62 protein-coding genes (1 of these 62 only partly in view) are annotated in these 56778 nt (G+C 37.8%); 33 read left to right on the plus strand and 29 right to left on the minus strand.

What is annotated here, in order from left to right; translation table 11 throughout:
* On the plus strand, nt 1-1384 hold a 1384-nt coding region (locus ABR854_RS22925), incomplete at its 5' end, for a SprB repeat-containing protein (RefSeq protein ID WP_350268189.1).
* Nucleotides 1385-1449: 65 nt separating this feature from the next.
* Here ABR854_RS22925 and ABR854_RS22930 read toward each other — a convergent pair.
* Together ABR854_RS22930 and ABR854_RS22935 are read right to left on the minus strand one after the other, a co-directional pair.
* Nucleotides 1450-2256 carry an SDR family oxidoreductase gene (locus ABR854_RS22930; RefSeq protein WP_350268190.1) on the minus strand — a complete coding sequence of 269 codons (807 nt, stop codon included), beginning with the start codon at nt 2254-2256 and terminating at the stop codon, nt 1450-1452.
* Between the two features lie 104 nt (nt 2257-2360).
* Nucleotides 2361-3272 carry a Ppx/GppA phosphatase family protein gene (locus ABR854_RS22935; protein WP_350268191.1) on the minus strand — a complete coding sequence of 304 codons (912 nt, stop codon included), beginning with the start codon at nt 3270-3272 and terminating at the stop codon, nt 2361-2363.
* A gap of 161 nt (nt 3273-3433) precedes the next feature.
* Here ABR854_RS22935 and rpsU point away from each other — a divergent pair, with 161 nt between their 5' ends.
* The 11 genes from rpsU to ABR854_RS22990 all read left to right on the plus strand — a co-directional run bounded on the left by rpsU (nt 3434) and on the right by ABR854_RS22990 (nt 15787).
* Nucleotides 3434-3628 carry a 30S ribosomal protein S21 gene (rpsU, locus tag ABR854_RS22940; RefSeq protein WP_188763768.1) on the plus strand — a complete coding sequence of 65 codons (195 nt, stop codon included), beginning with the start codon at nt 3434-3436 and terminating at the stop codon, nt 3626-3628.
* A 127-nt stretch (nt 3629-3755) separates the two neighbouring features.
* Complete coding sequence (locus ABR854_RS22945; protein WP_350268192.1) at nt 3756-4637, plus strand: tyrosine-type recombinase/integrase; 882 nt, start codon at nt 3756-3758, stop codon at nt 4635-4637.
* A 171-nt stretch (nt 4638-4808) separates the two neighbouring features.
* Nucleotides 4809-6161: a sigma-54-dependent transcriptional regulator gene (locus tag ABR854_RS22950; protein ID WP_350268193.1), complete on the plus strand. Its 1353-nt coding sequence runs from the start codon at nt 4809-4811 to the stop codon at nt 6159-6161.
* A gap of 259 nt (nt 6162-6420) precedes the next feature.
* On the plus strand, nt 6421-6498 hold the full coding sequence (locus tag ABR854_RS22955; RefSeq protein ID WP_188764762.1) for a potassium-transporting ATPase subunit F: 78 nt from the start codon (nt 6421-6423) through the stop codon (nt 6496-6498).
* A 121-nt stretch (nt 6499-6619) separates the two neighbouring features.
* Entirely contained in the window at nt 6620-8317 is a 1698-nt protein-coding gene (gene kdpA / locus ABR854_RS22960; protein WP_350268194.1) for a potassium-transporting ATPase subunit KdpA, read from the plus strand.
* Nucleotides 8318-8425: 108 nt separating this feature from the next.
* Complete coding sequence (gene kdpB, locus ABR854_RS22965; RefSeq protein ID WP_350268195.1) at nt 8426-10435, plus strand: potassium-transporting ATPase subunit KdpB; 2010 nt, start codon at nt 8426-8428, stop codon at nt 10433-10435.
* Nucleotides 10436-10455: 20 nt separating this feature from the next.
* On the plus strand, nt 10456-11019 hold the full coding sequence (locus tag ABR854_RS22970; RefSeq protein WP_350268196.1) for a K(+)-transporting ATPase subunit C: 564 nt from the start codon (nt 10456-10458) through the stop codon (nt 11017-11019).
* A gap of 29 nt (nt 11020-11048) precedes the next feature.
* A complete protein-coding gene (locus ABR854_RS22975; protein ID WP_350268197.1) occupies nt 11049-12137 on the plus strand; it encodes a porin in 1089 nt (362 codons plus the stop codon).
* Between the two features lie 23 nt (nt 12138-12160).
* On the plus strand, nt 12161-13285 hold the full coding sequence (locus ABR854_RS22980; protein ID WP_350268198.1) for a sensor protein KdpD: 1125 nt from the start codon (nt 12161-12163) through the stop codon (nt 13283-13285).
* Entirely contained in the window at nt 13285-15048 is a 1764-nt protein-coding gene (locus tag ABR854_RS22985; protein ID WP_350268199.1) for an ATP-binding protein, read from the plus strand. The genes ABR854_RS22980 and ABR854_RS22985 overlap by 1 nt, the downstream gene beginning before the upstream one ends.
* Before the next feature lie 118 nt (nt 15049-15166).
* On the plus strand, nt 15167-15787 hold the full coding sequence (locus tag ABR854_RS22990) for a Uma2 family endonuclease (protein ID WP_350268200.1): 621 nt from the start codon (nt 15167-15169) through the stop codon (nt 15785-15787).
* A gap of 55 nt (nt 15788-15842) precedes the next feature.
* Here ABR854_RS22990 and pseI read toward each other — a convergent pair whose 3' ends face one another.
* The 10 genes from pseI to galE are packed head-to-tail and all read right to left on the minus strand — an operon-like array spanning nt 15843 to nt 22516.
* Nucleotides 15843-16889, minus strand: a complete 1047-nt coding sequence (pseI, locus tag ABR854_RS22995; protein ID WP_350268201.1) for a pseudaminic acid synthase — start codon at nt 16887-16889, stop codon at nt 15843-15845.
* Nucleotides 16882-17349, minus strand: coding sequence for a GNAT family N-acetyltransferase (locus tag ABR854_RS23000; RefSeq protein WP_350268202.1), 468 nt, complete (start codon nt 17347-17349; stop codon nt 16882-16884). The genes pseI and ABR854_RS23000 overlap by 8 nt, the downstream gene beginning before the upstream one ends.
* Nucleotides 17324-17893 carry a GNAT family N-acetyltransferase gene (locus ABR854_RS23005; RefSeq protein ID WP_350268203.1) on the minus strand — a complete coding sequence of 190 codons (570 nt, stop codon included), beginning with the start codon at nt 17891-17893 and terminating at the stop codon, nt 17324-17326. Before ABR854_RS23005 ends, ABR854_RS23000 begins: the two co-directional genes overlap by 26 nt.
* On the minus strand, nt 17890-18636 hold the full coding sequence (gene pseF / locus ABR854_RS23010) for a pseudaminic acid cytidylyltransferase (protein ID WP_350268204.1): 747 nt from the start codon (nt 18634-18636) through the stop codon (nt 17890-17892). The genes ABR854_RS23005 and pseF overlap by 4 nt, the downstream gene beginning before the upstream one ends.
* Before the next feature lie 29 nt (nt 18637-18665).
* A complete protein-coding gene (locus ABR854_RS23015; protein ID WP_350268205.1) occupies nt 18666-19316 on the minus strand; it encodes a pseudaminic acid biosynthesis-associated methylase in 651 nt (216 codons plus the stop codon).
* Between the two features lie 31 nt (nt 19317-19347).
* Nucleotides 19348-19872, minus strand: coding sequence for a DinB family protein (locus ABR854_RS23020; RefSeq protein ID WP_350268206.1), 525 nt, complete (start codon nt 19870-19872; stop codon nt 19348-19350).
* 22 nt (nt 19873-19894) lie between these two features.
* Nucleotides 19895-20944, minus strand: a complete 1050-nt coding sequence (gene rfbB / locus ABR854_RS23025) for a dTDP-glucose 4,6-dehydratase (RefSeq protein ID WP_350268207.1) — start codon at nt 20942-20944, stop codon at nt 19895-19897.
* A 2-nt stretch (nt 20945-20946) separates the two neighbouring features.
* A complete protein-coding gene (locus ABR854_RS23030) occupies nt 20947-21291 on the minus strand; it encodes a type II toxin-antitoxin system PemK/MazF family toxin (RefSeq protein ID WP_350268208.1) in 345 nt (114 codons plus the stop codon).
* Nucleotides 21278-21490: a hypothetical protein gene (locus ABR854_RS23035; RefSeq protein ID WP_350268209.1), complete on the minus strand. Its 213-nt coding sequence runs from the start codon at nt 21488-21490 to the stop codon at nt 21278-21280. Before ABR854_RS23035 ends, ABR854_RS23030 begins: the two co-directional genes overlap by 14 nt.
* A 12-nt stretch (nt 21491-21502) precedes the next feature.
* Nucleotides 21503-22516, minus strand: coding sequence for a UDP-glucose 4-epimerase GalE (gene galE, locus ABR854_RS23040; RefSeq protein ID WP_350268210.1), 1014 nt, complete (start codon nt 22514-22516; stop codon nt 21503-21505).
* A 219-nt stretch (nt 22517-22735) separates the two neighbouring features.
* On the opposite strand from galE, the gene ABR854_RS23045 reads away from it, so the two are divergent.
* Nucleotides 22736-23569: a transglutaminase-like domain-containing protein gene (locus ABR854_RS23045; RefSeq protein WP_350268211.1), complete on the plus strand. Its 834-nt coding sequence runs from the start codon at nt 22736-22738 to the stop codon at nt 23567-23569.
* 50 nt (nt 23570-23619) lie between these two features.
* On the opposite strand, the gene ABR854_RS23050 is transcribed toward ABR854_RS23045, so the two are convergent.
* Both ABR854_RS23050 and ABR854_RS23055 read right to left on the minus strand, forming a co-directional pair.
* On the minus strand, nt 23620-24273 hold the full coding sequence (locus ABR854_RS23050) for a 4'-phosphopantetheinyl transferase family protein (protein ID WP_350268212.1): 654 nt from the start codon (nt 24271-24273) through the stop codon (nt 23620-23622).
* A gap of 92 nt (nt 24274-24365) precedes the next feature.
* Complete coding sequence (locus ABR854_RS23055; RefSeq protein ID WP_350268213.1) at nt 24366-24860, minus strand: Rid family hydrolase; 495 nt, start codon at nt 24858-24860, stop codon at nt 24366-24368.
* Between the two features lie 144 nt (nt 24861-25004).
* Between ABR854_RS23055 and ABR854_RS23060 the strand changes: the two genes are divergently transcribed.
* From ABR854_RS23060 to ABR854_RS23125, 14 genes are all read left to right on the plus strand, one after another.
* On the plus strand, nt 25005-26156 hold the full coding sequence (locus ABR854_RS23060) for an FAD-dependent oxidoreductase (RefSeq protein WP_350268214.1): 1152 nt from the start codon (nt 25005-25007) through the stop codon (nt 26154-26156).
* Between the two features lie 180 nt (nt 26157-26336).
* Nucleotides 26337-26717 (plus strand): hypothetical protein, encoded by a 381-nt coding sequence (locus ABR854_RS23065; protein ID WP_350268215.1) that lies wholly within the window; start codon nt 26337-26339, stop codon nt 26715-26717.
* A gap of 37 nt (nt 26718-26754) precedes the next feature.
* The gene (locus ABR854_RS23070; RefSeq protein ID WP_350268216.1) at nt 26755-27582 is read left to right on the plus strand and encodes a ThuA domain-containing protein; all 828 of its coding nucleotides are present in this window, start codon (nt 26755-26757) and stop codon (nt 27580-27582) included.
* An 89-nt stretch (nt 27583-27671) separates the two neighbouring features.
* Nucleotides 27672-28442 carry a MerR family transcriptional regulator gene (locus ABR854_RS23075; RefSeq protein WP_350268217.1) on the plus strand — a complete coding sequence of 257 codons (771 nt, stop codon included), beginning with the start codon at nt 27672-27674 and terminating at the stop codon, nt 28440-28442.
* A gap of 307 nt (nt 28443-28749) precedes the next feature.
* On the plus strand, nt 28750-28959 hold the full coding sequence (locus ABR854_RS23080) for a YgaP family membrane protein (RefSeq protein WP_350268218.1): 210 nt from the start codon (nt 28750-28752) through the stop codon (nt 28957-28959).
* Between the two features lie 5 nt (nt 28960-28964).
* Nucleotides 28965-29156: a DUF6132 family protein gene (locus ABR854_RS23085; RefSeq protein ID WP_350268219.1), complete on the plus strand. Its 192-nt coding sequence runs from the start codon at nt 28965-28967 to the stop codon at nt 29154-29156.
* Nucleotides 29153-29425, plus strand: a complete 273-nt coding sequence (locus ABR854_RS23090; protein WP_350268220.1) for a heavy-metal-associated domain-containing protein — start codon at nt 29153-29155, stop codon at nt 29423-29425. Before ABR854_RS23085 ends, ABR854_RS23090 begins: the two co-directional genes overlap by 4 nt.
* A gap of 11 nt (nt 29426-29436) precedes the next feature.
* Nucleotides 29437-29724 (plus strand): rhodanese-like domain-containing protein, encoded by a 288-nt coding sequence (locus tag ABR854_RS23095; protein ID WP_350268221.1) that lies wholly within the window; start codon nt 29437-29439, stop codon nt 29722-29724.
* A gap of 1 nt (nt 29725) precedes the next feature.
* On the plus strand, nt 29726-30043 hold the full coding sequence (locus ABR854_RS23100; protein ID WP_350268222.1) for a rhodanese-like domain-containing protein: 318 nt from the start codon (nt 29726-29728) through the stop codon (nt 30041-30043).
* Nucleotides 30040-30282, plus strand: a complete 243-nt coding sequence (locus tag ABR854_RS23105; RefSeq protein WP_350268223.1) for a hypothetical protein — start codon at nt 30040-30042, stop codon at nt 30280-30282. Before ABR854_RS23100 ends, ABR854_RS23105 begins: the two co-directional genes overlap by 4 nt.
* Nucleotides 30283-30290: 8 nt before the next feature.
* Nucleotides 30291-30728 (plus strand): OsmC family protein, encoded by a 438-nt coding sequence (locus ABR854_RS23110; RefSeq protein ID WP_350268224.1) that lies wholly within the window; start codon nt 30291-30293, stop codon nt 30726-30728.
* Nucleotides 30729-31445: a thioredoxin domain-containing protein gene (locus ABR854_RS23115; protein ID WP_350268225.1), complete on the plus strand. Its 717-nt coding sequence runs from the start codon at nt 30729-30731 to the stop codon at nt 31443-31445.
* A gap of 229 nt (nt 31446-31674) precedes the next feature.
* The gene (locus ABR854_RS23120; RefSeq protein ID WP_350268226.1) at nt 31675-34749 is read left to right on the plus strand and encodes a SusC/RagA family TonB-linked outer membrane protein; all 3075 of its coding nucleotides are present in this window, start codon (nt 31675-31677) and stop codon (nt 34747-34749) included.
* Nucleotides 34750-34791: 42 nt separating this feature from the next.
* A complete protein-coding gene (locus tag ABR854_RS23125) occupies nt 34792-36135 on the plus strand; it encodes a RagB/SusD family nutrient uptake outer membrane protein (protein WP_350268227.1) in 1344 nt (447 codons plus the stop codon).
* 83 nt (nt 36136-36218) lie between these two features.
* On the opposite strand, the gene ABR854_RS23130 is transcribed toward ABR854_RS23125, so the two are convergent.
* The 6 genes from ABR854_RS23130 to ABR854_RS23155 all read right to left on the minus strand — a co-directional run bounded on the left by ABR854_RS23130 (nt 36219) and on the right by ABR854_RS23155 (nt 41304).
* Nucleotides 36219-36917 carry a 3-keto-disaccharide hydrolase gene (locus ABR854_RS23130; protein ID WP_350268228.1) on the minus strand — a complete coding sequence of 233 codons (699 nt, stop codon included), beginning with the start codon at nt 36915-36917 and terminating at the stop codon, nt 36219-36221.
* A gap of 136 nt (nt 36918-37053) precedes the next feature.
* Nucleotides 37054-37626 carry a Uma2 family endonuclease gene (locus ABR854_RS23135; protein ID WP_350268229.1) on the minus strand — a complete coding sequence of 191 codons (573 nt, stop codon included), beginning with the start codon at nt 37624-37626 and terminating at the stop codon, nt 37054-37056.
* A gap of 31 nt (nt 37627-37657) precedes the next feature.
* A complete protein-coding gene (locus ABR854_RS23140; protein ID WP_350268230.1) occupies nt 37658-38245 on the minus strand; it encodes a Uma2 family endonuclease in 588 nt (195 codons plus the stop codon).
* A gap of 64 nt (nt 38246-38309) precedes the next feature.
* Nucleotides 38310-39362: a sugar phosphate isomerase/epimerase family protein gene (locus tag ABR854_RS23145; protein ID WP_350268231.1), complete on the minus strand. Its 1053-nt coding sequence runs from the start codon at nt 39360-39362 to the stop codon at nt 38310-38312.
* Nucleotides 39363-39448: 86 nt separating this feature from the next.
* On the minus strand, nt 39449-40600 hold the full coding sequence (locus tag ABR854_RS23150; protein ID WP_350268232.1) for a Gfo/Idh/MocA family protein: 1152 nt from the start codon (nt 40598-40600) through the stop codon (nt 39449-39451).
* A 74-nt stretch (nt 40601-40674) separates the two neighbouring features.
* Nucleotides 40675-41304 (minus strand): Uma2 family endonuclease, encoded by a 630-nt coding sequence (locus tag ABR854_RS23155; RefSeq protein WP_350268233.1) that lies wholly within the window; start codon nt 41302-41304, stop codon nt 40675-40677.
* 180 nt (nt 41305-41484) lie between these two features.
* On the opposite strand from ABR854_RS23155, the gene ABR854_RS23160 reads away from it, so the two are divergent.
* Both ABR854_RS23160 and ABR854_RS23165 read left to right on the plus strand, forming a co-directional pair.
* On the plus strand, nt 41485-42702 hold the full coding sequence (locus ABR854_RS23160; RefSeq protein WP_350268234.1) for an MFS transporter: 1218 nt from the start codon (nt 41485-41487) through the stop codon (nt 42700-42702).
* A 343-nt stretch (nt 42703-43045) separates the two neighbouring features.
* Nucleotides 43046-44119, plus strand: a complete 1074-nt coding sequence (locus ABR854_RS23165; RefSeq protein WP_350268235.1) for a mevalonate kinase family protein — start codon at nt 43046-43048, stop codon at nt 44117-44119.
* Between the two features lie 65 nt (nt 44120-44184).
* Here ABR854_RS23165 and ABR854_RS23170 read toward each other — a convergent pair whose 3' ends face one another.
* Nucleotides 44185-45387, minus strand: a complete 1203-nt coding sequence (locus ABR854_RS23170) for an ROK family protein (RefSeq protein ID WP_350268236.1) — start codon at nt 45385-45387, stop codon at nt 44185-44187.
* Nucleotides 45388-45588: 201 nt separating this feature from the next.
* On the opposite strand from ABR854_RS23170, the gene ABR854_RS23175 reads away from it, so the two are divergent.
* Complete coding sequence (locus tag ABR854_RS23175; RefSeq protein WP_350268237.1) at nt 45589-46950, plus strand: M20/M25/M40 family metallo-hydrolase; 1362 nt, start codon at nt 45589-45591, stop codon at nt 46948-46950.
* A 75-nt stretch (nt 46951-47025) separates the two neighbouring features.
* Here the strand turns inward: ABR854_RS23175 and ABR854_RS23180 are convergent, their stop codons facing one another.
* Together ABR854_RS23180 and ABR854_RS23185 are read right to left on the minus strand one after the other, a co-directional pair.
* Nucleotides 47026-47796 (minus strand): TIGR02757 family protein, encoded by a 771-nt coding sequence (locus tag ABR854_RS23180; protein ID WP_350268238.1) that lies wholly within the window; start codon nt 47794-47796, stop codon nt 47026-47028.
* Between the two features lie 207 nt (nt 47797-48003).
* Entirely contained in the window at nt 48004-49086 is a 1083-nt protein-coding gene (locus tag ABR854_RS23185; RefSeq protein ID WP_350268239.1) for a LysM peptidoglycan-binding domain-containing protein, read from the minus strand.
* A 168-nt stretch (nt 49087-49254) separates the two neighbouring features.
* Between ABR854_RS23185 and kdsB the strand changes: the two genes are divergently transcribed.
* The 3 genes from kdsB (at nt 49255) to ABR854_RS23200 (ending at nt 52451) form a co-directional block, all read left to right on the plus strand.
* Nucleotides 49255-49998 (plus strand): 3-deoxy-manno-octulosonate cytidylyltransferase, encoded by a 744-nt coding sequence (gene kdsB / locus ABR854_RS23190; RefSeq protein ID WP_350268240.1) that lies wholly within the window; start codon nt 49255-49257, stop codon nt 49996-49998.
* Nucleotides 49999-50126: 128 nt separating this feature from the next.
* A complete protein-coding gene (gene porX, locus ABR854_RS23195; protein ID WP_350268241.1) occupies nt 50127-51689 on the plus strand; it encodes a T9SS response regulator signal transducer PorX in 1563 nt (520 codons plus the stop codon).
* Between the two features lie 48 nt (nt 51690-51737).
* Entirely contained in the window at nt 51738-52451 is a 714-nt protein-coding gene (locus ABR854_RS23200; protein WP_350268242.1) for a hypothetical protein, read from the plus strand.
* 88 nt (nt 52452-52539) lie between these two features.
* Here the strand turns inward: ABR854_RS23200 and ABR854_RS23205 are convergent, their stop codons facing one another.
* The 6 genes from ABR854_RS23205 to fsa all read right to left on the minus strand — a co-directional run.
* A complete protein-coding gene (locus tag ABR854_RS23205; RefSeq protein ID WP_350268243.1) occupies nt 52540-53439 on the minus strand; it encodes a carbon-nitrogen hydrolase family protein in 900 nt (299 codons plus the stop codon).
* Nucleotides 53436-54032: a GNAT family N-acetyltransferase gene (locus ABR854_RS23210; RefSeq protein WP_350268244.1), complete on the minus strand. Its 597-nt coding sequence runs from the start codon at nt 54030-54032 to the stop codon at nt 53436-53438. Before ABR854_RS23210 ends, ABR854_RS23205 begins: the two co-directional genes overlap by 4 nt.
* Nucleotides 54033-54036: 4 nt before the next feature.
* On the minus strand, nt 54037-54435 hold the full coding sequence (locus ABR854_RS23215) for a nuclear transport factor 2 family protein (RefSeq protein ID WP_350268245.1): 399 nt from the start codon (nt 54433-54435) through the stop codon (nt 54037-54039).
* A 61-nt stretch (nt 54436-54496) separates the two neighbouring features.
* The gene (locus ABR854_RS23220) at nt 54497-55777 is read right to left on the minus strand and encodes an Hsp70 family protein (protein ID WP_350268246.1); all 1281 of its coding nucleotides are present in this window, start codon (nt 55775-55777) and stop codon (nt 54497-54499) included.
* An 81-nt stretch (nt 55778-55858) separates the two neighbouring features.
* Nucleotides 55859-56536 carry a cell division ATP-binding protein FtsE gene (locus ABR854_RS23225; RefSeq protein ID WP_350268247.1) on the minus strand — a complete coding sequence of 226 codons (678 nt, stop codon included), beginning with the start codon at nt 56534-56536 and terminating at the stop codon, nt 55859-55861.
* A 113-nt stretch (nt 56537-56649) separates the two neighbouring features.
* Nucleotides 56650-56778: the final stretch of a fructose-6-phosphate aldolase gene (gene fsa / locus ABR854_RS23230; RefSeq protein WP_350268248.1), read on the minus strand. The gene runs 531 nt beyond the window's last position; only the last 129 of its 660 coding nucleotides appear in the window; the start codon falls outside the window, past its right edge — the gene reads right to left on this strand; the stop codon is at nt 56650-56652.

The following is a 56778-nucleotide window of genomic DNA, read 5'->3' on the forward strand; positions in this document are numbered from 1 at the left end:
TGTAAATATCACAAGTGCAGGAACCTACACGGTAACAGTAACGAATGCGAATGGTTGTAGTGCTACTGCGACAACGAGTGTAACAGTAGATATGGGAGTGCCAATAGTAGTAATTAACGCAACTGAAGATACTTTGACTTGCTTGAAAACGCAGTCAGTATTAACAGCAGAAATTACACCATCAGGTACATACACTTATTTATGGAGTAATGGAAGTACAGTTTCAAACATCAATGTAAATGATGCGGGGACTTATTCGGTAGAAGTAGCAGCCGCCAATGGTTGTAAAGTAAGTGCATCTGTTTTGATTAGAGAATTTAATACCGTAACAGCTCAAGTAAATGTAAAAGCTGTTGATTGTAAAGGAGGAAATAATGGAAAAATAACTGTGACAGGCTTTGATGGAATAGCACCATATAAGTTCAAATTAAATACTGGTATATTCCAATCAAATAATGTATTTGATGGACTTACCGCAGGAACTTACGCAGTGGCTATCCAAGATGCTGGAGGTTGTACTGCTTCGATTAATATAACAGTAAATGAGCCTTTAACAAGCGTAGCTTTAGCTGTAACACCAACTAACTTGAAATGTAGCGGTGCAACTAATGGCCAAATCCAAGCAACTGCAACAGGTGGAACGCCAGCTTATACTTTTGCAATCAATGGAGCTGCTACTCAGCCGAATAGCTTATTTACAAATTTAGTTGCAGGAACTTACATGATTACAGCAACCGATACAAAAGGATGTTCGACAACGGCAACTACTGCAATAACGCAACCAACCAAACTGGCCATTACAGCCGTAGGCTCAACAATTGATTGCTCGACTCCAAAAGGCATAATTACAGCAACCGTAACAGGTGGAACACCAGCTTATCAATACTCAATTGATGGCACAAACTTCCAACCATCAAATAGCTTTGCTAACTTAAACGGCGGAACTTATACCATTACCGTAAAAGACCTAAATCTTTGTGTGGGAACAGTTACAGCAGCTATTACAGTGGCAGATACCGTGAAACCAACGTTTACATCAGTTACAGCAACAATGGCTACTTGTACAGCGGGAACTGCCAATAATGATGGAAAACTAACGGTTACAGGAGTTGTAAATGGTGTAAACTATCAGTACTCAGCAGGTAATACATTCAATGCTTCAACGGCAGTTCCAGCGGTTGCAGCAGCTATTCCATCGAATGGTGTATTGACCAGTAGCTTACCAAATCCAACGGCCAATTCACAGTTTTATACCATCAGAATTTTCAATAACAATGGATGCTACAAGGATGTAACAGTTGAATTATTGAAACGAGTGTGTGAATGTAAAACAGAGATTTGTGTGCCTTTTATGATTAATAAAACTAAAACAAGGTCTAAATAAATAACTTGACAAAAAAAATAGTCCCCAATGATATTTCAAAGGGGACTATTTTTTTGATATACAAATCAACCTCCAGTAGCAAATCCTTCAAAAACGGTCATCCCTCCATCAATAAACATACTACTTCCTGTTATATAATCAGAATCGTCAGAGGCTAAGAAAACGGCTAATTTGCCAATGTCGCTCGGTTGACCAATCCGGTTGTAAGGAATAAGCGACATTAGGCTATTTAAAGCTTCGGGAGTTTCCCAAGCCGCTCGGTTTATTGGGGTTTGAATAGCACCCGGACAAATACTATTCACTCTGATTTTGCGGTCGCCGTATTCTTGAGCGAGGCTTTGCATCAACATTTTTATTGCTCCCTTTGAGGCCGCATAATTGACATGACCAGCCCAAGGAATTAACTCATGAACCGAACTCATACAAATGATTTTTCCAGTAGCGAGCGAACGCTCAGGCACAGGCCCTCGACGCAAAAATTCTCTTATTGCTTCTCTGGCACACAAAAACTGACCTGTCAGGTTAATATCAATTACTTTTTGCCATTGAGCTAAGGTCATTTCATCGAACTTTGCATCTTGCTGTAAGCCTGCATTATTGACAAGAATATCCACAGTTCCGAATGTTTCAATAGCTTGCTGAAACATTGCTTGAACTTGCTCTTCTTTGCTAACATCAGCCTGAATCGCAATGGCATTGCTACCAAATGATTTTATTTTTTCTACAACTGCATTGGCTGACGCTTGATTGGAACCGTAGTTCACAACCACATTTGCTCCAGCTTCGCCCAAAGCTACTGCTACGCCTTCACCGATTCCAGAGCTTGCTCCCGTAACCAAAGCGGTTTGTCCTGCTAATTTTTTCTCTGCCATTTTTATTTTTTATTTTAGATTTGACCAATTCGTTACAAATTTTTTCTAAAAAAGTATGCCAGCACCTACTTAGCAAACCTAACCATCAAAATAAAATAGTAGTTTTACCCCAAAACTTTGGCCATAATTCCTTCTTTTAGGGCATAATTCGAAACTCTAATGCGTTGAATTTCAAGTGTTTGAATAACGAAACGAATCAAGCACATGGCTACCACAATCATATCCACACGTAGCTCAATCATACCTGGAATTTGCATTCTTTCGGCGTGATTCTTAAAAATCAATTCGTCATAAGCCCAGTAAAACTCAGGGAGTGAATATTCAAACGCAACTTCATCGCTGGCAGGAAGTTGCCCTTTTTCCTTCATGTATTGCATATCAATCAGCGTATCAAACGACCCCGACGAACCAATCAAGACCTTCGGAGCGTATTGGTGACAAGCATTGGCCAAGGGCAATAGTTTTTCACGAAAAAAATCATCCATCATCTGCACCGAACGCATCGAAATTGGGTCGGATTTCATAAATTTATCCATCAAACGCTGCCCACCAATCTCGAAACTCTGCTTCCAAAATATTTTTTCGTCGTTACAAATAATAAATTCCACGCTACCGCCACCAATATCCATTATCATCGAAGTTTCGGGAATACTCATGGCTTGTTTTACACCCAGACAAATCAATTCAGCCTCTTCATCGCCCGATATAACTTTAATTTTGATGCCTGTTTCATCCAAAACTCTTTCTATAAATTCTTCTTTATTTCCAGCATTCCGAATCGCACTTGTACCAGTAGCAAAAACATTCTCCAGTGCAACCGATTGATTATCAATTACTTCTCGGAAACCTTTCAGTACCCCCAAAGCTCGTTGAATACCTTCTTCCGAAATCACACCTTGGCTAATACCGCCCATCCCAATCTTGGCAGGAATCGAAGATTTATAAAGTGTTTCTGTGCCTTCAACAATCAGCAAATGAAATGTATTTGTGCCTAAATCAATAATGGCTGTTCGCATAACGCTCAGTCCCTAAAGGGAAGTTTTATTTTAAATTTTCACAAATGTAGTGTTAAACCCGTCAGTTTTGAAAAAACCTTACAGGTTTTAGTCTTAAAAACTTGAAAATCAGAAAATTAATCTCTACTTTTGCACTCCCAAACAAAAGGAGGTGTATTTATATGTTAGTAATCAACGTAAAGGAAAACGAATCTATTGATAAAGCTTTGAAACGTTTCAAGAAGAAATTTGAGAAAACGGGTGTATTGCGTCAACTACGCAAGCGTCAGGCGTTTGAAAAACCTTCAGTAGCTCGTCGTAACGAAATTATTCACGCTACTTATGTGGGTAAATTGAGAAGCAACGAAGAAATGTAATATTATTGAGCAATTCAATTTGTTTCAAACAAGTATTGCAATCTAATATATTTAAACCATATTAGCAGGTAAATTTTATTGATGCTCAATTCTAAAAATTGATAATTAATAATTGACAACTGATAATATGGTTTCTTATTTTCTACAACATATCAAATACGAAAAACGTCTCAGCCATCATACAGTTACGGCTTATGAAGGAGATTTGAAACAATTTTCGGCATTCCTATTATACCAATACGAATTTAAAGAACCAGAGAAAGCGGATTTTCAGATGATTCGCTCTTGGATTGTGGCTTTGGTTGACGAAAAAATCGAAAACCGTAGCATCAATCGAAAAATTGCTACACTCCGCACTTTCTACAATTTTTTGCTTCGCCACAAGGCAATCACCACCGACCCAATGCTCAAAATCAAAGCATTGAAAACCGATAAAACGCTCCCCAAATATGTCGAAGAAAAACCCATGGAAAATCTACTCGATGATATGGAATTTTCTGATGATTTTTCTGGTTTGCGAGATAAACTCGTGCTTGAACTACTCTACGGAACAGGTATGCGTTTGGCCGAATTGATTGGCTTAAAAATTACTGACCTCAACCTATACAATAATACACTTACGGTATTAGGAAAACGCAATAAACAGCGAATCATTCCTGTCAATAAATCGTTGGTTGAAGCCATCAAAAAATACCTTACGCTTCGCACCGATATTATTGACGACACAACTAATACTTACTTGATTGTGACCGATAGTGGAACGCAAGCTTACCCGATGTTTATTCAGCGTTTGGTGAAAAAATATTTGTCGTTGGTCACCTCGCTCGAACAACGTAGCCCGCACGTGCTGCGGCATACCTTTGCTACGCATTTGCTTAATCGTGGAGCAGATTTGAATGCCATAAAAGATTTATTGGGACATACGAGTCTTGCCGCCACGCAAGTTTATACCCATAATTCAATAGAAAAACTCAAAAAAGTCTTCAAGCAAGCTCACCCGAAGGCGTAAGTTAAGAATGAATTTTCTATTAAACATTTTTACCGTGAAGGTTTTAAAAACTGTAAGATTTTTTTAATTCCAAAACTGAATTTATTCAGTTTTAAAGAAAAATTATCCTTTGTTCCCTTAGTCTCCGAATTTATTCGGTGATTGTCAAAAAAGTTCAAGATTGAAACAGCCATGAACAATACCATTCTGATAATTGATGATGAAGAAAAATTGAGAAATCTTTTGGCCAAAATCCTGACGATGGAAGGCTTTGAGGTTTTTCAATCGGGCGACTGTAAAAGTGGGCTAAAGCGATTAGAACAGAATAACATTGACGTGGTTATTTGTGATGTAAAACTACCCGATGGCCGAGGTGTGGACTTGACCAAAACAATTAAAGATAAGTACCCAACCGTTGAGGTTATTCTGCTTACGGCTTACGGAAATATCCCCGATGGTGTGCAAGCCATCAAAAACGGAGCATTTGATTATATCACAAAAGGCGATGATAATAATAAAATCATTCCTTTGCTTCATAAAGCTATCGAGAAAGTGAGTTTATCAAAAAGAGTGCAGCAGTTGGAAAAACAATTGGGCGAAAAACACTCCTTTGATAAAATTATCGGTAAGTCGAAAATCATGCTCCAAACCATTGATTTAGCAAAAAAAGTAGCCGAAACCGACACAACCGTGCTGCTCACAGGTGAAACTGGCACGGGAAAGGAAGTTTTTGCCCAAGCTATTCACCAAGCCAGCAGACGCTCTAACCAGAGTTTTGTGGCTATTAACTGCTCGGCATTTAGTAAGGATTTGCTCGAAAGTGAAATGTTTGGCCACAAAGCTGGGGCGTTCACGGGTGCAGTAAAAGACCAAAAAGGCTTGTTTGAAGAAGCCCATAACGGCACTATTTTTTTGGATGAAATCGGCGAAATGGCTTTAGATTTACAAGCCAAACTACTCAGAATCATAGAGTCGGGTGAATTATTAAAGGTCGGAGAAAGTAAACCAATCAAAGTAAATGTCAGAATTATTGCGGCTACTAATCGAGATTTATTGAAAGAAATTGAAGCGGGGCATTTCCGAGAAGATTTATATTATAGAATTTCGGTTTTTCAGATAAAACTTCCCGCACTGCGAGAAAGAATTGTTGATATTGAGCTACTAACCAATCATTTTGTTACGGTTTTTTCACACAAAATGAATAAAAAAGTACGAAAAATTGAAGAATCTTTCATCGAAACTCTCAAACTTCATAACTGGAACGGCAATATCAGAGAACTAAAAAATGTAATCGAACGAAGCATTATTTTGATGAATGATGATGAGTTAAAAACTGAAAACCTACCACTGGAAATTCAGCATGCTTCGCAATCTGCCAGTGCTACTTCGGGCAAAATCCTGACAAACTTTGAGCTGGCTAATGCCGAAAAAAGCCATATTCAAAAAGTACTTAATTACACAAACGGCAACAAAACCAAAACCGCCGAATTGCTCAATATTGCTCTCACTACTTTATATCGCAAAATCGAAGAATACAAACTTTAGGTATATCACCCTTTCAAAACGATAGTACAGACCCTTTCATTTTGAAAGGGTTTTTTATTTTACAAAATCCGATAAATTTTATAAAAAACTGATAATAAGATACTTATAGGTTGTTTTCTCCTGCTGGCACATCTCTTGAAACTGTATTTAGAAACAAATAAATAAAATCATGTTTCTAACAATCACACTTACAGTTTTAGGGCTATTGGGTTTCGCCCTTTTCTACAAATCCATTAAATTCTTCGAAGACATCTAAGCCATGATAGCATTATTCATCGTCTCAATCGCCGTGTTTTTATACATGTGCTATGTATTACTAAAACCCGAAAAATTCTAAAACCATGAGATGGCAAAAAATCAAGGCTGTGTTAGTCATAATCATTATTTGGTTGATTGCCCTATCAATGTTTTATGCGGTTTTACTAAAATTTAAAATTTTATATAAATTCTAACACAAAATGAACTCAGAAATTCTTGGCGTAGTGCTAATGTTTGTGCTAACATTGGCCATCGCTTTACCTTTAGGAAGATACATCGGCAAGGTTTTCAACTACGAAAAAACTTGGTTAGATACAATCTTCAATCCGATTGATAAATTATTCTTCAAGCTAAGTGGCATCAATGAATCGCAAGAAATGAACTGGAAACAGCATTTAGCTGCTTTACTTAGCATCAATGCCGCATGGTTTTTATTATCAATGATAGTGTTGACCAATATGGCTTGGCTACCACTAAATCCAGACAACAACCCATCAATGAGTGGCGATTTAGCCTTTAATACCGCCATTAGTTTTATCTGTAACACCAACTTACAGCACTACTCAGGCGAAAGCGGAATGTCATATTTAGGTCAACTCGTATTGATGTTGTGGCAGTTTCTGAGTGCTGGTACGGGTATTGCCATTGCTGCGGTTGTATTCGTAGCAATGAAAGAACGCACAACCGATAAATTGGGTAATTTCTACTCATATTTTGTGCGTAGTTGCACTCGTATTTTATTTCCGATTGCGGTTGTGGTTGCCACAGTGATGGTATTCAATGGTATGCCAATGACTTTTGAAGGAAAAGATACCATGACCACCCTGCAAGGCGATACCGTACAGGTGAGCCGTGGGCCAGTGGCAGCTTTTACGACTATCAAGCACTTGGGTACAAATGGTGGTGGTTTTTTAGGAGTAAATTCGGCACATCCGTTCGAGAATCCGAGTTATTTTACCAACATCGTCGAAATGATTACTCAGATGCTCATTCCATTTGCATTGATATTTGCGTTGGGCTATGTAATTAATCGGAAGAAACTTTCTTGGATGATTTTTGGAGTAATGACCATCGGATTTACGCTCTTAGTTGTGCCAACGATTATCTCGGAAATGAATGGAAATCCTGCCATTACTCGAATGGGAGTCAGCCAAAATCTCGGAAGCATGGAAGGTAAAGAAATCAGATTTGGCTCACCAGCTTCCGCTTATTGGAGCATCGCAACAACAGTAATTTCTACGGGAAGCGTCAATGCTATGCACGATAGTTTCACGCCTTTGAGTGGCATGAATCAACTATTGGCCATGATGATAAATGCTTTTTATGGCGGTTGTGGCGTTGGAATGCTCAATTTTTATGTATTCATCATTTTGGCGGTGTTTATCAGTGGCTTGATGGTAGGTAGAACTCCCGAGTTTTTGGGCAAGAAAATCGAAGCCAAAGAAATGAAAATAGCAATGGTAATTGCTCTGCTTCATCCGTTTTTGATTTTGGTTGGGACTGCCATCGCCAGTTATTTATACACTCATAATCCTGCTGAATATGCAGGTTGGTTGAGTAATCCAAACAATCACGGTTTTAGTCAAATGTTGTATGAATTTACTTCTTCAAGTGCCAATAATGGTAGTGGTTTTGAAGGTTTGGGCGATAATACACCTTTCTGGAATATTGCCTGTGGAATAGTGATGCTTTTGGGGCGTTTTCTGCCAATCATCGGGCCAGTGGCCATTGCTGGTATTTTAGCCAGCAAAAAATATACTCCCGAAAGCAACGGTACACTCAAAACCGATACAATGACTTTTGGTCTGATGGTCTTTGCGGTCATTGCCATTGTGGCGGCTTTATCATTCTTTCCAGCTTTGGCGTTGGGGCCAATCGCTGAATATTTCCTACTCTAAAATTTAATAAACTTGTTGAATGGGAATAATTGAAAATTTCTCAAATCGCTTACTACAAGTGTTTTATGTAATTAAGCATTCAACATTTAACATTAATCATTACCTAAAATGTCAGCTAATAATCAATCAATATTTCAAAAAGACTTGATGCAAGAAGCCATCAAACAGTCTTTTGTAAAACTAAATCCAAAAATCATGTTTCGTAATCCTGTGATGTTCACAGTCGAAATCGGAACGGCAGTAATGTTTTTTGTGTGTGCTTGGATTCTCGCAGGCGAGCAGTCGCAAGGTAGTTTTGCTTATAATTTCATGGTGTTCATTGTTTTGTTTCTTACCTTACTATTTGCCAATTTTGCCGAAGCAATCGCCGAAGCAAGAGGTAAAGCCCAAGCCGATAGTTTAAGAAAAACAAGAGAAGAAACCCCCGCAAGGCTCGAAAATGGACAAGTTATTTCATCGGCAAAATTGAAAAAAGGAGATGTTTTTGTCTGCGAAGCGGGCGAAATAATTGCTTCCGATGGTGAAATTATCGAAGGACTTGCCACGATTGATGAAAGTGCTATTACGGGCGAGTCGGCTCCAGTAATCAGAGAAGCAGGTGGTGATAAAAGTTCAGTAACGGGCGGAACTAAGGTTTTATCAGATAAAATAAAAGTACAGGTAACGACCGAGCAAGGCGAAAGTTTTCTTGATAAAATGATTGCTTTGGTCGAAGGGGCGTCTCGCCAAAAAACACCGAATGAAATTGCCTTGACTATTCTATTGGCAGGATTTACGCTCGTTTTCATCATCGTTACGGTCACACTCAAGCCATTTGCCGATTTTGCCAAAACGCCTATCACGATTGCGGCTTTTATTTCATTATTTGTCTGCTTAATTCCAACCACGATTGGTGGCTTATTATCGGCCATCGGAATTGCAGGAATGGACAGGGCTTTAAGAGCAAACGTAATCACAAAAAGTGGTAAAGCCGTAGAAACAGCGGGCGATATTGATGTGCTTTTGTTGGATAAAACAGGTACAATTACGATTGGAAATAGAAAAGCAACGAAGTTTTATCCATTTGATATTGACGAAAATGAATTCATCAAAGCGGCAGTATTAAGCTCAATGGCCGACGAAACCCCCGAAGGAAAATCTATCATCGAATTGGCGGGTGTGAATCCTGCGAGTTATCAAATACAAAATCCGACTTTTATTAAATTTACTGCCGAAACTCGTTGTTCGGGCGTTGATTTTGATGGAAATCGTATCAGAAAAGGTGCTTCAGATGCTATTAAAGGCATTGCCGAAAGAGCAGGAAATGTTTACCCGAAAGGCGTACAAGAGTGCGTGAAAGTTATTTCAAGTAATGGCGGAACACCTTTGGTAGTAGCCAAAAACGAAAAAGTAATTGGGGTGATTGAACTCCAAGACATCATTAAAACGGGCATTAGCGAACGTTTTGAACGCCTCCGCAAGATGGGAATCAAGACCGTAATGGTAACGGGCGATAATCCACTCACCGCAAAATTCATCGCCGAAAAAGCAGGGGTGGATGATTACATTGCCGAAGCCAAGCCCGAAGATAAAATGAATTATATCAAAAAAGAGCAATCGGAAGGTAGATTGGTGGCCATGATGGGTGACGGTACAAACGATGCCCCAGCTTTAGCCCAAGCCGATGTAGGCGTGGCCATGAATAGCGGAACACAAGCCGCCAAAGAAGCAGGAAACATGGTCGATTTAGACAATGACCCAACCAAATTAATCGAAGTAGTTGAAATTGGTAAACAATTATTGATGACTCGTGGAACGCTGACTACTTTTAGTATTGCAAACGATATTGCCAAGTATTTTGCCATTATTCCAGCCTTGTTTATTGTGGCTATTCCAGCTTTGCAAGGTCTCAATATCATGCACTTGCACAGCCCAGAAAGTGCCATTTTATCGGCAGTGATTTTCAATGCAATTATTATCCCGATGCTTATTCCGTTGGCATTGAAAGGTGTTGAGTATAAGCCAATTGGAGCAAGTGCTTTACTCCGTCGTAATCTTCTGATTTATGGCTTGGGTGGAGTCATTATCCCATTCGTAGGTATCAAAATTATTGACGTTGTAGTAGCAATGTTTATTTAAAATCTTAAATTTTAGAAATCATGAACGTATATATTTTTTCAGCTTTCCGTCTAACAATCGTAAGTTTATTGTTTTTTGTCGGAATCTATTCAGCTATCGTTTTTGGGATTGCTCAGTTTGCTCCCAATCATGGCAAAGGAGAAATTATTTCTCAAAACAACAAAACATATTATGCCAATATTGGCCAATCTTTCACCGATGATAAGTATTTTCAATCTCGTCCGTCGGCGGTGGCTTATAATGCCGCAGGAAGTGCAGGAAGTAATAAAGCACCTTCAAACCCAGATTATTTGAAGGAAGTTCAAGCCCGAATTGATACATTTTTGGTGCATAATCCTGGTGTACAAAAATCAGAAATTCCTTCCGATATTGTCACAGCAAGCGGAAGTGGTTTAGACCCAAATATTTCGGTACAAGCTGCAACGATTCAAATCAAACGAATTGCAAAAATCAGAGGAATTGCCGAGGCTAATCTCAAGCAATTGATTATTTCAAACACCGAATCGCCATTACTTGGATTCTTAGGCCCTGAAAAAATCAATGTTTTAAAGTTAAATTTGGCACTTGATGAGTTAAAGAATTAAGTTTTATCACAAATCCAACTATAAAATCAATGAATTATTCGAAAATTAAATTATTTGTGCTGTTTTGTCTGATGGCATTTAATAATTCCCTTTACGCACAAAAAGATAGTACAAAACCTAATCTGGTAATCAATGCTTACTTAGAAACTTACTATACTTTTGTGGCTAATCAAGCCAGCCACACACGCCCGAGTTTTATTTATTCACACAACCGCAGCAATGAAGTCAATATCAATTTAGGATTTATCAAAGCGGCCTATCAAAACGATGCTCTGAGAGCAAATTTGAGTATTGCCACGGGAACTTACATGAATGCCAATTATGCTGCCGAAGTAGGCGTTTTGAAGAACATCTATGAGGCGAATGTGGGGGTAAAAGTAGCCAAAAACAATAATTTATGGCTGGATATGGGCGTAATGCCCTCGCATATTGGCTTTGAAAGTGCCATCAGTAAAGATTGTGGGAATCTTACCAGAAGTCTGATGGCCGATAATTCACCTTACTTTGAAACTGGGGCAAAACTTTCTTATACTTCCCGAAATGAAAAATGGTTCTTTGCGGGTTTGGTGCTAAATGGCTGGCAGAGAATACAGTTAGTTGATGGAAATAATCAACCTGCTTTTGGACATCAAATAACTTATAGACCCAATGCAAAACTAACGCTCAATAGTAGCTCATATCTCGGAAGCGACAAGCCAGATAGTGTGAAACAAATGAGGTATTTTCATAATTTTTATGCCATCTATCAAGCAACTGATAAAATCGGATTTACTGTCGGGCTTGACTATGGCGTAGAGCAAAAACAAAAGGGTAGTAGCCGATATAATACTTGGTATAGTTCTATTCTGATTTGCCGAGTAACACCTAACTCAAAATCTGCTATTGCAGCAAGAATCGAGCATTATAATGATAAAAATGGCGTAATTATAGCAACAAACACCCAAAATGGTTTCCAGACTTGGGGATATTCGTTAAACTATGATTATAAAATAAATGAAAATTTGTTGTGGCGAGTAGAAGCCCGAACTTTCAGAAGCAAAGACATGATTTTTATGCGTGATAATCGACCACAAAACTCCAATGTGTTTTTAACTACCTCGTTTGCCATAGCTCTATAAATTGTTTTTTAACAAAATTACTGATGGAAGAAACCAAAAAATCTGCCCAAGAATTTCTCAATTTAATCAAGAAATCGAAGCGGGGGAAATTCAAAGTGTATATCGGAATGAGTGCGGGCGTAGGAAAAACCTACCGAATGTTGCAGGAATCACACACGCTTTTGAAGAATGGCATTGATGTGAAAATTGGTTTCATCGAAACGCACAACCGCAAAGAAACACACGATTTACTGGCAGGCTTACCGCTTATTCCACGCAGAAAACTATTTTATAAAGGTAAAGAACTGGAAGAAATGGATGTTTCGGCCGTAATCAATGCCCGTCCAGAAGTCGTGATTGTTGACGAATTGGCACATACCAATATCGAAGGTAGCAAAAACGAGAAACGATGGCAAGATGTGCTTGAAATTTTGGAAGCAGGAATCAGCGTTATTTCGGCGTTGAATATTCAGCACATCGAGAGCCTCAACGAAGAAGTGAAAACCATCACGGGCATCGAAGTAAAAGAGCGAGTTCCCGATAGCATTATTGCCCAAGCTGATGAAGTAGTAAACATTGATCTCACGGCCGACGAACTTATCACTCGCTTAAAAGAAGGGAAAATTTATCAGCCCGATAAAGTAGAAATGGCCCTAAAAAACTTCTTTAAGAGTGAGCATATTTTGCAGCTTCGTGAGTTGGCACTGAAAGAAGTAGCCTCGCAAGTTGAGCGAAAAGTTGAGTCCGAAATTACCAAAGTCAATACTATCAAACACGAGCGTTTTTTGGCTTGTATTAGCAGCAATGCTAATACGGCCAAGACCGTCATTCGTAAAACTGCTCGCTTGGCTAATTATTACAATAGTAAGTGGTTTGTGCTATATGTGCAGACACCCAAAGAGTCGGCCGATAAAATTCCGTTGGATAAACAACGGCATCTCATAAATCATTTTAAATTAGCCACCGAATTGGGAGCAGAAATCATCAAAGTTGAAAACTCTGAAATCGTAAAGGCAATTATGCAGCAAGCCGAAGAACGTAAAATTTCAACGATTTGTATTGGAAAACCGCATTTTAGCTTAATTAAAATCATTTTAGCAACTAATGTTTTCAACGAACTCCTTAAAAAACTCTCCAGTAGCGATATTGACCTTGTAATACTAAGCTAATGAAAATCAAACATAAACTCATTTCGGGTATTGGACTTTTATTTTTAATGATAACCCTACTTACAGTTATCGGGTCGGTGTTTATTCATAAATTATCGACCGAAACTAAGAATATTTTAGTGGCAAATTATAACACCATCGACTACTCCCGAAATATGCTCATCGCACTCAACGGAAACGTTTTTTCTGAAAAAGAACTAAAGTTTTTTGAAGAAAATCTAAGGAAACAGCAAAGTAATGTGACAGAAGTAGGAGAGAAGGAACTCACCGATAAACTAAGCAATGATTTTGAGCAACTAAAGAAAAACAATGTTGATTCTGAAATAATCCGAACAATCCGAAGCGATATTTCTGACATAATATTGCTCAATATGCAAGCCATCCAACGCAAAAGTAGTATCGCTGAGAGAACCTCAGATAGTGCCATTGCTTGGATTGGGCTTATCGGTGCTTTTTGTTTCTTAATCGCCTTTACGCTTTTGGTGAATTTACCTAATAATATCGCTAATCCAATTTCCGAACTGACCAAGAGTATCAAGCAAATTGCTTCCGAAAATTATTCAGAACGAGTGCATTTTGAGGGCCACAATGAGTTTGGCGATTTGGCGAAGTCGTTTAATACGATGGCTCAAAAACTCGAAGAATACAAGGCTGGAAACATCGAAAAACTATTGATGGAAAAGAAGCGTACTGAAACCCTCATCAATAATATGCGAGAGCCAGTAATTGGTTTAGATGAAGCCAATAACGTAATCTTTATGAATAATAATGCCTTGAAAATCACAGGGTTGAAGCCCGAAGATGTGCTAAATAAGCCTGTTCAAGAGATTGCAACTAATAATGATTTGGTTCGGACACTCACCAAAGATTTATTCATCAATGCAGATAATAGCATTATACATAAAATTGAACCTATAAAAATCTATGCCGACAATAAAGAAAGTTATTTTGAAAAGGAACTGATTCCAATAAATATCATTCCGACTGGCGAAGAGCATGAAAAAAGCATAGGGAATGTGATTTTGTTGCAGAATATCACCGAATACAAAGAACTGGACTTCGCCAAAACTAACTTTATCGCTACGGTTTCGCACGAATTCAAAACGCCAATTTCATCAATCAAAATGAGTGTGCAACTCTTAGAAAACAATCAAATTGGTCCATTGAATGCAGAACAAAAAGATTTGATTGACAGCATCAAAGACGATACAAATCGCTTACTGAGAATAACGAGCGAGTTGCTAAATGTTACCCAAGTCGAGAGTGGAAGTATTCAATTAAATCTTTTACCGACCAATACGCAAGAAATGCTGAATTATGCCATTAGTGCGAATAAAAATGCGGCTGAACAAAAGCAAATTGAACTTCGTACCAGTACGCAGACGCCCGCACCAGAAGTTTTTGTTGACAGCGAAAAAACCGCTTGGGTACTAACTAACCTGATTTCAAATGCCATTCGCTATTCTTACGAACACTCGATTATTAATATCAGTATTTCTTCCGATAAAGATAGCGTCAAATTTTCAATCATTGATTCTGGACAGGGCATTGCTCCACAATATTTATCCAAAATCTTTGACCGATACTTCAGAATTCCTGGCACACAAAAAGAAGGAACTGGTTTGGGGCTGAGCATCAGCAAAGAATTTATCGAAGCTCAAGGCGGCAAAATTGAAGTGGAAAGCGAATTTGGAAAAGGAAGCAAATTTTCGGTTATTTTGCCACTCCATGAAGCAGTTACTGAACCGACTTATTTGAGCTAATGCATTGATATTTGAAAGAAAAATCGAGGAATTGTAGTAGCTATTTTATCTGAAAGTACCAAAAGTTAATTTGATTTCACTTAGAATATGTATATTTTTGAGTATTAAACATTACAAAATGAGTGCAGCAGAGAAAATTCAGAAAAAATATATTTCGGTAGAAGAATATTTTGAAATGGAAAAACATAGTGAAATTCGCCATGAATACTACGATGGTGAAGTCTTTGCTATGGCAGGAACTTCTATAAATCACAATAGAATATTACAGAATCTTTCCGGTGTTTTACGCCCGATATTTCGCCCAAGAGGCTGTGAAGTTTTGCTTGAAAGTGTTAAGTTGGAAGCAATCAAGCATTTTTATTATCCGTATCCAGACTTGATGCTCACTTGCGATGCTGAGGATATGGATGCAGAATATATCATCAAAAAGCCAACACTGATTATTGAAGTTTTATCAAAATCATCAGTTTTGAATGATAGAGTTGCTAAGCTAAGACGCTACAAAAATATTCCATCACTTCAATATTACTTGATAGTTTCACAGTACGAATTTTTGGTAGAATCATATAGTCGTGTTGATGACTCTTCTTCTTGGTTGTATGATGTTTATGAAGACCAAAACGCCATCATTAATTTTCCTAAACTGGACTTCAAGCTACCTCTCTTAGATATTTATGAAGGAATAAAGATGCGAGAAGAAGACAAGGAAAAAGATGAAGATTACATGTTAAAGGAATGATTCTTAATCTATATTTATAGTCCCTCCCCATCCGGGAGGGATTTAGGGAGGGGCTTTACCCAACCAACTCCCAACTCAAAGCTGTTCCTGCTTCAATATTTTGGGTGGCTGTTTTACCTAAAATATCTTCATAGTAGCGAGTGTGTAAACCATTTGATGGGCGAATCGAACGTACATTTTTTTCGCTAAAAACATCACCCGCTTTCATTGGCTCTACTACGTAAAGTGAGCGTTTATATTGCAAACTTTTTTGTTCTTTTTCTGACAAAATATAATTCACTTTTCCCATTGCCAAAAATGCTCTTTCCGACTCAATGACCAAGTTTTTGAGTTCCTCTGGTTCGAGCGAAAAAGCAGAGTCAACACCACCATCGGCACGGCGAAGCGTAAAGTGTTTTTCTAAAACCCTCGCCCCAAGAGCCACAGCCGCTACTGCTGCCCCAATTCCCATTGTATGGTCAGAAAGTCCGATTTGGCAATCAAAAAGGTCTTTCATGTGCGGAATTGTGAGGAGATTTGTGCTTTCGGGTGTAGCAGGGTAGGTGCTGGTACACTTTAGTAAAACTAAGTCTTTACAGCCGTATTTACGCAAAACCGCTACTGATTCTTGAATATCGGCAATGCTCGCCACGCCCGTACTCATAATCACAGGTTTGCCAGTTTGGGCCACTTTTTTGAGCAAAATATGGTCAGTATTCTCAAAAGATGCAATTTTATAGCATGGTACTTCGAGCGATTCCAAAAAATCAACGGCTGTAGTATCAAATGGACTGCTGAATGCCAACATTCCGTGAGCTTTGGCTCTATCAAAGATTGGTTTGTGCCATTCCCACGGCGTGTAGGCCATTTGGTAGAGTTTGTGTAAATTTTGGTTTTTCCAAAGTGAATTTTGGTCTTTTATCACAAATTCATCGGAAGTACCATTGAAAGTAATCGTATCGGCGGTATAAGTTTGTAATTTGAGGGCGTGAGCTCCTGCTGCTGCGGCAGCATCGACAATTTCAAATGCACGCTCAAGCGATTGATTATGATTGCCTGACATTTCTGCAATGACAAATGGCTTGTGGTCAGGACTGATGATTGTATCTTGAATTTTAAACATATTTCTTTTCCAAAAGATAGCTTGTTTCGTTGCTGATAACTAACTCGTTAATTATCTCAAAGCCTGCTTTTTTAAATGAATTTAATGATGCTAAGTTAGTTTTTTTGATGTATGCGTGGATATTTTTTGCTTGAAATTCGGTAAAGAAAACTTCACAAGCACTTGTGAGCATCGGTACTGCCAAACCCAAACCTCGAAAGTTCTTATCAATCGAAATTCCGATGATGTTTTCATCTGTTTTCTGTTCGATTCTGATTTGGCCAACTGGAATGTTTTCTTCGTTTTCAAAGACTAAAAGTAAGGCTTTTTTATCTTCAATTTTTCTTGTAAACCAATTTGTATGTCCTTGATAATCAACTTCTTGTGTGTTGAATGAATTACTGCGAGTAGCAGGGTCATTTGTCCATTCAAAATATAAATCGAGGTCTGATAATTTAGCTTTTCGGTGATAAATCTGCATATTTGGAATGAATCAAAACGTCGATAAATTTCCCTTCAAAATAACAATGTTCTTTTAATCGAGCTTCTTCTGTAAAGCCATTTTTGAGCAACATTGGGTATAAATGTGGGCGTAAATCAAAGGCATATGTGAATATTTTATGAAAATTGATTTCTGAAAAAGCCACTTGTTTAATGAGTTGTAAATAACTGCTCCAATAATACTCAAAAAAGTCTTTTTCAAGTGCCGTATCCATGATAAATGAAATCTCGGCATTTTTATCAATCCAGTTGATATGAACCAAGCCTCCGTAGCCAATACATTTACCGTTTTTTAAGAACGAAAAAAGCAACTGACTTGGTTTCTCTTGTTCAAAAAGTTTCGAGACTACGTTATCGAAGTAATTTTTTTGGTCGGCTTCGGTGAGTGGTTTTGCTTGGCGAAGGTGATAAATCTGCTCGTTTCGCCACTTCATTATCGAAAACTGGTCTTCATCTCGAAGGGGTATCAACGTAAATTCGTTATGCTCGAAACGTTGATTTTTTAAACATTTGTAGGCTCTCATATCTTCGATTTTATTCGATATTTAAACTCAGCCACTTGCCAATCTTCTTCGTTGTCAATATCGTGGGCATCCATTTCTGAAATAACAATTCCACTGGTGTTTTCGGTCAAAATACTTCGATTTTTTAATAATTTTTCAGTTTTAAAGAAATAAAACTGCCCAGCATCATGGTAAAGTGGCGTAAGGTCTTGTGAGCGTACTTGGGCGTTTTCAGGGTTTTGCCAACGGAGTTTGTTTTCTTGAAAAATTACTCCTCGTTGCGGAGGGAATGAGAATTTCTGAACTGGATACACCGAATCGAGCTTTTGAGATTGAAGTAAATCAAATGATTTTTGAAGCGTTTCAGCCGAAACAAAAGGAGCAGTTGGATAAATACAGCAACCTACTTCAAAGGTTTTATTGAGATTTTTGTAAGCTTCTAAAACTTCTACCAAAACATCAACAGTGGTTGCGTAATCATTAGCATTTTCGGTGCTTCGAGCGAACGGGACGTTCGCTCCATAACTTCTTGCAATTTCAGCAATTTCCTCATCATCCGTCGATACCATTACTTCGTCGAATAGTTTGCTTTCTAAAGCTGCTTCTATCGAATAGGCAATGATTGGTTTTCCGAGAAAATCCTTAATGTTTTTTCTCGGAATTCGCTTACTTCCGCCCCTTGCGGGTATGATACAAAGCCCCCCTGCCCCCGATGGGGGAGTTGAATCACTGTTAGCTTTAATATTGACTTGCGGAATTTCCATTTTTAAAGAAATTAATTCCCCATCGGGGGTTAGGGGGCTACTTTCTCCAGTAAACACATACAATCGGCATTACCCGATTCGGCTTGGTTGACGTACGGGTAAATTTCTTTTTTTACTAAACGAAGATTCGAGAAACGGTCGAGGAAAAGCTGAGCGTAGTCTGCTTTCCAGAGGTAATCGGTATTGCCTCGGTAATTGATGCTGGTTGTTTCGGGAGCGTAATATTCCCAACATGAAATATAGCGTTTCGAACAACGTACCATTTCGTCCATAATTTTGGGTAAATTATCGGGCGAAATATGAATCAAAACTCCATTGGTGCAAACCAAATCGAAATAATTATCTTTAAATGGAATATCAAAGCCTGAGCCTTGAATAATATTGATGTTTTCGGTAAATTCTTTGGCTTTTTGGGCGGCATAATGCTGTAATTCAATGCCGTAAATATTCTTAAATCCCGAACGTTGGAAACCCACGAGCTGCATACCAGTATTGCAACCAACCTCCAAGATTTTAGCATCTTTATCTAAATCTGTGTAGAATTTTTCATTCAAGTCAACTTTAGTAATTCCCCAATTTTCGAGATAAAATTTATCCCATTCTTCGGGATTTCTCGAATTTCTATCGGTATAATCTTTACCAAATTCACCACTCCAAAATTGTTCTTGTTTCGTTTGCATTCTTTGAGAAGAAATCTATAATAGGTTTATTTTATGCCGAAAGGCTTTCTAATTCTGTTTTTTGGCGTAAATGATGACGGTAGTGCATTTCGTGCAAATAATACCATTCCTTGGCATCGAGCCAGCCCATTGCTACTTGCAGGGCTTTGTAAGAGCCATCGTCGTTGCTAACGGCTTCGATTAAATTTTGAGAATCGGTCAAGATTTTTTTCAAAATACTTTTGTATTCTTCTCTTGTTTTAGCAACTGGCTCAGGTCCACGAATCGCATCGGGTATTTTGAGTTTTACGGGTGGAAACCCACCGTATTTGAATTGTTGTTCACCAAAATGAGTTTTTTCTCCGCCTTCTTGTCCTTTTCGATTTTCAAGACAACGCACACAGTTTGCTAAAAAAAAGAATTGTGACGAAACCGTCAGATGCTCATACATTTGCCCAAGCGACCACGTTTCTTCATCTTTTTTTAAGAAAAATTGTTCGTCAGAATAACTATCAAGACTGATAAAATACTGATTAACAACAGTTTCGAGATTTGGATAAACTTCGGTCGGAGACATTTTAGTGAGCAGTTATCAGTGCCTATTTGTACATTTTTTCGTAATACTTCGTATAATCGCCGCTGGTTACGTTAGCTAACCATTGTTTATTGGCCAAATACCACTCAACTGTTTGTGTGAGTCCTTCTTCAAATTGCAAAGATGGTTCCCAGCCCAGTTCTTTCATGAGTTTGTTGGCATCAATGGCATAGCGTAAGTCATGCCCAGCACGGTCGGTTACGTAAGTAATTAATTTCACCGAAGTTCCTTCTGGGCGACCTAATTTTTCGTCCATGATTTTGCATAAAAGATTCACTAAATCAATGTTTTTCCATTCGTTGAAGCCACCAATGTTATAAGTTTCACCGTTTCCACCGTTATGATAAATTACGTCAATAGCACGAGCGTGGTCTTTTACAAAAAGCCAGTCACGCACGTTTTCGCCTTTACCATAAACTGGAAGTGGACGGTTGTGTATAATATTGTTAATCATCAACGGAATCAATTTTTCGGGGAAGTGATTCGGCCCGTAATTATTTGAACAGTTGGAGATAACAACTGGTAATTTATAAGTATTATGATAAGCTCTCACGAAGTGGTCAGAAGAAGCCTTCGATGCCGAGTACGGCGAACGTGGGTCGTAGCTCGTTGTTTCTAAGAAAAACTCTTCTGGATTGTGTAGCTCACCATAAACCTCATCGGTTGAAACATGGTAGAAACGTTTACCCGAAAAATCACTTTTCCAAGCGTTTTTGGCGGCATTTAGCAAATTCACAGTTCCGATAACGTTGGTCATTACAAACTCCATTGGATTGGTAATTGACCTATCAACATGAGATTCGGCGGCTAAGTGAATAACACCGCTGAAATTATATTTCTCAAACAAACCATTAATATATGCTGCATCAGTAATATCACCATGCTCGAAAGTATAGTTTGGCGATTTTTCGATATCAGTCAGGTTTTCGAGGTTTCCTGCATACGTAAGTTTATCAAGGTTAACTATTTGATAGTCAGGGTATTTTGTAACAAAAAGTCTGACTACATGAGAGCCAATGAAGCCTGCTCCACCTGTTATGAGTATTGTTTGCATTTTTATATATCAATTGAAAGTATTTTTGCTAATCCCAGTCTAATTTCGTCCATTTTAGACTCTTTCAAAGTACCTAATTTTTTAATAAATCTATCTTTTGAAATAGAGCGAACTTGGAAACAATCAGCCGATGAGTCTTTTGCAAGACCATTTGCTTTATTTGGAGTAAGTTTTATCATCCATGGAGCAAATGTATAATTATCTTTCCAGTCAGTTATAGGATCAATCACTTTTAATGGTAATTTTCCTAAAGCATCGTCATTGACAATGATTACTGGTCGAGTCTTTTTAATTTCCGCTCCAATTGTCGGGTCAAGATTTACTTGCCAAATTTCATTTTGATTCATAGAAACCTTCGGAATCAAGATTTGTAAATGCGGTCAATTCATTATCCGTCAAATAATCTTCATAAAGAATCTCCGCAGCTTTCTTCATGGCTTCCTTTTGCTCTTGTTGGCGTATTGAATGTAGCACTTTTTCCACAACAAACATCTTGGTTTGACGTGGAAGTTTGTCTATTTCAAAGAGTATTTGAGTAGTATTCATAATAAATTATATTTACTTCTTCATCAATTTCTTTTCCCAACGCCACGCATCTTTCAAACTTTCAGCGAGTGTTTTTTCTACTTTCCAGCCCATTATTTTCTCTGCTTTTTCCACGCTTCCATAAATTTTTTCTACGTCACCCACACGGCGTGGCCCGATTTCGTAATTGAGTTTAAGTTTATTTACTTTCTCAAAAGTTTTAATAATTTCGAGAACCGTATTACCTGTTCCAGTTCCTACATTAAATATATCGTAGTAGTTATCCACCTGTTTATCAAGCAATTCAAGTGCCGAAACGTGGGCTTTTGCCAAATCTACCACGTGAATAAAATCTCTTATATTTGTACCATCTGGTGTGTTATAGTCGCTACCGAAAACAGTTAGTTTTGGTCTGATCCCTGCGGCAGTTTGTGTAATAAACGGCACTAAATTGCTCGGTACGCCATTGGGGAGTTCGCCAATATGTGCTGATGGATGAGCTCCAATTGGATTGAAATAGCGAAGTGCGATAATTTTAAGCGGATTTCCTGCGGTGATTGTGTCACGCAAGATGTCTTCACACATGGTTTTTGTATTTCCATAAGGAGAGGTAGCTGGTTGGCGAGGTGTTGCTTCGGTTACTGGAATTTGTTCAGGTTGACCATAAACAGTACACGAAGATGAAAAAACTAAATTTTTTATGCCCAACTTTAGCATTACTTTCAAAACATTGAGTGTTGAACCAAGGTTATTTTCGTAATACTTGAGCGGATTTGCTACTGATTCACCAACGGCTTTATAGGCCGCAAAGTGAATGACTCCTTCAATATTTTCTTTTTTGCAAATTTGCTCTAAAACTTTACTATCATTGCAGTCTTTTTCGTAGCACTTGACTGACTTTTTGACAATTTTTTTGATACCCTTCAGTGCAGATTTATCTGAATTGTTGAAGTTGTCGATGATGATTGGCTCATGTCCAGCATTGATTAATTCAACTACTGTGTGTGAACCGATGAAGCCTGCACCGCCTGTAACTAAAATTTTCATAAAAAAGTGTTTGTTTTTTTTACAAAAGTATGAATTTAGCACTTGAATTGGAAGTGCTTACTGCAAATATCTATTATACGGTGACAAATATAGGCTTAAATCATTAATAGTCAGTGTATTATGCTTATATGAGCCTGTTTTGGTACTTCCAGTTTATTAATGTTGAGTAGTAAATAGACTAATTAAAATAGATAACCTAAAAAGACATTAACAAATATAATGAACGAATCTGAAATTAAAGCCTTAGTTACCTTGCTTGATGACGAAGATAGTGAGGTAGTGCAGCACGTTGAGAATCGCTTACGGACTTTAGGGGGTTCTATAATTCCTCTATTAGAAGACCACTGGCAAGGCAATGGTTTAAACCCGATTTTACAGAAAAAAATTGAAGATTTGATTCACGATTTACAGTATAATACTGTAATCAACCGATTGGTGGCATGGAAAAATAAAGGCCATGAAGACTTGCTTGAAGGAATGTGGATTGTGGCAACGTATCAGTATCCAGACTTAAACATTGATAAACTACGCCAATACATCAATGATATGTATTTTGATGCGTGGCTCGAACTTCGAGAAGACATGCATCCGCATGACCAAATCAGAGTGCTGAATCAGATTTTCTTTGATAAGTACAAATATTTGCCCAATACCAAGAATTTTCATTCAGTGGCAAATTCGATGCTCAATCAGGTTTTTGATTTAAAAAAAGGAAATCCAATTTCATTGTGTGTAATATACATGCTTTTGGCAAGACGTTTAGGTTTGCCTGTAAGTGGGGTAAACCTGCCGAGTTTGTTTGTGCTTACCTATAAAACACCGCAAACGCAGTTTTATATCAATATTTTTAATCGAGGGCTTATTTTCTCGAAAGTTGACATTAGTAATTATATCAAACAAATGCAGTTAAAGCCGCAAGATTCGTTTTTTCAGCCTTGCACAAACTTGGATATTGTATCGAGAGTTTTGCGAAATCTGATTGTTTCGTTTGAAAAAGTCTCTGATCTCGAACGTGCTAAAGAAGTCGAAAGTATTTTGAAAGCGATCAGCTAAGAGTCGGGTCTGCACCGCAGGTCTTAGTCAGGTTAGGTGCTATTTGAGGGTCAGACCTGCGGTACAGACTCCAATCCAGCCACTACCAGTATATATCCGTCTATTTTCTCGACATAGATGCAATATTCTTTATCTATTTCATTGATTTTTAATCTTCCTGTAATTTTGTTTTGCTTTTTTAGAAATGGAAAAACAAACAGGTTTTCGTTAAAAATTACTTTTCGTTTGCCATAAAGCTTGTAAAGAGCCTCTTTGGCCGACCAATAAATGCAGAGTTTCTCAATATCTCCTTCGGCTTGTATTCTTTCAGATTCAGACAAAAATTTGTGTGCAATTCTTTGTAATTTCTCTGAAGGTTTTTCCATATCCATGCCGAGTGCTTCGCTGGGGTGCATGACAGCCGCCACATAGTTTGACGTATGTGTTATCGACATTTGCCAGTTACTTCCTGCCAAATATGGTTTTCCGTGTTCATCTTTCTTGATTCCTAAATACTTAATACCGAGTGAATTGGCTAAGTGTTTGATTACGAGTCTACTGCAAAAGAATTCAACTTGTTTTTGCGGATGGCTAATTGATGCCAGTTCGGCATCGGTCAGTATTTCTGAAGGCAGCATCGCCTGCAGTTCATCATGAGATTCGGTGATTTGCCAAACTGCCAATGAGATATTGTTTTCGTATTTTTTTTCTAAAATTACGGACATAAAATTACTCTTTTGGCTCAAAGATACACATTAAATTTACGACAAAGGCACGGCTGTTTTAAACTATTCGTGCCTTTGTTATGAGATCATCCTCAAGGATAAACCGCAATTAGCTCAATTTCGATGAATTTATTAGCATTTACTAAAGTAGAAATTCCAAGTGTGGCTCGAACAGGTTTTATTGGGTTTTCAGGTGTGCCAAAATACATTTTGTAAGCAGCATTCCAACCATCAAAATCATACGTTTTGGTTTTTACATCGGGAGCAATAAATACTTTCATGGCAAAAACATTCGACATTTTTAGTCCTTTTTCTTCAAGCATTTCTTTCAATTTTTTTAAAATTCCAAGAGCTTGGGTCTTGGTATCGCCGTATTTTGCGTAGTCGCCTTCTGGTAAGCTGGCATCAGTTGCGAAAGCGGTTAGTCCGCTGGTGTAAAACAGCTTTTTGCCTTCAGGAATAATGGCTGAATTTGAAATGATAGAAGTGGGCGAACCGCTAAATTCTACTCCTTGTGCTTGCGTTTTGCCAAAGTTCAAGCATAAAACTGCTCCAGCTAAACCAATGATAATTTTGAGTTTTTGCATTTTCTTGGTATTTAATTTTATTATTTGAATAAAGTGTAACTAATTGACTTTCAACGCTTTAAAATATCGGAATATTCTTTTGAAAACAAATTTTTGCTCGTTAAATTGGTATCTACATCAACAACCAAAGAAAATTTTACTACTATGAAAAGACGAGACTTTCTGGCAGCGGCGGGTCTGGGTGGCGTTGCTTTAGCTACGCAAGGTTTAGCTTCGTGTGCCACTGGCCCCAAACTTTATGCCGATAAAACTTACAATATCAGTCGAGGCTATCAGTTTATTCCAAAACTGAAACTTTCAAAAGACCGAATTATTAAGGAAACTGTTGGTTTGCGTCCGTTTCGTCCGTCGGGGCCGAGAATTGAAAAAGTACAACTGGGCAACAAAACGATTGTCCATAATTACGGTCATGGTGGAAGCGGCTGGTCGCTCTCGTGGGGAACTGGAAATTTGGCAAGAAATCTTGTAAAAGAAACCTATGAGAAGAAGATTGCTCTTTTGGGTTGCGGAACGGTCGGAATTGCTACTGCTACTTTATTGCAAGAAAGTGGCTACGAAGTAACGATTTATACCAAAGATTTACCACCAAACGTGACTTCAAACTTGGCAACTGGTACTTGGTCGCCTGCATCAAGGGTTTGTGATAAAGCGAAGGCAACGCCAGAGTTTGAAACAGTTTGGGAAGATGCTACTCGTTTTTCGTTTCGTCGCTTGCAAATGATGTTGGGCGTGGACGATATTGTGCAGTGGACTGACGAATATTCGGTGCATAAATCAATACCGACTTCGACCGATGGAAATGGTGGGAAAGAAGTATTTCATATTGAAGGGCTTGCACCCAATTGGAACGAAATCAGTAGAAAAGACCATCCTTTCAAGGCAGATTTGGTGCGAAAAAGGAGTAATATGATTTTTAATATTCCAAGTTATTTGAATTTTCACCTCAATAATTTCTTGTTACGAGGTGGAAAACTGAAAATTCAAGAAATAAAAACCTTAGAAGAAATTGATGCTTTGCCCGAAAAAGTAGTAGTAAATTGCATGGGACTTGGAGCGAAATCGGTCTTTAATGATGAAGAAATTATGCCGGTTTCGGGACAATTGGCTTGCTTAATTCCACAAACTGAGGTCAATTATAAACTTACTACGCAAGGAGCGTATTTTATTACCCGAAAAGATGGTATTTATCTGGGTGGAAATGGTATTGATGGCAGTTGGGATACCACGCCTAAAAGAGAACTTACCGAAAAATGGATTGATATTTTAATTGACTTAATGAAAGATATGAAAGGATAAAATTTTACGATAAACTGGAAGCCTTCCCATTCGGGAGGCTTTTTTGTTTGCCACTAATATTGATAATGAGCCGTTTATGGAAAAATAGATCTGAATTAGAAGTGTGTATTGCAAGGTATAGTGTATAACATTATATTTGTTTTGAAATTATGAAAATCTTTTAATTTAAACATTACACAAATGAAAAAGCTCAGTTATTTACTTGGTTTACTTTTGTTGGCAACGATAGCTTCATTGCCATTTTTGAAAAAAGAGTTAAAGGGCGATAATATCAAAGTTTCGGTCAATGAAACAAAAGAAGAATATCGCTTTGAGGCTCATTTCAATAAAGATAAATCAGATGCCGTGTCGGAATACATGGATGATTATTTAGACCAAAAAATCTTTGAAAATGCCCAAGTTGATGCCGCAATGAGGCTTAATGACGGTACACAAATTTATGCCAAAACCGATGAGGGCGAAGTGAAAATTAGGTTAGATAAGCAATTAAACTCAAGAGAATCTTATGAAAAAATCAAGAAAATGGGAGAGGGGATAAAGCGAATTTTGACAAAGAAATAAGCATTTTAGGTGTATATTTGGGCAAAAACTACAAACTATGACAATCCTAAGAAAAATCACATTTAGTCTTATTCTTTCTGTGTTCATTCTTGATGTTTTTGCCCAAAAAATGCCTCAATTCAAGGTAATTGCTTTTTATAGGGCCAAAAACGACAAAGCTCACATCAGTTTTGTGCATGAAGCCAATCGTTGGTTTCCTGCTGTGGCTCAGAAATATAATTTCAGTTATGATTCGACTGATAATTGGGCGAACCTTAATCCCGAATTTCTTTCAAAATATCAGATTGTACTTTTCTTAGATACTCGTCCCGAAGATAAAGCCCAACGAGCGGCTTTTCAGCGATATATTGAAAATGGCGGAGCTTGGATTGGCTTCCATTTTGCGGCCTTTGCTCTCAATAATTCTACTTATAATCAAGATTGGGATTGGTATCACAATCAGTTTTTGGGCTCTGGACAATACAAAAGCAATACTTGGCGACCAACTTCGGCCATTTTACGAGTAGAAGACTCGAAACATCCTGCTACAAAAAAACTTCCCGAAACCTTCAAATCTTCGCCTAACGAATGGTACAGATGGGAAAATGATTTACGCCAAAATAAAGACATAAAAGTACTTTTATCTATTGATCCAAGTAGTTTTCCGCTCGGAACTGGCCCAAAAGCCCACGAAATTTGGCATAGTGGCGATTATCCCGTGGTTTGGACGAATAAAAATTACCGAATGCTCTACGTAAATATGGGGCATAACGACATCGACTACGAAAACAAAACCAATAAGGAATTATCGTTTCAGTTTGTCAACGAAACTCAAAATCAGCTGATTATCAATGCTTTACTTTGGTTGGGAATAGGCAAGAAATAATTTTTTTAGAATATTTTTAAGAAAACGCTTGACTCTAACCTTAGGTCATAGTCTATGTTTGTAGAGTCAATGATTATTATTCAAAGGAAATGCAAAAGTATTCGGTTAAACAGTTGGCAAAATTGGCAGGAGTAAGCGTACGAACACTCCATGTTTATGATAAAATGGGTTTGCTCAAACCATTAGCCCGCACTGAGGCCAAGTATCGGTTATATGGAAAACAAGAATTGCTTCGACTTCAGCAAATATTGTTTTACAAAGAGCTTGATTTTCAATTACAAGAAATTGCACAAATCTTAGATGACAAAGATTTTGATGTGATGGATTCGCTCAAAAATCATAAAATAAACCTAAGAGCCAAGCAGGATAGATTAGCAACTTTGATACTAACGATTGACAAAACAATTGAAAACCTAAAAAAAGATACTGTTATGTCAAATCCAGCTGAATTATACGAGGGTTTATCTGCCGAAAAAGCCCAGTCGTATCGCACAGAAGCCATTGAAAAATATGGCGAAGAAGTTTATAAATCTGAAAAGACATTATTGAAACTGACCAAACCTCAGATTGCCGAACTAAAAACTGAACAGCTTGAAATTGCTCAAAAACTATTCTCATTAATGCACAAAAGCATTGAAAGTGAGCAAGTTCAGACTCAAATTGCTCAACACTATGAGAACATCCGTAAATTTTGGGGAACTCATGGTTCGGCAGATTCTCAGGCCGAAGCCTACGCTGGTTTAGGTCAGTTGTACGTTGATGATGAACGTTTTACGATGATTGATGGCAAATCTCACCCAGAATATGCTTTATTTCTGAGCAAAGCAATGAAATATTTTGCAGAAAATCGTTTAAAATAAGTTTCTCTTACGCCTTTTTCTATCAATGTTTTAGAAGAAGGCGTTTTTTTATGTGAAATTTTGTGAGAATATGTTTTTGTCTTTTACTAAACTGTTGTTTATAAGTGATTTAATTTGGTTTTGAAAGGCTCGAAAATCAACGTTTGTCAATAGTTTTTGATTTATTTTCTGCTCAAAAAATTAACAAATAAAAGGGCTTTGAAATTAAATTTTCGGTATGTGATAAATGTCACTAAAAATCAATTTTTCATGTTTGATATTTGTGTTGTTAAAATGATTCTACCTCTAAAATTAAAACAACAAACAAATGAAAGCAAACATGGGAACTGTTGACAAAGTAGTCAGAATACTTGTCGCAATCGTCATTATCGGTTTATATTTTGCCAATCAAATCACAGGCACGGCTGCTATTATTTTATTGGTTATTGCTGGAGCATTTATCCTGACCAGCTTCATGAGCTTCTGCCCATTATACTTGCCGTTAGGTATTTCTACTCGCAAAAAAGAAGGAAAATAAACAACATGAATTTCATCAATAACAATAAATTAACCATCATCGGAGTCGTTGTCGGAGCGATTGGTGGCTATCTCTACTATCATTATGTAGGTTGTGGAAGTGGCACTTGCTCAATAACTTCCAAACCACTCAATAGTACGCTTTACGGTGCTGTGATGGGTAGTTTATTTTTTAATATTTTCAAGAAAGAATCATGAAAACCGAAGAAATAATCATTGCCAACTTGAAATGTAATGGCTGTGCCAGTACAATCAAAAAAGAAATAGCTGCTCTAAGTGGCGTAAAAGAAGTAACGGTTGATGTGGAAAAAGATGCCGTAAAGGTAACTTATGAAAACATTGGCAGAGAAAGTATCATCAATAAACTTCATTCGTTGGGGTATCCAGAAGCGACCGAGAAAAACGGTTTGTTGTTGCAAATCAAAAGCTACGGAAGCTGTATGGTAGGTCGAATCAATAATCTATAAATCATACTAAAATGACTATCGAAGAAATAATCCAAGAAAAGAAAGGCACAATCGTAGATGTACGAACTCCCGAAGAATTTCGTGGTGGACACGCAGCAGGAGCTGTAAATATTCCTTTAAACGAAGTTCCATATCGTGTCGAAGACCTAAAAGCCTTAGCTGCTCCAGTAGTTTTATGCTGTGCATCGGGCAATCGAAGTGGACAAGCCCACCGTTTTCTTCAACATCACGGCCTTGAGTGCTATAATGGTGGCTCGTGGCTTGATGTAAATTATTATCAATCTTTAGCAAGGGCATAAAATGTTAGATACACTCAAAAACCTATTCGGATTTGGTCCAAAAGTCGATTATGCTGAGTTGGTGAAACAAGGTGCAATTATTTTAGATGTGAGAAGTGCAGGTGAGTTTTCGAGTGGACACATCAAAGGGGCTATCAATATTTCGGTCGATTCTCTGGGGCGAAATCTTAGCAAACTTAAAGATAAAAACAAACCGATTATTACGTGCTGTGCATCGGGTATGCGTAGTGCATCGGCCAAAAATATCCTTACATCAAATGGTTATACCCAAGTTTACAACGGTGGAAGTTGGGGAAGCCTACAATATAAATTAAGATGAATAAAGAAACATTACTCACCAATTGGCATTTTATACGTTGGTTGAGACTGGGCATGGGGCTTTATGCTACCGTGGTGGCATTGCAGCTACATGATCCACTTTCAGGTTTTATTGCGGTTTTGTTTTTGTTTCAAGCGGCTACAAATACAGGGTGCTGTGGAGCAGGAGGATGTGCCGTGCCGAGTTCAAAAAGGAGTTCGGCAGAAGTAAAAGAAATTGATTTTGAAGAAGTAAAATAAAAAATAAAATGGAACCACACTATTTTAATGTAAATCTGAGCTGGATTTCAGACCGAAAAGGCGAAATGTCTTCGCCCGAATTAGATGATGTAATCGAAGTGGCCACTCCGCCGCCATTTCCGAAGGGAATCGATGGCGTTTGGTCGCCAGAGCATTTGCTTACGGCTGCCGTAAATAGCTGTTTTATGACGACATTTCTGGCCGTAGCCGAAAACTCAAAACTGGATTTTGAACTTTTCGATTGCAAAGCCAAAGGAATACTGGAACAAGTAGAAGGAAAGTTTCTGATGACAGAAGTGATTCTCGAACCAACGTTGGTTATCAATAAAGAAACCGATAAAGACCGTGCCGAGCGAATTTTACAAAAATCGGAAGCCGCTTGCTTGATTTCAAATTCAATCAAATCGAAAGTTTCGATGATTGCTAATATCCAATTTTTAAACTAAATGAAAAAATATATCACTGTTGCCCTGATCACTTTTACGGTTATTCTGAATAGCTGTTCTACTGGTCAATCGCAGAAAGCAAAAGCTAATTTAACGGCCGTCGAATTTTCCGAGAAAATCAAAGAATTACCCAATGCTCCCGTAATTGATGTGCGTACCCCCGTTGAGTTTTCGAGTGGACATTTACAAAATGCTCAAAATATAGATATTAGTGGCAGTGATTTTAAGCAACAAATCGAAACGCTGGATAAATCGAAACCCGTATTTGTCTATTGTTTAAGCGGTGGGCGAAGTGCCTCGGCGGCAAGTGCCATGCGAGAAGCTGGTTTCAACGAAGTTTACGAATTAGATGGTGGCATAATGAAGTGGCGAGGAGCAAACCTTCCCGAAACTACAAGCTTAGCAAAGCCTAAAGCCACAGGCATGAGCAAAGCCGATTACGAGAAATTATTCGATACCGACAAAGTTGTTTTGGTAGATTTCTATGCCGATTGGTGTGGACCATGCAAGCAAATGAAACCTGATATTGACGCAATTACCAAAGAAATGGCTGATAAAGTGACGGTTGTACGAATTAATGCCGATGATAATGTTGAGCTCTGCAAAGAACTTCAAATTGATGCTTTGCCTACGATAAAGGTCTATAAAAATAAAGCCTTGACTTGGACTGATGTTGGTTTTATTGATAAAGCTGGAATGATGGCAAAAATTCAATGATAATCTGTCAAAGTATTTTAACTCCTTCAAAGAAAAAATCTTTGAAGGAGTTTTGTTTTGGAATCTGTATATATGAAAGAAAAAGCTCAAATATTGTACTATATTTATTTTTCATATTAAATTATTTGTTTTTTTATTTAAAATATTGAATAATCAAACTTTTTATGTAAAGCATTGATTAATTTTATAGTTCTTTATTAATTATTGTTTAACAAACTAAAACTTACGAATGAACAAACTTCTACGAGTTTCGTTGGCGTGTTTATTTCTCTTTACTTCTTTTTGGGGAAATGCACAGACCGTTGTAACGGGAAAAGTTACATCGAGCGAAGATGGTAGTCCGCTTCCAGGAGTATCAATCACAATCAAGGGTACAACAAAAGGAACAAGTACTGATGAAAAAGGTACTTATAAATTATCTGTACCTGCCAATTCAACATTACAGGCAAGTTTTATCGGTTTTGCTGATGCCGAGCAAGTTGTAGGCAACCGTAGTGTTGTTGACTTTACTTTATCGTCTGATGTAAAATCATTAAATGAAGTTGTTGTAACTGGTTATGGCTCTCAAATCAAACGTGATTTAACAGGAAATATCGTTAAAATCAAGTCGAGTGAAATCCAAGATATGCCAGTAACTACATTTGAGCAGAGTATTCAAGGTAAAGCTGCTGGTGTACAAATTAACCAAGGTACTGGTAAATTAGCTCAAGGTATTCAAGTACGTGTACGTGGACAATCGTCAGTTTCGGCTTCAAATGAGCCATTATATGTATTAGACGGTATTCCGATGACACAAGGTGACTTAGGTATCAATGGTGGGGATACTAACCCATTGGTTGATATTAACCCACAAGATATTGAGTCAATCGAAATTTTGAAAGATGCATCGGCAGGTGCTATCTATGGTGCTCGTGCGGCTAATGGTGTTGTTTTAATTACTACTAAAAAAGGTAAGTCAGGAAAAACAAAAGTTTCGTTTGGAATGCAATATGGAAAAAGCACACCAACTAAAATCTTGAAATTCTTGAACACTCAACAATACATTGATTTTTATCGTACAGCTGCTGCCAACTCAGATGCTATTGATGGCTATGATAAACAAGACCCTGATTCTTACACTTCATACATGGAGAGTTTCTTTGATACGCAAAGTCTCGGAACACTCGGAACAGCTAAACAAGCTGATACTGATTGGGGTTCTTTAGCGTTCCAAGAAGCTCCTTCTGCTCAATATGATTTGAATTTGAGTGGTGGTAATGATAAAACTACATTTTTCATTTCAGGACAATTACTTGATCAAACTGGTATTTTGTTAGGCAATGCTTTCAATCGTATGACTGGTCGTATGAACCTCAATCACAAAGTATCTGAGCGTTTAAGCATCGGAATGAACATGGGTCTTACTCGTTCGTTAAATGAGCGTGTATCTGGCGACCGTCAGTTCGATAACCCATTGCAATTGGTAGCTTTACCACCAATGACTCCTGCAACTGACCCAGAAACTGGTCTTCCAACTGGAACGGCTCCTGGCGATATTTCGATTCCAGTTTATTACAATGCAATGATTAATATCGGTAATGCTTACTACAATACTACCGTGCACCGTAATATTAATAGTGTATATGGTGAGTTGTCAATCATGAAAGGACTTCGTTTCCGTACAGAATTTGCTCTTGATTTATTGAATCAACAAGAAGAACAATATTATAACAGCAAAACTCAACGTAATTTCGGAGCCCCACTTGGTTATGGATACAATCGTTTCGTAAGAGTTGAAAATTATAATACTAACAACTATTTCGTTTACGACGATGTATTTGGTAAGCACGGGATTAATGCAACTGCTGGTTTGTCGTATCAAAACTCACAAACAAAAACAAACGCTGCTGAAGGTAGAGATTTTCCATCGGATGCTTACCGTATGATTGCGAGTGCTGCTCGTAAAACTGATGCAAGTTCAACTCAGTCGGACTATCGTTTTGCTTCTTACTTTACTCGTGTAAACTATAAATTCAACGATAAGTACTTGTTAGGATTAAGTGCCAGAATTGATGGTTCGTCACGCTTCGGTGCTGATAATCGTTATGGTTTCTTCCCTGCGGTTTCAGCTGGTTGGGTCCTTTCAGAAGAGAGCTTCTTGAAAAATATCGAAGCAATCAGCTTTTTGAAACTTCGTGCAAGCTGGGGTAAAACAGGTAATGCCGAAATCGGAAACTTCCCACAATTAGGTTTGTTTACGGGTGATGCAGGTTATGCTGCACTACCAGGACAACGCCCTTCACAATTAGCGAATCCTTCACTTGGCTGGGAAACTACGCAACAAATTGATATTGGTTTAGACTTCGGTCTCTTGAAAAACCGTATCAATGGTGAAATTGATTACTACGAAAAAAATACGACTGGTTTATTGTTGAATGTTAACGTACCAGGAACAACAGGTTTCTCGACACAAACTAAAAACGTTGGTGCATTAACTAATAAAGGTTTTGAATTTGTATTGAATACTGACAACCTTGTTGGTCAATTTAAGTGGAAAACAAGCTTGAATGCTTCTACAAATAAAAACAAAATTACAGACCTACAAGGGCAAGTAATCGAAGGAGGTTTGGCAAACATGAGCCGTGCCGTAGAAGGACAACCATTGGGTACTTTCTTTACAGTAGAATATGCTGGTGTTGACCCTGCCAATGGTGATGCCCTTTTCTACAAAAATACTAAAAATCCTGATGGTACAATTGACCGATCTACTACTAAGACTTATAGTCAAGCACAACGTACGGTTATTGGTAGCCCACTTCCGAAATGGGTTGCTGGTGTAACTAATACTTTCAGCTACAAAGGATTTGAATTAAGCGTATTCTTCAATGGTGTGTTCGGAAACAAACTAAACTTCTACGGTGTAGGTCGTTTCTCTTCGGCTAATGGACGTTTTGAAGATAACCAAACGGTTAACCAATTAGCAGCTTGGACTCCACAAAATACCAATACCAACGTTCCACAAGCACGTTTGTTCTTCAATAATGGTGCTCAAGCATCAAGCCGTTTCATTGAAGATGGTTCATTCGTTCGTTTACGTAATGTAACATTGGCTTATAATTTACCAAAATCATTAGTTAGCAAAGTAAAATTAAGCAACGTAAGACTATATGTGACAGGTCAAAACTTGTTGACATTCACGAAGTACTCTGGTTGGGATCCCGAAGTAAATGCCGATGATGTTGTAACAAATATCGCTTTAGGTTATGACTTCTATACAACGCCTCAGGCTAAAACTTTCATGGGTGGTTTAAATATTAGTTTCTAATAGCCTAACACTTTATTGATTTACTTAAAGAAATTAGATAAAATGAATAAAAATATAAAAAATTGGCTATTTGTTGGTGCATCGGCTGTATTAATGACAGCATGTGATAGCCGCTTAGATGTAAAGCCAACACAATCAATCGAAGAGTCAACGGCTCTTGCTACCTCACAAGACGTTGAAGTAACCCTTATCGGTGCTTACGATGGCTTGGCGAGCAATAACCTTTATGGTGGAGCAGTTCAGTATTCGGGAGACCTTTTAGGTGATGACGCCGAAGTGCGTTTCGCTGGTACATTTTCTACGCTCGATGAGTTGTGGCGTAAAACAATTACGACTACAAACGGTCAAACGCAAGCTTCATGGTTGCAGGCGTATAATACAATTAACCGTGCAAATAATGTTTTGGCTTCTTTAGATAAAGTTGAAGCAAGCAAAAGAGCATCTGTTGAAGGAGAAGCTCGTTTTATCCGTGGTTTAGTATATTTTGACTTAGTGAGACTTTGGGCGAAAGCTTGGGGTGATGGAGATAACAACACTAACTTAGGTGTGCCACTTGTAACAACTCCAACGCGTGTTGTAGGAGAAGCTGACAACCGTTCGAGAGCAACTGTAGCTGCTGTTTATACGCAAGTTTTAGAAGATTTGACTAAAGCAGAAACGCTTTTAGGTAATATTTCTGATGCAGGTTTTGCTTCAAAAAATGCGGCACAGGCTATTTTAGCAAGAGTTTACTTACAACAAGGAAACTATGCTGCTGCTCGTGATGCTGCAAATAGAGTAATTTCAAGTAATCAATTTGAACTAACTTCTACATTTGCCGAAGCATTTGAAGATGCCTCAAATGAAAGTGAGATAATTTTCAAGATAATCATCACTGATCAAGATGGAACAAATGATATGAATACATTCTTTGCTCCTTCTACGTTCCAAGGTCGTGGAGATATTCGTGTTCAGGCAAAACACTTAGCACTTTATGCTGCTGGTGACGAAAGAGGTACTTTTTTCGTAAGAGCGTCAAACAATAACTTCACAGCTAAATTCCTTGACCAATATGGCGATGTGCCAGTGGCTCGTTTGGCTGAAATGTATTTGATTCGTGCGGAAGCAAACCAACGTTTGAATACAGCTATTGGTGCTACGCCATTGGCTGATATTAATCTTATCAGAGCAAGAGCAGGTGCAAGAGCATTGACAACTGTTGATTTGAATGCAATCTTGACAGAACGCAAGCTCGAATTATCATTTGAAGGACACCAAGTTCACGATGCAAAACGTTTGAAAAGAAATGTGGGTGCTTTAGTATTTAGTGATAATAAATTAGTAGTTCCGATTCCACAACGTGAAATTGATACTAACAAATCATTAGTACAAAATCCAGGATATTAATCTGGAAACGATAATACACAAAAAATGCGAGTCGATTTCGGCTCGCATTTTTTGTGGTATTGTAAGGTTAACCCAGTAACAAATCATAATTCCTTGATACGGATATTCTTGAAAGAAACAGCATCACCGTGGTCTTGTAACCCGATTTTGCCTTTGCTATATTTGCCAAAACCTTCCCAGCCTTTAAATTTACTTTTTGCTACCATTGCATCCCATTCTGGGCCTTCTGATTTATATTTTACTGAAAGTGTACCATTTTGATAAATGCTAACCTCTCCTTTGTTTTTGATGATTTTTACGGTATTCCACACTCCTGCAGGTTTCGTAACTGATGCTGAAGGAATCATATCGTATAATGAACCCGCTTTGTGATTTCCATCTTTACCCGCTTTTGCATCAGGGTGACGCTCATTGTCGAGTACTTGAATTTCGGGAGCTGTTAAGTATGGAACACTGTATTTTTTATCTTCAAAAACGCCGTAAAAAATACCACTATTTGCACCTTCCGATACTTTCCACTCTAATTCGAGTTCAAAATTTTCGTATTCTTTGTCGGTTATGAGGTCATCGCCGTGTTTTTCGCCTTTGGCTTTTCCTGCAAAAGTCATTACTCCATCTTGAATTGACCATTTATCAGTTATTGGTTGCCCTGCCTTATTATAAACGTGCCAATTAGTGAAAGTTTTTCCATCAAATAATTTTATCCACTTGCCCTTTTTTTGTGCAAAACTTGTTGATGTTACTAATAAAATTAAGGCAAGAATTTTTGAAATTGTTTTCATTGAAAAATGATTGAGGTTGATTAAATAATAAACTACGAAGCAAATTAAAGAAAAGATTAATGAAGAAATGTGTCAGAAGAAGAAAAATCGACAAAAAGGAGGATAATATGGACAAAAAAACTTTATATGGAATTTATCAAACAAAAGTCACTTTATTATAAATATCTTCGAGTAACAGCTCACAGTTACCAATCTTTACGAGAGAATCATTTTCAGAATAAATGTGTAAGAGCCATTCTTTTTCATTGAAGCGTTTGAAAACTTCTACTTGTTTCTTTTTTGAAGAAACCAAAACATACTCTTTTAATGAATTAAGCGTTTGATAACATTCAAATTTATCTGTACGGTCATAAAGCTCCGTAGAGTCTGACGAAACTTCGATAATAATACTGGGATTTTCGAGAGCATCTAAACCATTGGGCGATTTTTCATAGATGGCATCTTCGCATACAATTACTAAATCGGGAAATGTGTATTTCTGACAAGCTTCAATTTTCACGAGTTGGTCGCTGTTAAGTACAAGGTACTTACTTGCTCGAAGACAACCCTCCAATAAGAATGATAATGATATTGAGATACGATTATGTGCAGGTTGGGCTCCAGCCATTGCAATGACTGAGCCTGCATGATATTCGAATTTCACATCAGACTTTTGAAGTATCTCGAAATATTCATCAACTGAAACTAAGTTTGTCGCAAATGTTGTCATGAATTATTAAAATTATTCAAACAAGAAAATGTTACTCTTCAACAGCCATTTCCACATTATTATAAATATCATCTAATGAAACTTCACAATTTCCGATTTTGACAAGATTATCATTTTCATCATAAATATGCAAAATCCATTCATTATGATTGTGTCGTCTGAAAACCTCTACTTGTTTTTTAGTTGATGCTACCAAAACGTATTCTTTTAAAGATTGAAGTGTTTGGTAACACTTGAACTTGTCGGTTCGGTCATACAACTCTGTCGATTCGGAGGCTACTTCTATAATAACTTCGGGATTTTCGAGAGCATCCAAACCATTACGGGCTTTCTCATATATTGCTTTTTGACAGACAATCACCAAGTCAGGGAATGTATAACGCTTGCAAGCTTCAATTTTTACGAGTTGGTCACCGCCCACAATCTGACACCCTGCTTTTTTTAGGCAAGCGAATAGTTCACCAGCAAAATTCATTGCAATGATGTTATGCGGAGCTTGAGCCCCTGCCATTGCAACTACTTTTCCCGCTCGATATTCAAGTTTTACATCAGATTTTTCGAGCATGCAGAGATATTCCTCTACTGATACTAATGCGGTGGTTGTGGCGTGTGCTGTCATAGGCTTTAATGTGGAAAAGGAGTTGAAACGCCTCAACTCCTTTTCAAATATAAATAAAAAACTATTAAATCCCTAAAACTCGGCGATTCACTGCTTCGTCGGCACCAGTAGCCGCAAAATCATCAAATGCACGAGTAGCTACTTGAATGATATGGTTTTGAATAAACGGAGCTCCTTCAGCAGCACCTTGCTCAGATGATTTTACACAACATTCCCACTCCAAAACAGCCCACGAATCGTAGTCGTATTGCGATAGTTTCGAGAAAATACCTTTGAAATCTACCTGTCCATCGCCCAATGAACGGAAACGACCAGCACGGTCAGCCCAGCCAGCATAACCACTATAAACCCCTTGTTTCCCTGATGGATTAAACTCGGCATCTTTAACGTGGAATGCCTTGATACGGTCATGATAAAGGTCGATAAATGCCAAATAATCAAGGTGTTGCAGCACAAAGTGACTTGGGTCGTAGTTGATGCAAGCACGTGAGTGTCCACCCAAATAATCTACAAACATTTCAAAAGTTGTTCCATCGAACAAATCTTCACCTGGGTGTAATTCGTAGCAGTAATCAACGCCACACTCATCATAATAATCTAAGATTGGTTTCCAACGATTGGCCAATTCTTTGAATGCGGTTTCAATCAAACCACTTGGACGTTGTGGCCACGGATACAAGAATGGCCAAGCCAATGCTCCAGAAAAACCAACGTGTGATGTCAAACCAAGATTTTGCGACGCTTTTGCTCCCCATCTGAGTTGTTGCTCAGCCCATTGGCGGCGAGCTGGTTCATCGCCATGTACGGCTGCTGGAGCAAACGCATCATACATCGTATTGTATGCAGGGTGCGAAGCAATCAATTGCCCTTGAAGGTGCGTTGATAATTCAGTAATTTCTAAGCCTTTATCTTTTAATTTACCTTTCAATTCATCGCAGTAAGTTTGGCTTTCGGCTGCTTTTTGTAGGTCAATCACACGGCTATCCCATGAGGGTAACTGGATTCCTTTATAGCCGAGACCTGCCATGTAGTCGGCAATTGTATCGAGTGAATTGAATGGTGCTTCATCGCCCATAAACTGAGCAAGAAATATCGCTGGTCCTTTTATTGTTTTCATATAAGCCCTATGATTACGCATCTCGCCACTAAAGGGAGATTTTTATCGTTTTAAATTTGTAAGAAATTTATAAATATTATTCAAAATTAACTTTTGAACTTCACCCATTTAGATGAAGATTTACCCGATGCAATCACCGTTTCCACAAACTGCATTCCTCTAATTCCATCATCAATTGTTGGGAAGTCGAGGTCGAATTCGTTAGGTGTTTCGCCATTCATTCGCTTGCGAACCGTGCGAGCAAAGTTTTTGTAAATATTAGCAAATGCCTCTAAATAACCTTCTGGATGTCCGAACGGAATGCGTGAGCTCACCTTAGCTGCTTCGTATAAATCGCCCACCGATGGTTCGAAAATACGTTGTCCATCAATAGATTTGTGTCTTAAATATTGAGGCGTTTCTTGGTGCCAGTGTAAACTTCCGAGTTCTCCATAAACTCTGATATTGAGTCCGTTTTGTTCGCCATTTGCAATTTGACTACAAGTCAGAATACCTTTTGCACCATTGTCGAAATGCAATAAAACATTGGCATCATCATCAAGCAAACGACCTTCTACAAATGTCGAAACATCAGCACAAAGCTCAGTGATTTTTAAGCCAGTTACATACTCAGCCAAGTTTTCAGCATGTGTGCCAATATCACCGACAGCACCTGCAATTCCCGAGCGTTTAGGGTCAGTACGCCATTCGGCTTGTTTGTTGTTACCTGTCTGTTCTTCAGGAAAGGATAACCAACCTTGCGGATATTCAACAATAACTTTGCGGATATTTCCGATTGCACCCGCTTGAATCATGGCACGTGCTTGTTTTATCATCGGATAGCCCGTGTAATTGTGCGTTAGAGCAAATGTTAAACCTGTTTTTTCAACGATGTCTTTCAGTTTTCGAGCTTCCGAAAGTGTGAAAGTTACGGGTTTGTCGCAAATCACATGGAAGCCATTTTCTAAGGCCATTTTTGCGGGAGCAAAGTGCATGTGATTGGGTGTAACGATTGAAATAGCGTCCATGCGGTCTTTGCGACGCTTTTCTTTTTGAATCATTTCTTTGAAATCGCCGTAGCAACGAGCGGGGTCAAGCATTAAGTCTTCGCCCGATGCTTTTGATTTTTCTGGTGTGGAACTAAAAGCCCCACCAACTAATTCGATTTCACCATCAATGGCAGCCGCAATTCGATGAACACCCCCGATGAATGCCCCTCGACCACCGCCAACCATACCTATTCGGATTTTACGAGCCATAGTTTAAATAATGATTAATTTTTAATGATTAATGTTGAATGTGTTGCGATTTACGCTAAGTTTTATAGAATTTTCTAAAGTTTGAATCCTTCTTTTTCGAGTAATTTTTCGAGCGAAAATTTATATTCGCCCAAAACCACTAATTCTTTATCCCAATTTGCAATAATCCAATCTTGGTTCGGACGAGCAATGGCTACTTGTTTGGATGCCGAAAAGAACCAAAAAACTTCTTTTACTCCAAAATCTAATAAACTTTTAGTTTTCATAGAGTAATAGTCAAATTCACTTAGACCAAAGTCTTTGGCATCGGCTTCAATATCTATTTCGATAACTGCCAGTGGAGGAATATCAAAATATTTACCTTTATTTTCTCTATTTTTTAGGATTTCCTTGTCAAAAATTACAATATCAGATGAAATATTATTGTTTTTTGATAGATGAAACCCCGTTTCGTTACTTCCTACAAAATATTTATCATCATCTAAATTTCTGAAAAGGTTTTTTAAAATAATGTTTAGTAGGATATACTGAATATCACTTTGTCCCATGATTTCTTCTGTGCTTTTTAAATGATTCATCACGTCCTTGTAACCTTTATAATACATAGGTTTTCCATCGTACATTTCATAGATGAGTGATTTTGGAATCTCATGCTTTGCGAAGTGATGACGATAACGTTTTTTCGGTGAAAGAGCCGTTTCCATACAAAAGAATTTATTTGAGTAGCAATTTACATAAAACCACAGATTCTTGTTAATTGCGTTGCCAAATTTCTGAAAAAGTGTCGAATCAACAATTAAAAATAGGATTTTCTTTTGGGAAAATTTAAAATATTCTATTTTTACGGCTCAATTTATTCAAAACCCTTAAAACCTTCTAAAACTATGGTAAATCAGAACCGTCTTTTTCTGGGAAGTTGTTTTGCTCTCATCACAACAGCCTTTTCTTTTAGTATTCGTGCGGGGATTCTTCCGCAATTAGCAACAGATTTTAATTTATCAGCCGAGCAGCTTGGTTTCATCAATTCGATGTGGTTTTTGGGCTTTCCTATTGCCATGATTGTTGGTGGACTCGTGTATCATACCGTAGGCCCGAAAAAAATCATGATGATTGCTTTCGTGTGTCACGCTCTCGGTATTCTCTTGACGCTTTATCCACAAGTATTGGGTGGATATACTGGTCTTTTGGTTTCAACATTCTTGATTGGTATCGGTAATGGCTGTACAGAAGCCGCTTGTAATCCGATGATTGCTGATGCTTATTCTGGCTCACAAATGAGCAAAATGTTGAACCGTTTTCACATGTGGTTTCCTGGCGGAATTGTGGTTGGCAGTTTGTTGTCAGAAGTTATGACAAAACAACTGGGCTTAGGATGGCAGCCACAAATTTGGTTGATTTTAGTGCCAACATTAATATATGCTTATTTATTCTGGGGACAAGAGTTTCCGAAACCTAAAACTGAAGGTGTAACTTCGATCGGAGAAAACCTAAAAGCAATGGCTACGCCTTTGTATATTTTTATGTTTGCTTGTATGGCTCTTACTGCCATCACAGAGTTTGGTCCACAACAATGGACTGGCTTGATTATGAGTAAATCAGGTGCAAGCCCAATGCTTATTTTAGCTTTGGTAACTGGTTTGATGGCCGTTATCAGATTCTTTGCCGGTCCAATCGTTGAGAAATTTGACCAAACAGGTGTTTTACTTGGTTCGGCTGTTTTAGCTGCTATTGGTATCTATTTATTTAGTACTCAAACAGGGGCGATGGCCTACGTAGCAGCTATCTTTTTTGCAATGGGTGTTGCTTTATTCTGGCCAAATATGGTTGGTTTTATTGCCGAAAAAGTGCCTTTGAGTGGTGCACTGGGCATGTCAATCATTGGTGGTGTAGGTATGTTTTCAACCTCAATTTTCCAACCAATTATTGGTCGTTGGATTGACTCAGCAAAGGCTGAACAAACAGCTGCTGGTTTGACAGGTGATGAAATGGAACTGGCTGCTGGACAAGCTACTCTTAGCACAATGGTATTATTTCCAGCTATTTTGATTGTAGCGTTCATAATTTTGTTTTTCTGGCAAAAAAGAAAACCTGCTCAAGCATAAGGTTTTCGATCATATTATGCAATTGTTAAAAAGCCTCGCTAAGTAATTAGCGAGGCTTTTTAATGCAAAAAATCCCTTATCTCAAGCGAAATAAGGGATAAGAATTAAATTACTAACTTTCTCTATTAATTATGATGCTTGTTGACGATGATGTAAAAAAATATCTTTGACTTTCTCGACTCCATCAATTTCAATACAAATAAAAATATTTTTTTGTTAATTGCATAATGTTTTTAAAAAATTTATTTATAATTAAATTATAGATAAATAAATAATTAATCTTTTGAGAGTTTTGTGTTAAATTTGAGCAAATAAGACTTAAATAAAATTTTAATATAGATTGATGATAAAAATATCAACTCCAGGACGTATTTGCCTTTTCGGAGAACATCAAGATTATCTCGGTTTACCCGTTATTGCTGCGGCAATTTCTCGTAGGGTTGATATGTCAGGCGAGCATCGTGCCGATAACCAAATCGTTATTCATTTACCCGATATTGGTTCTGAGTTGCTCATGGAGATTTCGGCAACTCGAATGTCATATCAACAAAAAAGAGATTATTTTAGAAGTGGTTATAATGTGCTGATTGACAGAGGCTTAACTTTTTCAAAAGGTTTAGAATGTACTGTAAGAGGTAATATTCCTATCAATTCGGGTACATCAAGTTCGTCAGCATTATTGGTTACCTGGATTCATTTTTTATCGAAAATGGCTGATATTCCACAAGAATTTTCATCAAAAGAATTGGGCGAAATGGCTTATCAAGCCGAGGTAGTTGAGTTTGGTGAACCTGGCGGAATGATGGACCACCTTTCTACTGCCATCGGGAATGCTGTGTATTTAGAATTTGACCCCATCACGACTGCCGAAGCCATCGAACCCAAATTGGGTAGCTTCGTTTTGGCCGATTCTTGTGAGCCAAAAGATACGATTGGGGTCTTGAAACGAGCAAAATTCGCCCGTTTGGCACTCATTGAAAAGATAAAAGAGCAATTACCTGATTTCTCTCTGCACACTTTTGACTCTTTCGAAAAAGAAAAATTGAAGACTTTTTTGAGTGAAGATGATTATACACTTTTGCTCGGAACCCTCAGAAATAGAGATATTCTGCGAGAAGCTTTAGCTCTTTTCAAGTCAGATAAAATGACTGATGAAGTTTTAGGCAATTTACTGCTCGAACATCACACAATTTTGAGAGACATACTGGGGATTTCCACGCCAAAAATTGAACGAATGCTTGATGCCGCCATGAATGCTGGTGCTTTAGGTGGGAAAATTAATGGTTCGGGTGGGGGAGGGTGTATGTTTGTTTACGCCCCAAATAACCCCGAAAAAGTAGCCGAGGCAATTGATAAAGTGGGTGGTAAAAGCTATGTGATCAGTATTGATGCAGGAACTACGATAATTGAGAATTAAGAATGTAGAATTAAGAATGATTGATAGTCAATATTTTATATTCTTAATTCTACATTATTTATGTTTTAAACTTCGTCAAACAAATGTTCTAAGACGAACGAAAATGTGCCTAAAAAACCTGCTGACTCGTCCAGTTGAGAAGTATTGACCGATAATTTGGTTTTAAATTCGCTCAAGCAATATTTATTAATTGCCTGTTCAATCGGAATTGTGATAAATTTATCGGCTTTGGCCAGAAGACCATCAACCAAAATCAATTCAGGATTAAATAAATGGACAGCAATCGAAAGAGCTTTGCCCAGTTCTGTTCCGATTTCGTTGAGTAAATCAATACAAAGTTCATCGCCCGAATGAGTAGCAGCAATAATCATATCTTCATCGACTGATTCAATATCGCCTTTTGTGAGTTGCACAATCTTTGAAACTCGACCATTTTGCAACTCTTCTTTTACTCTTTTGATAAGTACTTGGGCCGTTGCAACGGTTTCTAAACAGCCAATTTTCCCGCACGAACAAAGTTCGCCCGCACCACGTACCTGAATGTGCCCGAGTTCGCCCGTAAAGCCAGAAGTTCCGTTGAAAACCTCGCCATCAATCAAAATTCCTAAACCAACACCCCAATCGATATTGATAGCCAGTACATTATTGAAATCATGTGCCAATCCGAAGCGTTTTTCGCCCAAAGCAATGGCTTTTGCATCGTTGAGCGTATAAGATGGCACATTGAAGTGTTCACTCATTAAAATATTTATTGGCTTGCCTTCGCTGGTTGGATAAGAGAAATTATAACCTGATTCTTTATCAATCAAACCAGGCATACAGATGCCAATTCCTAAGATTTTTTCGGTGCTAAAGCCTTCTTTTTTTAGAAATTCAATTGATTTTTCTAAAATAAATGTGCCATAAGCGGTATTATTTTCGATTTGAAGTTTAAATTTTTTCTTGGCACAAGCTTCATTTTTCAGGTTATATAATATAATTGTACTATCAAATTTATTAATGAGCCAAGTCAGAATATAGCCATGTCCAGCATTGAGACCGTAAAGTACTGGCTTTCTACCCGATTTTGAATTACCTGTTCCGACTTCCGTAAGCCAACCCTCTTGCATTAGTTCAATGAAAAGCACATTTACCGACGGCGGACTTGAATGTAGTGTTTTACTTAAATCAATGATTGTATTAGGTCCATTGAGGTATAATTCCTTTAAAAGTTGTTGTTTTAACTTAATTTTTTTTATTTCTACTACTGACTCTTTAGTTTCAATCATATTTGCGAAAAGTTTTTATTGAACAAAGATATATCTTTTTTAAGAATACTTATAACAAAAATAATATTTGCTATAAATTGAGTATTTAGAAAAATATTTTTCAAATAATTTCCCTTTTACGTCTATTTAATATGATGATAAACTCACCGTTTTTTTTTAAATTGCCTAATCAATAAACTAAACCTACCGTATTATACAAACATGAAAAAAATTGTAGTACTTCTTCTTTTTTGTTCGTTTTCAGCTTTTTCACAAGACAGTGATTCGCTCGTAATCCGAAAAATTTATAATGAAATCCTTTCAAAAGGAGAGGCTTACAAAACGCTCACGTATTTGAGTAAGAAAATTGGTCCAAGACTTAGCGGTTCAGATGGTGCGGCAAAGGCTGTTCAATACACAAAAAAAGTAATGGAAGAATATGGCTTTGAGCGAGTATTTTTACAAGATGTGATGGTGCCTCATTGGGTACGTGGGCAAAAAGAAACTGCTTTTATAGAAACGGGTAAACAAAAAATTAATGTGCCAATTGCAGCATTAGGTGGTTCGATTGCTACCCCAATAGCTGGAATTAAGGCGGAAGTGATTGAAGTAAAGAATTTTGAAGAACTCGAAGCACTCGGAACAGAAAAAGTAAAAGGTAAAATTGTACTTTTTAATCGTCCGATGGATGCCACAAAAATTAATACATTTGAGGCGTATGGTGGAGCTGTAAACCAACGTGGAAATGGTGCTTCACAAGCCGCTAAATATGGTGCAGTTGGTGCAATTGTGCGTTCGATGACGACACTCCAAGATGATAATCCGCATACAGGTGGTATGCGTTATGCAACGGGCGTGCCGATGATTCCTACGGCAGCAATTAGCACTAATGGAGCAAATTTATTGAGTAAAATGCTCAAAGAAAATCCTAAATTAAAGTTTTATTTCAAACAAAGTTGTGAATCTTTGCCTGATGCTCCCTCACACAATGTGGTTGGAGAAATCAAAGGAACAGAAAAACCAGATGAAATTATTGTAGTTGGTGGACACCTTGATTCATGGGATTTGGCCGAAGGTGCTCAAGACGATGGTGCAGGTTGTGTGCAATCAATAGAGGTTTTGCGTGCTTTGAAGGCTTTGGGTATCAAACCAAAACGCACAATTAGAGTGGTGATGTTTATGAATGAAGAAAATGGTTTGCGTGGCGGAACAAAATACGCTGATTTAGCCAAACAAAATAACGAAAAACACATTGCGGCAATCGAGTCAGACAATGGCGGATTTACGCCAAGAGGTTTCGGAATGGTAGGAACTGATGCCCAAATTTCCAAAGTTACGGTTTATAAAAACCTACTTTCAGCTTATGATTTGAAAGAAATTGGCAGAGGAAGTGGCGGTGCTGATATTGGCCCATTAGGCCAACAGGGTACTTTATTGATTGGTTTTAAACCAGATTCTCAACGCTATTTTGATTTTCATCACGCCAAGACCGATACGCTCGAAGCCGTAAATGAACGTGAGCTAAATCTTGGAGCTGCTTCAATGGCCGCCTTGGTTTATTTACTTGATAAATACGGACTCTAAACAAATTACGATTTCAGAATGACGATTTACGAATTGGTAGAGAACAATAATTCGTAAATCGTCATTCGTAACTCTTTACATATATCCTTCAACGCCCAACCCAAACAGTGCAAAATCATACTTTACTGGATCGATTGGGTCGAGTTGCTTGAGATTTTGCGTAAGTTCGACGGCCGTTTGCCAATCGGGTTTTGGACGAGTAATCAGACCGAGTTTTCGAGCAACACGCTCAACATGAACATCGCAGGGGCAAACCAACTGCGATGTTTTTATTGTATTCCAAATACCAAAATCAACGCCTTTGTTGTCTTTTCTGACCATCCAACGTAAAAACATATTAATACGTTTGCAAGAAGAATTTCGTGCTGGCGTAGCCACGTGTTTCCGTGTACGAATCGGGTAGTCTTCTATACTGAAAAATACGTTTTGGAAATTTTCTAAACCAACCTTAATATCTTCATCCTCAGCCTTCAATCCCACTACAAAAGCATTTTCGAGCGAATCGTTTTTGGCATAAAAAACCTTAAAAAATTCTATAAAATAAAGTGTGTCGGTAGCATTAAAAGTGCGGTGCTTAAATGCAAGAAAGCGTTTGAGGTCAGAATCTTGGTGATTTTTGATGAAATCGTAGGGAGCATTATCCATTAAGCTAATAAGCTCATTACATTTATTGATGATGGTTTTTCGTTGTCCCCAAGCGAGAGTGGCGGCAATAAAACCTGTAATTTCTATATCTTGCTTTTTAATAAACTGATGCGGAATACTGATTGGATCGTGAGGAATAAAATCAGGTTGATTAAACAACTCGTACTTTTCATTCAGTAAATCAATAATGATTTGCGACATTATCTTATGATTTTATCTTCTTTAAAATCCAAACGACTGTATTAGAAATCCACGAAAAAATGGCCACAATGGCGGTAAATAAAAAACCGAATACTGTAATGAAAGGATATAAGACTGCAAATAAAACCGTCCAAATTTTTGACTTGGTTTGCATAAAAAGCTAAAAAAATGAAATGAAAAAAAGTTAACCTAACAGTAGACTGTGGACTAATTACTAACACTATAACTCAAGTCGGCTCTGATTCGTTTATCTTTTGGTGATAATTTCTCAAAAGCCTTTGGTGAAATTTTTATCACTACATCGCCTGATGAGCTTAGTTTGCCAATAACTTTTACCCAAACACTTTGGCCATTGGCCTGATTTGCAACTTTAATGAGCGTGCCAACTGGAGCTGTGCGGTGCAAAGCCAAAAATTTATTGGTGCTGGCACCCGCATCAATCATTTCGGCAATTCCTTGTTCCGAAAACTTCTTGCCACCTGGGGCATTTGGTACAGTTGTAGCTGCGGGCTTGCTGGCTACTGGTTTATTTACAACAGCTTGGTCTTTTGGTTTTTCTTTCTCTTTTACCGCTACGTCGCCTGCTGGGGCTTGTACTTGTACGGATTTTGGCTTTAGCGTATCCTTTTTGACTACTTTCGTTATAAAATTTGCAGGTTTTTCTACTATTAAAACTTGATTTACTTTCAAGGCATCGTTGGTCAAACTATTCCATTCTCTGATTTGCCAAACTTTTATATTATATAGTTTTGCAACCGTAAACAGATTTTGTCCAGCAAGTACTGTGTGGGTTTTGCCTCTAAGTGGAGCTTTCGCTGGCGTTGGTTTCTTTACGGCATCAGTTTTTTCCAAAACTCCTTTTGATGAATCAGTCTGACTAACTTTTTCACTAACTTGAGCTGTTTCTTTTGGCGTAGCTTCTGGTATATCGACAATTTCAATACCGTTTTCGTCGATATTCTTTTTATCGTTTTTAGAAGTTGCTGGGGCTGGAATTATTTCTACTATTGGTGCTTTTTTTGCTATTTTTTTACTTTTGAATGGAATCTCAATTACTTGCTCTGGAGCTATCGTTGTTCCTTTTTTAAACGAAGTATTTGCTGCTAAAAAATCTTTTTCCGTGCAATCATATCTTTTCAGAATGGAATACAGCGTTTCGCCTTTCTCAACTTTATGTTGAACTAAAATCTTTCCGTTTCTTTTCTCAACTCCAAGCGAATCAACGGGGTTAGCATAAGCGTTTGTTAGAATAAACCCTAAAGCTATTATGCAACAAAACAATCTGAACATAGAGGCGTAATTAAATTTTTATAATGCACGATGGAACCAAAGTGTCGAAATTTCTTCGTTTTTCACTGGTATTTAATTCAATTTTATGCAAATTTAACGATTCTGTGACAGATTAACGTATATATTTTTTTTTTGGTGTAAATTCGCCACTTTCAAGCAACAAAACCTATGAAAATTCTCGGTATTATTCCAGCAAGATTCGCTTCGAGTCGCTTTCCAGGGAAGCCTTTGGCTGATATTGGTGGAAAAAGCATGATTCAGCGAGTATATGAGCAAGCACAAAAGGCAAAAAGCCTAAGTAAAGTTGTTGTAGCCACAGATGACCCTCGTATTCTTAGCCACGTAATTTCATTTGGTGGCGAAGCCTACATGACATCTGAAAATCATCCAAGTGGTACTGACCGTTGTTTTGAAGCCCTTCAAAAAGCAGGTGGGAGTAGTAAATTTGATTATATTATCAATATTCAAGGCGATGAACCTTTCATCGACCCTGAAACAATAGAACAAATGGCGAAACTGCTTGATTTTAAGACTGAAATTGCAACGGCAGTAAAAAAAATAAGTGATTATGAAACACTTTTTGACCCAAATGTGGTGAAAGCTGTGCTTACGATGCGAAAGCAATGCTTGTATTTTAGTCGTCAAACCGTACCTTATGTGCGTGGTCACGAACCCGAAACATGGCTCGAACATGCCGATTTTTACAAGCACATTGGTTTGTATGCCTATCGAAATGATGTTTTAGAGCAGATTTCGCATTTACCGCCATCACCCCTCGAAAATACCGAAAAGCTTGAACAATTACGCTGGCTGGGTTATGGGTATAAAATTTATGCAACTATCACCAATTATGAAAGCATTGGCGTTGATACGCCCGAAGATTTAGAAAAATTGAATAAAAGTCTTTTGTGATTTTTTAAGAAAGGCGAAGGCAACAAAAGAGAGTTTATTCCGTTAAAGATAAATTACAAAGTAGTCTTATTTTAATTTAACGAAACTCCCCAATACCGTTGCGACTGGGGAGATTTAAACCATATTTTATGCGATACAATATTCTTTGGGCCGATGATGAAATAGATTTATTAAAACCATACATAATTTTCCTGCAAGCCAAAGGCTATGACGTAACGCCTGTGCCAAGTGGAGCTGATGCACTTGATAAGGTAGAGTCTGAACGATTCGATGTAGTATTTTTGGATGAAATGATGCCAGGAATGACAGGTTTGGAGACACTTTCAAAGATTAAGGTCTTGAAGCCAAACTTGCCAGTCGTTATGATTACGAAGTCGGAAGAAGAACGTATCATGGAAGATGCAATCGGTTCGCAAATTGCTGATTATTTGATAAAACCTATCAATCCAAATCAGATTTTGCTATCTGTCAAGAAAATTCTTGATAATAAACGCCTGATTTCGGAGAAAACTAATCTGGGGTATCAGCAAGATTTCAGAAATTTGGCCATGCAATATAACGACCGTATTGGTCACGAAGAATGGTCAGAAATATACAAAAAATTGATTTTCTGGGAGCTTCAACTCGATAAATCAGATGATAAAAGTATGGAGGAAGTTTTTGGTATGCAAAAGGCTGAAGCCAACTCAAATTTCTGCAAGTTTATCGAAGAAAACTACGAAGACTGGCTCTCTGACCCCAAAGCCGATAAACCTTTGCTTTCGCATCAGTTGATGAAAAATAAGGTTTTTCCTCTGGTAAAAAATGATTCTCCACTTTTCTTTTTATTGATTGATAACCTTCGCTACGACCAATGGAAGGTAATCGAAGAAGTAATTTCGGATTATTTTAATGTAGAAGAAGAAAGCGATTATTATGCAATTTTGCCAACAGCTACTTCGTATGCCCGAAATGCGATTTTTTCGGGAATGATGCCTTCGGATATGGCCAAATATCACCCTGATTTATGGGTAAACGATGAAGGCGAAAACGAAGATGCCTTGAATAATAATGAAGGTGAGTTTTTGAAACGCCAAATCGAGAAAAGCCGTCAGAATATCAGTTTTTCTTACCACAAAATTCTGAATACGGCACAAGGCAAAAGTTTAGTCGATAATTTCAATAATTTATTGAAAAACCAACTCGTAGCCATTGTCTATAATTTTGTGGATATGCTTTCACATTCTCGTACCGAAATGGGTATGATTAAAGAACTTGCACCCGATGAGTCGGCGTATCGTTCAATTACTAAATCTTGGCTCGAACATTCGCCTTTATTGGACTTATTGAAGAAAATTGCCGAGAAAAAAGGACGTTTGGTCATTACGACTGACCACGGAATGATAAAAGTAAAACATCCAAAACGTATCGTCGGCGATAGAAACGTAAATACTAATTTACGTTATAAACAAGGCAAAAATCTAAACTTAGATGATAAAAACGACCACGTTTTGGTAGTTCGTAAGCCAGAAACCTTTATGCTTCCAAAACCGAATATTTCAACGGCGTATTTCTTTACAATGGAAGATTATTTCTTTGCGTACCCGAATAATTATAACCATTACGTGAGTCATTATCGAGATACTTTTCAACACGGAGGCATTTCGATAGAAGAAATGATTGTGCCGTTTGCATATCTGACCGCCAAGTAGCACAATTTACTGAATTGTGCCAAGAATAATCACCTACCACAACAAAAGATGAAACCGATTATATACCTTTTGATAGTGCTTAATTGTTTGATTATCAGTGCTGTTGCTCAAGATAAAACCGAAAAGTACCTTGAAGATAAGTATTCGTGGTATATATCGTTGAATTTGGGAAATGCTGTCGGGAATTATCAGAAAATATTGGAAGATGCTGATAAAGCTGGCACAAAAGGTGGCTTGGTTATAGGTGGTTTAATGAATCCATATAAAAGAAGCAAAGCATCAACCGTATTTTATGGTGGAGAATTCGGCTTTCAGTCGAACGGAAGAGATAAAACACCAATCAGTGCATCTTTAGGTGATTTTTACGTAGCAAATCATTCGTTTTGGCTCAATGGTGTGGCTCGTTATCGACCAATTTTATGGAGTTCCAAACTGAATCCCTATGCTGATGCTTTTTTTGGTGCGAAACTCATCCGAACGAGTGTTGTTGAGCAATTCGGACAAGACGAGAGCGAAATTCTGAAAGCTGTGAATAAGCTTGTGCCGAATTATGGGGCAGGAGTGGGGCTTGGTATAAAGCTATCGGGACAGCTAAAAAATAATTATCTTGATATTGGTCTGTATTACCAACAAGCCGACGCTACAAGAATTGTAAAACCAAATTCAGTAGAAATTAACAGTACATATCAAGCATCATTTAAACAGATTCTGACCAGCACTAATCAGATTGTAGTCAAAATTGGCTTGGCTGGCTTTTTATGAAAATTCGCTTTATCAGTGCCATGCACAGCATGACATGACCAGGAATATCGTCTGTGGCACGCTATGCGTGTCACAGATAAAATGTACGTTAAATTCGTACTTGTAAAACTTTGATTTCTTCGCTTAAAAATTGCGTATTTAGCTTTTGCAAATCTTTGTAATTAAATACCTGTCCGTCAGTTCTTACTTGTTTAATCTTCTCAAAATTAAGCGTTTCTACTAACCAACCTTCTTCTTGAGCTTTGCTTGTAGAAATAATTCCTTCTTCTGGTAGATTTTTGTCAGGAGTTGTATAAAAAGCCCCAAAACCATAATTTATATCAACTGCTGGCGACCACGCAGCATTACCAATCGTCTGTGAAACTGCTACATAACATTGATTTTCTAAGGCTCTGGCTCTTGCTCCCACGTGTACACGGGTTGCTCCACGAATGGTTTCGGTACAACTTGGCGATAGAATGAGCGAAGCCCCAGCTGCACATAAATTTTGTGAACCAATTGGAAATTCAACGTCATAACAAATCTGAATGCCAAAACTGCCCCAATCTCCTTCAAAAACGGTTAGTTGTTTGGGTGCTGAATCAATTCTCCATTCTTCATTCTCGAAACGAGTCATAAAAAACTTATCTTGATAGCCAATCAAGCCTTTTTCTGAAAAAACAAATGCACGGTTATAAATTTTATCCCCTTCAAGTACAGGAAAACTTGGAGCAATGATTGTTACTTGATATTTTCGAGCGAGTTGACTGAATGTTTCGCAAAAATCGGCTTTAAGTGTATCAAGTTCTCTAACTTGCCAACGAATATCTGCACGAATTTCATCTGAAAACAAACTCACCAATTCCATCGAACCATACTCAGGGAAAAGTAAGATTTGAGCATCTTGGCGAGCGGCTTTAGCCACCCATTTTTCGGTATGGACTCGCCAGTGGTCAAGGCTTTTGTGTTCGGTAATTGGGTACTGTGCCGAAGCTATGGTGATGGTCATGATAGTTGTTTTGTCCAATAAATCATTTCTTTTTGAGTAGAATGCTGCTCTCCAATATCAAGCCATTCAAAGGTGCTTTTGAGCGAATTTTCTTTATTATAGCCTCTTTTTATCCAGAATTTATCTAAGGGTTGATAGTCAGAAGGTCGTAAAGGATGATTTTCCTCACGAACTACTGAGCAGAAGCTGGTGATTTTACAAGTGCTAAAACTTCGGGCATGAGCTTCCCTTTCATCAAAAAAACGATGTCCTAAACCTAAACCACGATAGTCGGGCAAAAGAATACTTTCTCCGAAATAAAACACACTTTCGAGTTCGATTCCCGCATTTATAAAAGGCTCTTGTACTTCGGGAGTTTCATCTATCAAAGGAATGCAAGTAGTTGCTCCAACCATTTTGCTGCCATCATAGACTACAAATAAAAAAGCATTTTCAGACTCAGAATAAACTTTGAGGTATTCTTTTTCGTAATCAATACTTCCTTCGTAGAGATACGGAAAAGCCTTAAAGACTGCAATTCTTAGCTGAGCGAGGTCTTCGAAAACAGATGTTATTAATGCACCTGTTTTGGTGATATATGAAAGCTGAGCCATTTTCTTATGAAACCAACTTTATCCAAAGTGGAAGGTTGTAGTAAGTAGTTACACGAGTAATTTTATCGCCTTTTACCTCCAAAAATGCTCCAGCGGGCAACACATATTTTTGTCCGTGAGCGGCTGGTGAGTCTTCGTCACCTTTTTTATAGATTCCATTTACTATAAATTCGGCGGCCACACGGTTGCCAGTTGGTTCGCTCAAAAGTACAATTTCGGTGAGTGTTTCTTCGTAACATTCATCCATCATTTGCAAAAATGCCGTGAATAATTCAATACCAATTCGTTCATCACCTTGGTTGGGTTGGTGTTTGATTTCAGGATGAACAAGAGCCAACATTCCCTGCCAATCTTTGTTATTAAAACAATCGTAGTATTTTTTTACGGTTTCTAAAGCAGACATATCAATAGTAAGTTTTAAAAATTAAGTAGAAATTGAATAGTTCTTGCAATATATAAAAAAATCAAGAAATTTCAGCCTCAGCCAAAACACGATAGCTATAAGCTAAACCCATTGCTACACTATTAAAATTATCGCCTGATTTGATTTTTTCGGTTCCAAAACGCTGCATAAAAATATTGTTCAACGGTCTAACCATCGAAGTTCCGCCCGTCATAAATACTACATCAATATCTTCATTTTTTATTTGATTTTTGTCGAGAAACTCTTGCAAATATTGTTCAATTTTCTCTACGTTTTTATCAATGATTTCTTCTGAAAATGCTTGAATCGAAATGGGTTCGTTGATGGCTATTTCACTTTCGTTAAACTCAAATACTGCATCATCTGACTTTGTTAAGTCGATTTTTACTTTTTCTATTTGCTTGAAAAGTACATAACCTAAATTCTGTTCAATCAAGGTTTGAAGATTTTTTACTCGATAATCTTTGCCCGAATATTGGTAAGATTTAGCAATGCTCAACTTCATACGGAGCGAGTCGAGGAAGTTCATTTTTTCCCATGAACAAATGCTATAAAAATACGAAAGAGGTAAATCAATCGGTTTCCCAGGAGTAAATTCTTCTTTTACACCACGCCCAAAATGAGGTGTACCTTTGTGCCACATAATATCAGAATCGAAACTATCGCCACCGATATAAATACCTCCTTGTGCGAGCATATCAGCCGTTCTATCGGCTTGATTAATAGCTTCGGGGTTAAGTTTCATCAACGAAAAATCGGATGTACCTCCACCAAAATCGGCCACCAAGACCAATTGTTGATTTTCGATTTGGCGTTCATAAGTAAAAGCCGCACCGATGGGTTCCATTTGAAAGTAAAATTCTTCAAAACCTGCAATTTGTGCTGCTTTTGATAATCTTTCTTGAGCTAAAGCATCTTTTTCAGGGTTTTCATCGAAAACTACTGGGCGGCCAATTACAGCTGTTTTGACGTTTTCTCCTACAAATTCATCAGCTACTTTCTTTAAATGAACTAAAATCAAAGCCACCAAATCTTCTGCACGGTAGTTTTTCGAGCCGATGCGAGTATCAATAAAGCTTTTATTGGGTAAAACCTTTTTGATAGACTTCATAAATCGTCCACGCATACGATTCTGCACATAGAGCGAAATTGCATCATGCCCAACCGTTGGAACAACAGGCTCTTTTGGATTGACAGGCTCAGGGAAAAATAGCAGTGAAGGGATTGTAAATAGTTTAACTAAATTATTGGTTTCTGTATCAAGAATTGCGAGTGCCGAGTTGGTCGTGCCGAAATCAATTCCGTAAATATATTTGCTCATGAAAAAAGGTTTTGTAGTAGCACAATTTTCTAAATTGTGTTTGGTGCGGCACAATTTAGAAAATTGTGCGACGATAAAAATTTACATACTTTCAGCAAGGTCACGAACCTGACCTTTATCGCAGTAGAGTGTACGGTGCGGGAAGCGTTCGATAAGCTCAAAATCATGCGTTGCCATCAGAACGGCAGTATTTGATTTCGCATTAATATCGAGGAAAAGTTTCAGAATTTCTACTGACATTTCGGGGTCAAGGTTACCCGTTGGTTCATCGGCTAAGATAATATCGGGTTTGTTGAGCAATGCTCGGGCGATGCCCACTCTTTGCTGCTCACCACCAGAGAGTTGATGTGGCATTTTTTCGAGAATATGTGGGAGATTGACTAACGCGAGCACTTCCGTAATTCGCTTATCCATTTCTGTTTTTTCAGTCAAACCCATGGCTTTTAAATAAAAGCGGAGGTTTTTGTCGATGTTTCTATCACTTAACAACTGAAAATCTTGAAAAACGATGCCGATATTTCTTCTAAGATAAGGGATTTGGGAGCGTTTCAGAGCATGAAGTTCGAATCCACCAACAACGCCACTGCCTTTTTCAAGCCAAAGATCAGCGTAGAGCGTTTGTAGAAGTGAAGATTTTCCACTACCAGTTCGACCAATCAGATATACAAATTCTCCTTTTTGGATACTAAAATTTACATCCGACAAAACCAATTGGTCTCGTTGGTAAATAAAAGCGTTTTGTAGTGAAATGACTGGCATAAATTAAGAATTGAGAATTAAGAATGTAGAATGATTGAAAATAATTTTATAGGTTGATACTAAAGAAGTACTACCGACATTCTCAATTCTACATTCTTAATTCTACATTAATTTTATTTTCCGTTTGCTTTGGCGTGGTCAGCTAAGAATTTAGCTAAACCGCTGTCAGTCAATGGGTGATTCAATAAAGCCATGATAGCTGAAAGTGGACCAGTCATTACATCAGAACCAATTTTAGCACA

Source organism: Emticicia sp. W12TSBA100-4 (genome assembly GCF_040253585.1).
GTDB lineage: Bacteria > Bacteroidota > Bacteroidia > Cytophagales > Spirosomataceae > Emticicia.

What these genes read in the sequence shown, in the direction of transcription:
- ABR854_RS23115 (WP_350268225.1), top strand. Translation starts at nt 30,729, where the DNA reads ATGAAAAAATATATCACTGTTGCCCTGATCACTTTTACGGTTATTCTG.
- ABR854_RS23145 (WP_350268231.1), bottom strand. Translation starts at nt 39,362, where the DNA reads ATGAAAACAATAAAAGGACCAGCGATATTTCTTGCTCAGTTTATGGGC.
- ABR854_RS23125 (WP_350268227.1), top strand. Translation starts at nt 34,792, where the DNA reads ATGAATAAAAATATAAAAAATTGGCTATTTGTTGGTGCATCGGCTGTA.
- ABR854_RS23170 (WP_350268236.1), bottom strand. Translation starts at nt 45,387, where the DNA reads ATGATTGAAACTAAAGAGTCAGTAGTAGAAATAAAAAAAATTAAGTTA.
- rpsU (WP_188763768.1), top strand. Translation starts at nt 3,434, where the DNA reads ATGTTAGTAATCAACGTAAAGGAAAACGAATCTATTGATAAAGCTTTG.
- pseI (WP_350268201.1), bottom strand. Translation starts at nt 16,889, where the DNA reads ATGTTTAAAATTCAAGATACAATCATCAGTCCTGACCACAAGCCATTT.
- ABR854_RS22990 (WP_350268200.1), top strand. Translation starts at nt 15,167, where the DNA reads ATGAGTGCAGCAGAGAAAATTCAGAAAAAATATATTTCGGTAGAAGAA.
- ABR854_RS22930 (WP_350268190.1), bottom strand. Translation starts at nt 2,256, where the DNA reads ATGGCAGAGAAAAAATTAGCAGGACAAACCGCTTTGGTTACGGGAGCA.
- ABR854_RS23140 (WP_350268230.1), bottom strand. Translation starts at nt 38,245, where the DNA reads ATGACAGCACACGCCACAACCACCGCATTAGTATCAGTAGAGGAATAT.
- ABR854_RS23065 (WP_350268215.1), top strand. Translation starts at nt 26,337, where the DNA reads ATGAAAAAGCTCAGTTATTTACTTGGTTTACTTTTGTTGGCAACGATA.
- ABR854_RS23005 (WP_350268203.1), bottom strand. Translation starts at nt 17,893, where the DNA reads ATGAGAGCCTACAAATGTTTAAAAAATCAACGTTTCGAGCATAACGAA.
- ABR854_RS23160 (WP_350268234.1), top strand. Translation starts at nt 41,485, where the DNA reads ATGGTAAATCAGAACCGTCTTTTTCTGGGAAGTTGTTTTGCTCTCATC.
- ABR854_RS23015 (WP_350268205.1), bottom strand. Translation starts at nt 19,316, where the DNA reads ATGCAAACGAAACAAGAACAATTTTGGAGTGGTGAATTTGGTAAAGAT.
- ABR854_RS23210 (WP_350268244.1), bottom strand. Translation starts at nt 54,032, where the DNA reads ATGGCTCAGCTTTCATATATCACCAAAACAGGTGCATTAATAACATCT.
- ABR854_RS23135 (WP_350268229.1), bottom strand. Translation starts at nt 37,626, where the DNA reads ATGACAACATTTGCGACAAACTTAGTTTCAGTTGATGAATATTTCGAG.
- ABR854_RS22935 (WP_350268191.1), bottom strand. Translation starts at nt 3,272, where the DNA reads ATGCGAACAGCCATTATTGATTTAGGCACAAATACATTTCATTTGCTG.
- ABR854_RS22970 (WP_350268196.1), top strand. Translation starts at nt 10,456, where the DNA reads ATGAACGTATATATTTTTTCAGCTTTCCGTCTAACAATCGTAAGTTTA.
- ABR854_RS23220 (WP_350268246.1), bottom strand. Translation starts at nt 55,777, where the DNA reads ATGAGCAAATATATTTACGGAATTGATTTCGGCACGACCAACTCGGCA.
- ABR854_RS23200 (WP_350268242.1), top strand. Translation starts at nt 51,738, where the DNA reads ATGAAACCGATTATATACCTTTTGATAGTGCTTAATTGTTTGATTATC.
- ABR854_RS23020 (WP_350268206.1), bottom strand. Translation starts at nt 19,872, where the DNA reads ATGTCTCCGACCGAAGTTTATCCAAATCTCGAAACTGTTGTTAATCAG.
- kdpA (WP_350268194.1), top strand. Translation starts at nt 6,620, where the DNA reads ATGAACTCAGAAATTCTTGGCGTAGTGCTAATGTTTGTGCTAACATTG.
- ABR854_RS23070 (WP_350268216.1), top strand. Translation starts at nt 26,755, where the DNA reads ATGACAATCCTAAGAAAAATCACATTTAGTCTTATTCTTTCTGTGTTC.
- ABR854_RS23030 (WP_350268208.1), bottom strand. Translation starts at nt 21,291, where the DNA reads ATGAATCAAAATGAAATTTGGCAAGTAAATCTTGACCCGACAATTGGA.
- ABR854_RS23225 (WP_350268247.1), bottom strand. Translation starts at nt 56,536, where the DNA reads ATGCCAGTCATTTCACTACAAAACGCTTTTATTTACCAACGAGACCAA.
- kdsB (WP_350268240.1), top strand. Translation starts at nt 49,255, where the DNA reads ATGAAAATTCTCGGTATTATTCCAGCAAGATTCGCTTCGAGTCGCTTT.
- ABR854_RS23085 (WP_350268219.1), top strand. Translation starts at nt 28,965, where the DNA reads ATGAATTTCATCAATAACAATAAATTAACCATCATCGGAGTCGTTGTC.
- ABR854_RS23105 (WP_350268223.1), top strand. Translation starts at nt 30,040, where the DNA reads ATGAATAAAGAAACATTACTCACCAATTGGCATTTTATACGTTGGTTG.
- ABR854_RS22980 (WP_350268198.1), top strand. Translation starts at nt 12,161, where the DNA reads ATGGAAGAAACCAAAAAATCTGCCCAAGAATTTCTCAATTTAATCAAG.
- galE (WP_350268210.1), bottom strand. Translation starts at nt 22,516, where the DNA reads ATGAAAATTTTAGTTACAGGCGGTGCAGGCTTCATCGGTTCACACACA.
- ABR854_RS23000 (WP_350268202.1), bottom strand. Translation starts at nt 17,349, where the DNA reads ATGCAGATTTATCACCGAAAAGCTAAATTATCAGACCTCGATTTATAT.
- ABR854_RS23095 (WP_350268221.1), top strand. Translation starts at nt 29,437, where the DNA reads ATGACTATCGAAGAAATAATCCAAGAAAAGAAAGGCACAATCGTAGAT.
- kdpB (WP_350268195.1), top strand. Translation starts at nt 8,426, where the DNA reads ATGTCAGCTAATAATCAATCAATATTTCAAAAAGACTTGATGCAAGAA.
- ABR854_RS22955 (WP_188764762.1), top strand. Translation starts at nt 6,421, where the DNA reads ATGATAGCATTATTCATCGTCTCAATCGCCGTGTTTTTATACATGTGC.
- ABR854_RS23090 (WP_350268220.1), top strand. Translation starts at nt 29,153, where the DNA reads ATGAAAACCGAAGAAATAATCATTGCCAACTTGAAATGTAATGGCTGT.
- ABR854_RS22945 (WP_350268192.1), top strand. Translation starts at nt 3,756, where the DNA reads ATGGTTTCTTATTTTCTACAACATATCAAATACGAAAAACGTCTCAGC.
- porX (WP_350268241.1), top strand. Translation starts at nt 50,127, where the DNA reads ATGCGATACAATATTCTTTGGGCCGATGATGAAATAGATTTATTAAAA.
- pseF (WP_350268204.1), bottom strand. Translation starts at nt 18,636, where the DNA reads ATGGAAATTCCGCAAGTCAATATTAAAGCTAACAGTGATTCAACTCCC.
- rfbB (WP_350268207.1), bottom strand. Translation starts at nt 20,944, where the DNA reads ATGCAAACAATACTCATAACAGGTGGAGCAGGCTTCATTGGCTCTCAT.
- ABR854_RS23055 (WP_350268213.1), bottom strand. Translation starts at nt 24,860, where the DNA reads ATGCAAAAACTCAAAATTATCATTGGTTTAGCTGGAGCAGTTTTATGC.
- ABR854_RS23175 (WP_350268237.1), top strand. Translation starts at nt 45,589, where the DNA reads ATGAAAAAAATTGTAGTACTTCTTCTTTTTTGTTCGTTTTCAGCTTTT.
- ABR854_RS23050 (WP_350268212.1), bottom strand. Translation starts at nt 24,273, where the DNA reads ATGTCCGTAATTTTAGAAAAAAAATACGAAAACAATATCTCATTGGCA.
- ABR854_RS23205 (WP_350268243.1), bottom strand. Translation starts at nt 53,439, where the DNA reads ATGACCATCACCATAGCTTCGGCACAGTACCCAATTACCGAACACAAA.
- ABR854_RS23165 (WP_350268235.1), top strand. Translation starts at nt 43,046, where the DNA reads ATGATAAAAATATCAACTCCAGGACGTATTTGCCTTTTCGGAGAACAT.
- ABR854_RS22985 (WP_350268199.1), top strand. Translation starts at nt 13,285, where the DNA reads ATGAAAATCAAACATAAACTCATTTCGGGTATTGGACTTTTATTTTTA.
- ABR854_RS23080 (WP_350268218.1), top strand. Translation starts at nt 28,750, where the DNA reads ATGAAAGCAAACATGGGAACTGTTGACAAAGTAGTCAGAATACTTGTC.
- ABR854_RS23150 (WP_350268232.1), bottom strand. Translation starts at nt 40,600, where the DNA reads ATGGCTCGTAAAATCCGAATAGGTATGGTTGGCGGTGGTCGAGGGGCA.
- ABR854_RS23215 (WP_350268245.1), bottom strand. Translation starts at nt 54,435, where the DNA reads ATGTCTGCTTTAGAAACCGTAAAAAAATACTACGATTGTTTTAATAAC.
- ABR854_RS23060 (WP_350268214.1), top strand. Translation starts at nt 25,005, where the DNA reads ATGAAAAGACGAGACTTTCTGGCAGCGGCGGGTCTGGGTGGCGTTGCT.
- ABR854_RS23075 (WP_350268217.1), top strand. Translation starts at nt 27,672, where the DNA reads ATGCAAAAGTATTCGGTTAAACAGTTGGCAAAATTGGCAGGAGTAAGC.
- ABR854_RS22950 (WP_350268193.1), top strand. Translation starts at nt 4,809, where the DNA reads ATGAACAATACCATTCTGATAATTGATGATGAAGAAAAATTGAGAAAT.
- ABR854_RS23045 (WP_350268211.1), top strand. Translation starts at nt 22,736, where the DNA reads ATGAACGAATCTGAAATTAAAGCCTTAGTTACCTTGCTTGATGACGAA.
- ABR854_RS23120 (WP_350268226.1), top strand. Translation starts at nt 31,675, where the DNA reads ATGAACAAACTTCTACGAGTTTCGTTGGCGTGTTTATTTCTCTTTACT.
- ABR854_RS23155 (WP_350268233.1), bottom strand. Translation starts at nt 41,304, where the DNA reads ATGGAAACGGCTCTTTCACCGAAAAAACGTTATCGTCATCACTTCGCA.
- ABR854_RS23180 (WP_350268238.1), bottom strand. Translation starts at nt 47,796, where the DNA reads ATGTCGCAAATCATTATTGATTTACTGAATGAAAAGTACGAGTTGTTT.
- ABR854_RS23035 (WP_350268209.1), bottom strand. Translation starts at nt 21,490, where the DNA reads ATGAATACTACTCAAATACTCTTTGAAATAGACAAACTTCCACGTCAA.
- ABR854_RS23185 (WP_350268239.1), bottom strand. Translation starts at nt 49,086, where the DNA reads ATGTTCAGATTGTTTTGTTGCATAATAGCTTTAGGGTTTATTCTAACA.
- ABR854_RS23100 (WP_350268222.1), top strand. Translation starts at nt 29,726, where the DNA reads ATGTTAGATACACTCAAAAACCTATTCGGATTTGGTCCAAAAGTCGAT.
- ABR854_RS23130 (WP_350268228.1), bottom strand. Translation starts at nt 36,917, where the DNA reads ATGAAAACAATTTCAAAAATTCTTGCCTTAATTTTATTAGTAACATCA.
- ABR854_RS23110 (WP_350268224.1), top strand. Translation starts at nt 30,291, where the DNA reads ATGGAACCACACTATTTTAATGTAAATCTGAGCTGGATTTCAGACCGA.
- ABR854_RS22975 (WP_350268197.1), top strand. Translation starts at nt 11,049, where the DNA reads ATGAATTATTCGAAAATTAAATTATTTGTGCTGTTTTGTCTGATGGCA.